Raw genomic sequence first — 57,671 nt, 5'->3', positions numbered from 1 at the left:
CGCGGGTGCGTGTGCCGTCACGTCGCGGGCGCAGCTACCGGGCGTACTCGCCGTGGAGGCGCCACCAGGCGTAGGGTGGCTCTTGCGGCCATCCCTCCGGCGAGTCCTCCCAGGTCTCCTGCCTGCCGAGCGGGGTGAGGTCGAGCAGAGTCCAGGTCGTGCCGAGCGTTTCCACTCCGCGGCCGGACGTGTGATACGTGCGGTAGATCTCGCCGTCCTGCCGGAGGAACACGTTCACCGCGAAGCCGGTCCCCTGCCCGAGCTCGGCGTAGAAGTCGTTGCCATGGGCGGAGTACCACGGAACGGTCCACCCCATCCGCTCGGCGAACGGCGCGATCTCCGCGTAGGGAGCGGGCGACATCAGCACAAGCGACGTGTCACGCGCGTTCAGGTGCGCCAGGTGGGGCAGGTTGTCGACGAACATGGAGCATCCCTCGCAGCGATGCTCCGAACCCGGCTCGAACATGAAGTGATAGACGATCAGCTGCCTGCGCCCGTCGAACAGGTCCGCCAGACTCGCCTGGCCGTCCTTGCCGGTGAAGGTGTGATCACCCGATACAGGTGTCATCGGCAGCCTGCGCCGTTTGGCGGCCAGTGCGTCGAGAAGTCGTGTCGCCTCCTTCTCCTCGGACAGGAGTGCGTCACGGGCTCGCTCCCACTCGGCGTGCGAGACGACCCGCGGGCGGTTCATCCGAGGCTCCCTCCCCCATGCGGCGGTGGTGGACGTACGCTCCGGAACCGTGTGGCGCGATGCCCCGGCCGCGGGCCACCACCCGTACCGCGAGCCGGAGCCGGTACTGGCCGACCACCGGGCGTGGGCGCATTGTGGCACAGGTAACGGCGCCAGGGACGTCGTGGATCGTGCCGCGGTCCGGTCGCGGGGAATGTGCCGTACGAGCGCGGTGTTGTACCGGGCATGCCGACGCTGACCGAGACCGTGCCGAGTGAGGCAAGCCCCGAGACGACCCCCGCACCGGAGACGCGACCGGGCGCTTCCGAGGCGAGCAGCGTATCCTCAGCGACGTATGCGTACCCCATTATGGCCGCGTCGCGACGTGCCCGCCGTCAGGTGTGGTGGTCCGGTACCGGCGCGGAATCGGGAGGAGCCGGTTTGGCTGATGAGGGCCGACAGGACGATGCCGAGCTCATCGAACGTTTCGAGCGTGACGCGATGCCGTTGCTCGATCAGCTCTACTCGGCTGCCATGCGGATGACCCGCAACCCGGCGGATGCCGAGGATCTCGTCCAGGAGACGTACCTGAAGGCCTACCGCGCGTTCGGGACGTTCAAGGCCGGTACGAACCTCAAGGCTTGGATGTACCGCATCCTGACCAACACCTACATCAACGGGTACCGCAAGCGGCAGCGCCAACCGGCCGAGCAGCCGACCGAGGAGATCCAGGACTGGCAACTCGCGCAGGTGGCCGGGCACACGTCGGGCGGCTTGCGCTCGGCGGAGGTCGAGGCGCTGGACAACCTGCCGGACACCGACGTCAAGGATGCACTCCAGCGGCTTCCCGAGGATTTCCGGCTCGCGGTATATCTCGCGGATGTGGAAGGCTTCGCATACAAGGAGATCGCCGAGATCATGGAAACTCCGATTGGCACCGTGATGTCGAGGTTGCATCGTGGGCGCGGTCAGCTACGCGAGCTGCTCGCTGACACCGCCCGCGAACGGGGATTCATCCGGGATTCGCGCGCGGAGGTGACGCGATGACCAGCGACAGCTGTGGCAGCCAGGACGGGCCGGACTGCACGGAGGTCCTCGCCGAGGTGTACCGGCTGCTCGACAGGGAGTGCCCCCAGGAGCACGAGGCCGAGCTGCGCAAGCACCTGGAGGAGTGCCCGCCGTGTCTCGAGCAGTACGGGATTTCCGAGCAGCTCAAGCAGCTGCTGGCGCGCAAGTGCGGCGGGGAGCACGCGCCGGACGGGCTCAAGGACCGGCTCCGGGAGACCATTCGTACGACGGTGGAGGAGCGGTCCGGCACCGATATCGGGGATGTGCCAGAACGCACCAGCAGCACTGAATAGCGGGATCGTCCCCGCGGGCGGGGCGCGCGGGCAGAGCCGAGCCGTGCCCGGCACGCCCCACCCGAACCGGCCGGTCTAGGAGTGCGGCTTCTTGCCGTGGTTGGCGGCGTTCTTCTTCTTCATCCGCCGCTTGCGCGTGCGTTTGGACACAGTGCCTCCTAACTCGGCCACATCACCACCGCGGGTGTCGGCCGGTGTCGCGTTCCGCGTCTGCAGCACAGCTGAGCCGGCTCGCGGGCCCGGATCGCCGCTGTGCCGGCCGACCGAGGACCCGTGAGCCCGGCCCAGTCTGGCATGCCGGCGGCGTGCTGGCGAGCCGTGTGGGGGTGGGCCTGCCGGTTTGATTGGATGGGGAGGTGTCCACGCTTGCCGATCTGCTCGCCGAGCACACGGGCCTGTCCGGGGAAGCAGCCGATCACCTGCAGACGGTCGTCGCCGAGTGGCAGCTGCTCGCCGATCTGTCGTTCGCCGACTTCCTCATGTGGGTGCCGATCTACGGCAACGAGGAGGGGCGCGTAGACAGCGGTACGGAGTTCGTGTGTGCCGCCCAGGCACGCCCCACCACCGGGCCGACGGCGCACCCGGAGGACGTCGTCGACACGCGCCTGACGATTACCGACTACCCGCAGCTGGCGCGGGCGATCCGGGAGGTGCGCATCTTCCGGGAGGAGGATCCGCACTGGTTACACGACGTGCCGATGCGCAGGGAAGCGATCCCGATCTCGTTCCGGGGGCAGGTCATCGCCGTGCTGAGCCGGGAGTCCACGCTCGTCACGCCGCGCGTGCCCAGCTCTCTCGAGATCGCCTATCTCGGCAGTGCCGCGGACCTGTGCCAGATGATCGCCGACGGGAGCTTCCCGAACCCCGAGTCGCTGACCGGCGTGCACACCAGCCCGCGGGTGGGAGACGGTTTCATCCGGCTGGACGGGTCCGGGACCGTGGTCTTCGCGAGCCCGAACGGTCTGTCCGCCTATCACCGGATGGGGCACGAGGCCGACCTGGTCGGTGAGCGGTTGGTCCCGCTCACGAAGTCCCTGATCGCCGACCCGTTCGATGCCACCGAGATCGCGCATCGCATCCACGACGCGCTCGAGGGGCGGCCAGGGAGCCGCGCGGAGGCCGAGTCGCGGCCCGGTGCGGCCGTGCTTTTCCGGGCGATACCGCTGCGCCCGTCCGGGGTGGCTGCGGGGGCGCTGGTTCTGGTGCGGGACGTGACCGAGGTCAAGCGCCGGGATCGTGCGCTGCTCAGCAAGGACGCGACGATCCGGGAGATCCACCACAGGGTCAAGAACAACCTGCAGACCGTCGCCACACTGCTGCGCCTGCAGTCCCGCCGTACGTCGAGCACGCAGGCACGGCAGGCGCTCGAGGAGTCGGTGCGGCGGGTCTCGTCGATCGCGATGGTGCACGAGTCGTTGTCGGTATCCGTGGACGAGCGGGTGGACCTCGATCACCTGCTGGACAAGGTGCTGCCGATGCTCGGCGAGATCACCACAGCGGAGTCGCCGCTGCAGCTGAGCAGGGAGGGATCGTTCGGGGTCGTGGTCGCCGACATCGCGACGCCCCTGGTGATGGTGCTGTCCGAGCTGGTGCAGAACGCTGTCGAACACGCCTTCCCGGAGGGGAGCGCGGGAAAGGTGATCGTGCACGCGCGGCGGTCGGCCCGGTGGCTGGATGTCACGATCTCCGACGACGGCCGTGGCCTTCCCGACGACTTCTCCGTGGAGACCGCGGACGGGCTGGGACTGCAGATCGTGCGTACCCTGGTGACGTCCGAGCTGCGCGGGTCACTGTCGATCAGTGCGCGCGAGCCGCACGGAACCCAGGCTTCGGTCCGGATCCCCCTGGTGCGCAGGCTCTAGTACGCCACGCGCTGTCCGGCCCGTCGGGGACCTGTGCGATACTGAAGCCGGTGCCACCACGGGGGTGGCACCGGCTTAGTCGATCACTACGTTGAGAAAGGCCTCTTCTCAGGCGGTGCGCATGCCAACGTTGGCACGACGGCGCTTCAAGGCACGCCGTTCGTCCTCGCTCATGCCGCCCCACACGCCGGAATCCTGCCCGGTTGCCAGTGCCCAGGCCAGGCAATCGGATGCGACGGTGCAGCGGTGGCACACGGCTTTCGCCTCGGCCTCCTGCACGAGTGCAGGACCCGTGGTGCCCACGGGAAAGAACAGCTCCGGGTCCTCGTCTCGGCAGGCCGCGTGGTGGCGCCAGTCCATTTCGTGAGCTCCTTCGTGGCGACGCGGATGAGCCGCGCCACGGTCGTCATGGCGGTCGTTCTTCTCGGGGTGCTTGTGAATGCTTTCACGAAGCGCCGAATCGGGCAAGGGTTTTTGCAAGATCGGTGAGTGAGCTCACCCGGGCGAGCTACTGCCCTGACCTGCAGGTTCCTTTGTCAATCTCGGCTTGTGGCCGTGCCTGTGCCAAGCGGGATGCTGTGAACGGCTGCCATGCATCGCCGAGTGGTCAACGGCAGATTGGCCGGGACGATCACGTGGGCCGCGCAGCGCACGACGGCGCGGAGGACGCGAGTCTCATACGAGCACGGTCAGCGCTTGAGGGGCGCTGGTGAACTCGACCGTGGACTCCCTACCCACGTAATCCCCATCAACCTGAAAGTTTACCGGATCATCGGCGTGTACGCTCAGTTTTTCCACGTTGTCGTGCTGCACGAGCCCGCGACCGCGGCGCACGCCCTTGCCGCTCAGCGCGCGACGAAGGTGTCCGAGCACCCGGGGTAGGGCCAGGCTGCGCAGGCCGAACACGCCGAGGCCGGTATCGAACGAGCAGTCGGGGTTGAGGCGGATCGGCCTGCTGCCCAGGTAGCTCCACGGGTCGGTGTTGGAGACGAACACGGTGCGCACGGTCGTCTCGGCTTCCCCGGCGATGCTGACCGTCAACGGTGGTCTGCCCTGTGGCGGCCGGAAGTAGCAGGCTGCCGCCACGCGCGTGTAGAGCGACGGGCTCGCTTGCTTGCCACGTCGCCGGTCGACCCCGGCGACAACGTCGGCGTCCCAGCCGAGCCCGGCACTGAACGTGAACAACCTGCCGTTCGCCGATCCGAGGCCGATGCGCCTTGTGCTTCCGGACGCGATGGCCTCGAGAAGCAGGTGGGTCGTCTCGAGGGGGTCGGGTGGCAGGCCGAGTGACCTGGCGAACACGTTGGCCGACCCGCCGGGGACGACGGCGATCATCGGTGCACTGCGCCGTTGCGTGTCGCGCGTGTACAGGCCGTCGTCGCCCAGCATCCCGTTGACGATCTCGTTGACCGTGCCGTCCCCGCCGTGCGCGACGACGAGATCGGTGCCTGCCTGGTGTGCCGTCGCGGCGAGCTCCGCAGCGTGGCCACGATGGGATGTCTCCGCGACGGTCAACGTGAGCCTGCTGGCCAGCGCATGGCTGATGACGTCCCGGACACCCGGTGTCGTGGACGTGGCCCGCGGGTTCACGATGAGCAAAGCGCGCACACATGTAGCGTACGTCCCCCGAGGGGGTGAGCGTGCATGTCCCCCGGAAGCTGCCGTTCGCTTCGCGGGGAGCGCACCCGCACCCCGCGGCGTGACCTCCACTCCCGTTCCGGTCGCGTACCCGTCGCGGGCGGGGCCGGTCGAGGCGCCGTGCCGACCCGATCGTCCGCGTGTCGTGTCGTGATGAGTGCACCCCGGCGACCGCCAGCTCACCGACGACGGTTTGATCCTCGCGCCTGCGACGCCCATGGCAAAACGGCCAACCGAGTGATTCACCACGTGGGCTTACTACGGACAGTCATATGCCCCTGCAGGTCTCGTGGTGGCCCCGGCAGGAGCCCCGACAGGAGCCGCGGCAAGAGTCCCGGCAGGACCACCGTTCTATGTTCCCGCATGCCGGTCGTGACGGGGGGACGGGGCGGTGTTCTGGACGCCCGGGACGCTCGGGACGCTGTCGTCGCGCTGTGTGGGCCGGGTGTGCGTGCCGGGTGAGCGGCGCCTGCGCGGTACCATCGGGGTTGTTCGCCGATGCGGGAAGGTCGTGACGCGTGCGGCTCGCGGATGTAGTGATTCCAGCGCCTCGCCAGGTGCGTCTCGCCGGGCTCCTCGTGGCGCTGCCCGGCCTGTTCGGCGTGGGGTTCTCGCTGGTGCTGCTCTTCTCGGCGCTGCTCGGCTCCGCGACCACGCAGGGCGGCAACAGCGTGTACGGCGAGGCCGCCTACTACGCCGTGCTGGGCGGGGGCACGCTCGCCTGCGGTATCGGGCTGCTGCTCGGGCAGTTGTGGGCGCGCTCGCCGTCGCTGGTCGTGGCCGTGATCCTGGCGGGTGCGGGCTGGTACATGCTCGGACCGTCCTCGCGACCGGAGCTGGGCCTGCCGCTGCTTGCTCTCAGCATCGGGGTGATCGTGCTGCTGTTCCGCCGGCCGTCCAAGGCATGGGCGCTCGGTCAGGAGGGAGCCGACCTGGACGGCACGGAGCGCCGTCGGGGCTGATACGCACCCGGACGTGCGCGGCCCCGTGGTGCGCACCGTTGCCGGTTACCCCGCGGGCCGCGCGCCGTCGGCGTGGGTCGCGAGCCCGGTCAGGGCGTCGCCGGTGAGCCGGAACACCGTCCATTCGTCCATCGCCACGGCGCCGACCGACCGGTAGAAGTCGATGGCGGGGGTGTTCCAGTCCAGCACCCACCACTCGAGCCGCCCGTACCCCCGCAGCGAGCACTCGCGCGCGAGCTCGGCGAGCAGGGCCTTGCCGAGGCCGTGACCGCGGTAGGCGGGTCGTACGTAGAGGTCCTCCAGGTAGATCCCGTGCACACCGCGCCAGGTGGAGAAGTTGAGGAACCACAGGGCGAAGCCGACCACCACACCGTCGAGCTCGGCGACGTGCCCGAACAGGGCAGGCCGGTCGGCGAACAGGGCGGAGTCGAGGTCCTCGCCGGTGAGGTGGCACTCCTCGGGAGCCTTCTCGTACTCCGCGAGCTCGTGAACCAGCGTGACGACGTCGGCGACGTCGTCCTTCGCGACGGGGCGGACTCGGGTGGACGGCACGGCTGACCTCCGGGTGACGACGGTGCTCTCCTCCGGTTCTACCGGGGTAGCTTATTCACCGGCCGGGGCCGGCGACCTGGCGAGGTCGGGCCGGCACCCGCGCAGGCCTGTCGCGGTAGCGGGCCGAGGGATACCGTGGGGGTTACTGACGAGTAGCATCGAGTGCGAACCCCGCTGCCCGCGGTGGACGGAGTATCTCGACCGCGTGCGCGAGGACAGGCTGAGGAAGGGAAGGACCGTGATGACCGCCGCCTCAACACCCCCGACACTGGCGTTGTGGAAGCGCTTGAGTGGCCTGCCTGGCGGACACAAGCTGTTCTCCACGGCGATCGCACTCAGGGTGCCGTACTTCAGCACGGTGCTGCCCACGGTCCGGGTGCTCGAACCCGGCCGGTGCGAGGTGACGGCCCCGAAGTGGTTCGGCGTGTACAACCACATCCGGACGTTCCACGCGATCGCGGCGTGCAACCTCGCGGAGATCGCGATGGGCATGCTTGCCGAGGCGACGGTCCCGGTGACGCACCGGTGGCTGCCGAAGGGGATGACCGTCCACTACAAGGCGAAAGCCGAGACCGGCCTGCGCGTGGTCGCCGAGCTCGGCACGATCCCGGAGTTCGGTACCGACGGGATGGATCTGCCCGTGCCGTTCACGGTGTACGACAAGCGCGGTGAGCCCGTGGTCACCGGCGAGATCACGATCTGGGTGACGCCCAAGAAGTGACGGTGCGGGGCGGCCGGACCGGAGCTCGAGACATACGTAGTGATCAGGCCCGCGCCCGCAGGCGTTCGTAGTGGGCCAGGCAGTCCGCGTAGCGGGGTAGCATGCCGTGGCTCGCGGCATCGGCCAGGCTGGGAGCCTGGCGATCCTTGCTGGACAGCACGGGCTCGACGTCCCCGGGCCACGGTAGTGCCAGTTCCGGGTCGAGCGGGTCGATGCCGTGCTCGGCAGCCGGGTTGTACGCGGTCGAGCACAGGTAGATGGCCACGGCATCCTCGGTCAGTGCGGTGAACGCGTGCCCGAGCCCTTCGGCCACGTAGACCGCCCGGCAGCTCGTCGCGTCCAGGTGCACCACCTCGTGCGCGCCGAACGTGGGAGAGCCGGTGCGTACGTCGACGACGATGTCCAGCAACGCGCCCCGCGCGCAGTACACGTACTTGGCCTGGCCGGGTGGTGTGTCGGCGAAGTGGACACCGCGGATGACACCGCGCCGCGAGACGCTGTGGTTGGACTGGGCCACCGTCAGCGGGTGTCCGACGGTCTCGTGGAAGGTGGCCGACTGGAACGGTGCGGCGAAGTGGCCCCGGTCGTCCGGGAAAACCCGGGGGGTGAACTCGTAGGAGTCCCGGATGCTCAGCTCACGTGCGTGCATGGGGCGAAGCCTCGCACGTCGCCCGGTCGCGACGCGGCGGTACCGGTACGTATCCGAGATGCCTGTGCTGTGAGATGCACCGCAGGGAGGAAGTGTGCGGGATGGCGCGGCTGCGATACTATACGATCAGGAGCAACAGCACTGTCGGTTGTAGTAGCACAGCCGTGGCCGCAGCAACAGCTAGGCGGCACGCCCCGCATACTGCCCGCGCATCAGGTGCCACCGCACCCGCGCCGAGCCGGATGAGATAATTCCTCTATTCTCGCGCGTCCGCGATCGTGACGCGCGTCCAGTGAGTATGGCCGTTCCGGCCCCGTCCCGGCGCACCGGCACGAGGTCACGGCCGAGAACCGAGTACACGATGACAGGGACAACCATGATCGAGAATGCCCGTTCCAGCACAGCTGAGCACACTCGCCCCGTGACGGAGGAGGAGATCTTCGACCTCCACGAGGACGGCAAGCTGGCGGTAAACGCGGTAGGCTCGATCGCGGACCCTCGAGAGCTGGCCATCGCGTACACCCCTGGGGTCGCCAAGGTCAGCGAGGCGATCGCGCAGAACCCGGCACTGGCGTCCCGGTACACGTGGGCGCACCGCATGGTGGCCGTGGTCAGCGACGGAACTGCCGTGCTCGGGCTCGGCGACATCGGGGCGAGCGCTTCGCTTCCGGTGATGGAGGGCAAGTCCGCCCTGTTCAAGAACTTCGCCGACCTCAATGCCGTTCCACTGGTGCTGGACACCACCGATGTGGACGAGATCGTGGAGACACTCGTGCGGTTGCGGCCGTCCTTCGGGGCCGTCAACCTCGAGGACATCGCCGCGCCACGGTGTTTCGAGATCGAGGACAGGCTCAAGAACGAGCTGGACTGCCCGGTCATGCACGACGATCAGCACGGGACCGCGATCGTGGTGCTCGCCGCGCTGCGCGGCGCGAACATCACGCTGGGCAGGAACCTCGGTGAGCAGCGGGTGGTGATCTCGGGCGCGGGCGCCGCCGGGGTGGCGTGCGCCCGGATCCTGCAGGCGGCAGGTGTCGCCGACGTGACCCTGCTGGACTCGCGGGGCATCCTCCACGAGGGCAGGGAAGGCCTGCACCCGGTCAAGGCGGAGCTGGCCGCGAGCACCAACAAGGCAGGGCTGACGGGCGGCCTCGACGAGGCCATGGCGGGCGCGGATGTGTTCATCGGCCTGTCCGGCGCGACGATCGACGAGAACCTGCTCTCCGTCATGGCGCCCGACCCCATCGTGTTCGCGCTGTCGAACCCGGAGCCGGAGGTGCACCCGCACGTCGCGGGCCGGTACGCGAGCGTGGTCGCCACGGGGCGCAGTGACTTTCCGAACCAGATCAACAACGTGCTCGCCTTCCCGGGCGTCTTCCGCGGCGCGCTGGATGCCGGTGCGCACACGATCACCGACAACATGAAGATCGCCGCCGCCGAGGCGATCGCGACGGTCGCGGCGGAGGACCTCTCCGTCGAGCGGATCATGCCGAGCGCGCTGGATCCGCGGGTGGCCCTCGAGGTCGCGACGGCCGTCGCGAAGGCCGCAGGCGAGGACGGCGTGGTGTAGCGCGGCCGGTCGTTCGAGCCGAAGGACTCCTTGCGTACCTGACAGGTACCGGAGGGGTCCTTCGGCTCGCTCGAAAATTCCTACTTTCGTTCGGAGATATTCGGACGCGGCGGGATGGGCCGAATCGAGGTCGCCGGTTCGGCTGTTCGTTTCAGTCGCCTGCCCGGGTGTTGGCCGGGAATCGAGAAGCGCGTACAAGATTGCGTGTCCCGGCCGTGCGCGAGCGCCTGTGTCGGAACTTTTCGACGATTTCCTACTATCGTACCTTGTCGCGCTTCCTGATGTGTTCCGTGCGGCACGGAAGATTCTTTTACACGCGGCGCGTGTCTCGTCCGCACCGTGAATCGTTCCGGTTGTGCGCAGGTGACAGGAGTGGCGACGGTTCACAGCGCGGCGAACGATCCCGGAGGTCGAGCCGCGGAATCATGCGCCCGTCCTGGTTCTTCGGTCGGACTCCGAACCCCGCGCTCCCGGATTCTCCCTGAGGAGTGTTGGCGCGGCGCTGCCTGGTGGTCCCGAAACGTGTAGCCGCGCTACAGAATGTCGTCGCGTACCCCGCTCGTTCCCCGATATCAAGGCCTGTCGTGCTCTGATCGCCCGAATTAGTGTTCGGCGCGCGTTCCATCGAACGCGGAGAACCCCGATCACGGGATCCGCCACATGGATTCCGTGTGGATCGTACTTGGGAGGCGATCAGAGTGACCCGAAAATGGAGATCGAGAAGGACGGCGGTCCCGGGCATAGGGATCGTTGCCGCCGTTGCCGTGCTCAGCTCGTTGAGCGGCAACGCGGTCGCGGGGGCCGATCCGGAAGGGCAGGTCCGGGGCGCCGACAATCCGGATGCGATCGAGGGCAGCTACATCGTCGTCTTCGACGACAGTGTCCCGAACGCCGCAGCCGACGAGACGGCACACAGCCATGCCCAACGCAGGAACGCCGAGGTCGAACACACCTACTCCGCGGCGATACGCGGCTATGCGGCCGAGATGAGCGAGCGCGACGCCCGGCAGGCCGCCAACGACCCGGAGGTGGCCTACGTCGAACAGAACACGACCGTCGAGCTGCAGCAGGAGGAGCAGCCCAACCCGCCGTCCTGGGGTCTCGACCGCATCGACCAGCGTGACCTGCCGCTCGACGATGTATACGGGTACTCGACGACGGCGTCGAACGTGAACAGCTACATTCTCGACACCGGCATCAACTACTCGCACAACGACTTCGAGGGCCGGGCCCAGCCCGGCTTCGACGCCATCGGCGACGGTCGCAACGGTGAGGACTGCCAGGGTCACGGCACCCACGTCGCGGGCACCGTCGGCGGTTCGGCGCACGGTGTCGCCAAGGGCACCAACCTGTACAGCGTGCGGGTGCTCGACTGCGACGGCCGCGGAACGAACGCGGGCGTGATCGACGGAGTCGACTGGGTGACCGAGAACCATCAGGGTCCCGCGGTGGCGAACATGAGCCTCGGTGGGGGAGCGAGCACGGCCCTCGACGACGCCGTGCGCAGCTCGGTGGCCTCCGGAGTGACCTACGCGGTCGCCTCCGGCAACGACAACGCGGACGCGTGCAACTACTCGCCCGCGCGCGTCGCCGAGGCGTTGACGGTCAACGCGACCACGTCGAGTGACTCGCGCTCGTCGTTCTCCAACTACGGCACCTGCACCGACATCTTCGCGCCGGGAAGCAGTATCACCTCGGCCTGGATCGGCTCGGACAGCGCGACCAACACCATCTCGGGTACCTCGATGGCGTCCCCGCACGTCGCCGGTGCCGCGGCGCTCTACCTCGCAGACAACCCGTCGGCCGGCCCCGGTGAGGTCAAGGACGCGTTGGAGAGCAACGCGACGAGCGGGGTGGTGAGCAACCCGGGATCCGGATCGCCGAACAGGCTGCTCTACACCGGCAGCGGCGACGGTGGTGACGACCCGGACGACCCGGAGCCGGGTACGTGTAACGGGACCAACGACAACCGGGTCGACATCCCGGACAACGGACCGGTCGCCACCAGCTCCATCACGTTCACCGACTGCGGCCGGGCGGCTTCGTCGTCGTCGACCATCTCGGTGGACATCAAGCACTCCTACCGTGGTGACCTGGTGATCGATCTGATCGCACCGAACGGTGACGAGTTCCGGCTGAAGAACTCGGACCCGTGGGACAGTGCGGACAACGTGCAGGGCAGCGTCGACAGGGACCTGTCGAGCTACGACGCCGACGGCGAGTGGCAGCTGCGCGTGGACGACGTGTACTGGAGTGACACCGGCTACATCGACAGCTGGTCACTCGAGCTGTAGCCAGCAAGTTTCCAGGTGTAGGCAGTAGAGAGCCCCGGCGCCGAGGGGGGAGGGGGTGCGCCGGGGCTACTGCCGGCCCTGGGGGTCGACCGGCTCACTTTTTACGGTAACCCGGGTGCTGTCAGGCTGGCAACCGCTGTCGCCTGCGGCTCCCTCAGCTCAGGGCCTCGTCGATGATCGCCTTCTGCTCGACCTCGTGCACCTTGGGCGAGCCGGCGGAAGGTGCCGCCATGGGCCTGCGGCACACCACCTGAAGCGGCTCGGTGAACGCCTCCGGTACCCGGCGAGGCAGGTTCAGCCCGAAGAACGGCCATGCGCCCTGGTTCTCCGGCTCCTCCTGGGCCCATACCACCGACGTCGCGGCCGGGTAGCGCTGCAGGGCAGCCCGCAACTTGTCCTTCGGAATCGGGTAGTACTGCTCGATGCGCACCAGCGCGATGTCGTCGATCCCTCGCTTCTCCCGCTCGGTGGCCAGCTCCCAGTACAGCTTCCCCGAGGTGAGCAGCACCTTGCGTACCTTGGCGGGGTCCACCGTGTCGTCGTCGATCACCGACAGGAACCGCGAGGACCCTGTGAAGTCCCCGAGCGAGGACCGCACGTGCTTGTCCCGCAGCATGCTCTTCGGGGTGAACAGCACCACGGGACGGTCCACCCCGTCGAGGGCGTGCCTGCGCAGCAGGTGGAAGTAGTTCGCGGGCGTGGACGGAACCGCGACGGTCATGGAGTGCTCGGCGCACAGTTGCAGGAATCGCTCGATGCGGCCGGAGGTGTGATCGGGACCCTGACCCTCGTGCCCGTGCGGCAGCAGGAGGACCACGCCGGAGTGCTGGCCCCACTTGGCCTCACCCGAGGAGATGTACTCGTCGATGACCACCTGGCCCCCGTTGACGAAATCGCCGAACTGGGCCTCCCACAGCACGAGGGCGTTGGAGTTGGCCACCGAGTAGCCGTACTCGAACCCGAGCGCGGCGAACTCCGACAGCGCGGAGTCGTACACCATCACCCTGCCCTGACCCTCGGCGAGGTTCTGCAGCGGGGCGTACTCCTTGCCCGTGTTGCGGTCCATCAGTACCGAGTGGCGCTGCACGAACGTGCCACGCCGGGAGTCCTGACCGGACAGCCGGACAAGGCGACCGTCCAATGCGAGCGAACCGAACGCGAGCAGCTCGCCGAACGCCCAGTCGATGTCGCCCTCGCGGGACATCTTGTGGCGCCGCTCGAGCACCGGCTTGACACGCGGGTGCGGGGCGAAGCCCTCGGGCGGGTTACCGAATGCGTCCCCGATGCGCTCGATGGCCTCCTGCGAGATCGCGGTGGGCACCTGTGCGGGCAGTTGCTGGTGGTGCTCGACAGAGGGACTTGCCTCGATCGGGTGCTTCTCCAGCTCGCGTACCTCGTTGAACACGTGCTCGAGCTGGCTGGAGAAGTCGCGCAGCGCGGTCTCGGCCTCCTCGACGGAGAGGTCACCCCGCCCGATCAGCGACTCCGTGTAGATCTTGCGGACGCTGCGCTTGGTGTCGATGATGTCGTACATCGCGGGCTGGGTCATCGAGGGGTCGTCCCCCTCGTTGTGGCCGCGCCGCCGGTAGCAGAGCATGTCGATCACGACGTCCTTGTTGAACGCCTGACGGTAGTCCACGGCCAGCTTGGCGACCCAGTACACCGCCTCCGGGTCGTCCCCGTTGACGTGGAAGACCGGTGCGCCGATCATCTTGGCGACATCCGTGGCGTAGTGGGTCGAGCGGGCATGCTCCGGCGCGGTGGTGAAACCCACCTGGTTGTTGATGATCACGTGTACGGTCCCGCCGGTGCGGTACCCGCGCAGCATCGCGAGGTTCAGCGTCTCGGCGACCACACCCTGCCCGGCGAAGGCCGCGTCCCCGTGCAGCAGGACGGGAAGCACCGTGTAGCCCGCGCTGCCCTTGTCGAGGATGTCCTGCTTGGCCCGCACGATGCCCTCGAGGATCGGGTTGACCGCCTCGAGATGCGACGGGTTGGCGGTCAGCGAGACCTTGGTCTCGCCGTCCCCGAACATGCGGAAGTACTTGCCCTCGGCGCCCAAGTGGTACTTGACGTCCCCGGATCCGTGCGCCTGCCCGGGGTCGAGGTTGCCTTCGAACTCCTGGAAGATCTGCGAGATCGGCTTGCCGACGATGTTGGCCAGCACGTTGAGCCGCCCGCGGTGCGGCATGCCGATGACGACCTCGTCCAGCTCGTGCTCTGCGGACTTGTCCAGCAGGGTGTCCAGCAGCGGGATCACGGTCTCGCCGCCTTCGAGGGAGAACCGCTTCTGGCCGACGTACTTGGTCTGCAGGAACGTCTCGAAGGCCTCGGCGGCGTTGAGCTTGCTCAGGATGTACTTCTGCTCGGGTGTCGGGGGTTTCTCGTGCTTGACCTCGATGCGGTCCTGCAGCCACAGGCGTTCCTCGGGGTCGACGATGTGGGTGTACTCGATCCCGACGGTGCGGCAGTAGGAGTCGCGCAGCACCCCGAGGATGTCGCGCAACCGCATGCGTTGCTTGCCCGCGAAGCCGCCGACGGCGAACTCGCGGTCGAGGTCCCACAGCGTCAGCCCGTGCGAGAGGATGTCCAGGTCCTCGTGCCTGCGCTGCCGGTAGTTGAGCGGGTCGGCGTCGGCCATCAGGTGCCCGCGCATCCGGTAGGCGTCGATCAGCTCGAGCACCCTGGCGTTCTTGTCGATCGCCCCTTCCGGGATGTCCTCGACCCAGCGCACCGGCTCGTACGGCAGCCGGAGCGAGGTGAAGATGTCGTCGTAGAACCGGTCCTCACCGAGCAGCAGCGCGTGGATGCGCTTGAGGAACTCGCCGGACTCGGCACCCTGGATGACCCGGTGGTCGTACGTCGACGTCAGCGTGATGATCTTGCTGATGGCGAGGTCGACGAGGGTGCTCTCGCTGGTGCCCTCGAACTGCGCCGGGTACTGCATGGCGCCGACCCCGATGATGCAGCCCTGCCCGGACTGCAGCCGGGGCACGGAGTGGTTCGTGCCGATGCCCCCCGGGTTGGTCAGCGAGATCGTGGTCCCGGAGAAGTCCTCGGCGGTGAGCTTGTTGTTGCGCGCCTTCTTGATGATCTCCTCGTAGGCCTGCCAGAACTGCAGGAACGTCATGTTCTCGACGGCCTTGACGGAGGCGACGACCAGGTTGCGCTGCCCGTCCTTGCCCTGCAGGTCGATGGCGATGCCGAGGTTGACGTTTTCGGGCGTCACCGCGTGCGGCTTGCCGTCGATGAGCTCATAGTGCCGGTTCATGTTCGGGAACTCGCGCAGCGCGCGCACCATCGCGTAGCCGATGAGGTGCGTGAACGAGATCTTGCCACCGCGCGTGCGCTGCAGGTGATTGTTGATCACGATGCGGTTGTCGGCCATGAGCTTGGCAGGCACCGCCCGCACGCTCGTCGCCGTCGGCACCGTCAGGGAGGCGTCCATGTTCTTCGCGATGGCCGCGGCCGGACCGCGCAACAGGGTCGTTTCCCGGCCGTCGGCTTGCTGCGCGACCTGCTGGGACTTCTGCTGGGGTTGCTGCCGGGACTCCGTGGCGGTGCCGGTCTGTGCCGTGGCCGTTGCGGGCGCCGCCTGCTGGGGCTGGCCCGCCGCGCCGGACGGGGCAGCGGCGCGGCTCCCGGAGTCCTGGCCGGACCCGTCCGGCGAGGACTGCCGCGCCTGTTGGCCCTGCTGCTGCGGCTGCTGGGGCGCCTGCTCCTGCTGGGTAAGCTGCGTGGCGGCCTGCTGAGCCTGCTCCTGCTGGCTTGCCGTCGTGGACGCACCGCCCGCGCCGCGCTTGCCGTCGCTCGCGTGCGCCGACTTGAAGTCGGCGAAGAAGTCGTGCCAGGCGGCGTCCACCGAGTTCGGATCGTCGAGGTATCGCTCGTACATCTCCTCGACGAGCCATTCGTTGGGACCGAACTGCGAAGCAGGAGTACTGCTGGACACGACTAGATTTCGCCTCAATCCGTCTCGTTGCCTTGTTCACCTGTCGGGTCGTCCACGCGCCCGCGGCTCGGCGCGGCCCCGGGAGGCCTTCCGCCGGGCTCTGGTGACTCAGCCGTCGTGGACCGCCCACCGGCCGCCCTGCTCGACTGGATCGGAATCACCCTCCTGCGGTGCGTGTGTCACCTCGTACCTACCAGGCTATCGCTTTCGTCGCGTTGTGTGGCGAGCAGTCCCGTGGCCTGGTGGATGGATCACAGGTCGGTGGATGGGCACCGGCGTCACGGAGCCGCCGCGCGCGTTCGTGAGCTCGCGTTCCACAGCTGTGCGTACGCACCGTTCCTGGCGAGCAACTCGGTGTGGCTGCCGTCCTCGACGATCTCGCCGTCGTCGAGCACCAGGATGCGATCGGCGCGCGCGGCCGTGGGCAGCCGGTGCGCGACGAGGAACGTGGTGCGGTCCCGGGCCACCCGCTCGCTCGCGCGCAGCACTGCCGCTTCGGTGTGCGGGTCCAGAGCCGCCGTGGCCTCGTCGAGCAGCAGGATGTCGGGGTCGACGAGCTCGGCGCGGGCCAGCGCGACGAGCTGTCGCTGACCGGCGGACAGCGACTGGCCCCGCTCGCCGACCTGCTGCGCGAAGCCGTTCGGCAGCGCTGCGACCGACTCCAGCGCGCCGACGGCACGGACCGCGTCCTCGACCGCGGTGTCACTGGCCTCGGGGCGCCCGTAGCGCACGTTGTCCGCGACGGTGCCGGAGAACAGGTACCCCTCCTGGGGGACGACCCCCATGCGGCCGCGGAGCCGCTCGGGGTCGAGGTCGCGTACGTCGATCCCGTCGACGGTCACCCGGCCCGAGGTGACGTCGTACATCCGCGCGATCAGCTTGACCACCGTCGACTTCCCGGCGCCGGTCGGCCCGACGAGGGCGACCGTCTGCCCCGGCTCGACCGAGAAGGACATGTCTCGCACGGCAGGGGTGTCGGTCCCCGGGTAGCGGAAGCCGACGCCGGTGAAGGCCACCGCGCCACGCAGCCGGTCCGGTAGCTCGGTGGGCTCGTCCGGGACGGGCACCGACGTCGGGGTGGCGAGCAGGTCTGCGATGCGCCGTAGCCCGACCTTCGCCTGCTGGTAGCCGTCGAACACCCCGGACAGCTGCTGCACCGGCGCGAAGAACAGGCCGAGGTAGAGCACGAACGCCATGAGCACGCCGGGGCTGATCCGCCCTGCCGCGACGTCGTGCCCGCCGACGAAGACCACCGCGGCCTCCACGAGCCCGGACAGCATGGTCACGAACGGGAAGTAGGTCGCGATGTAGCGCTGGGCCCGCAGGCGGGTACGCCGGTAGGAGTCGCTTCGCGAGGCGAAGGCCGAGGCGGAGTGTTGCTCCCTGGTGTATGCCTGCGCCACACGCAGGCCGGTCACGTTCTCCTGCATGTCGGCGTTGACCGCGCTGACCTTCTCCCGTGCCTCCGTGTACGCCACCGAGACCCTGGCGCGGAAGGCGACGGTGGCGATCACCAGCACGGGTAGCACGGCAAGGGTGAGAAGCGCGAGCCTGAGGTCGGTCAGTAGCAGGGCCACCGCGATGGCCACGATGGTGAGCAGGGAGACCACGGCGTTGGCAAGGCCGGTCTGCAGGAACCGGGACAGCGCGTCCACATCGGTGGTCATCCGGGTCATGATCTTCCCGGACAGCTCCCGCTCGTAGTAGTCCAGCCCGAGCCGCTGCAGGTGCGCGTAGCTGCGCACCCGCAACAGGTAGAGCATGCTCTCACCCGCGCATGCGGTCAGCCGCGTCTGGGCGGCGATCACCACCCAGTTGGCCGCGACGATCCCTGCGCCGAGGGCGGCCACCGCGAGCACGACCGTCTGCGCTCCGGCGCTGACGCCGTTGTCCACCCCGTAGCGGTACAGCGACGGCAACGCGATCGTGGCAAGCGTGTCGGCTGCGACGAGGGCGATGACGGCGGCCAGCAACCACCGGACGGGACGCAGCAGCCGTACCGGCCGGAAGTCGGGGTCGGGTGCGGTGGGGTCCGTTCCGTTCAGGTTCGGGGTCCCCCGTGCGGGCGGCAACCTGTCGACGGCGCGCAGCAGCTCCGGTGTCGGGGGCGTGTCCAGGGACGCGCCCGTGCCGTGCCCGGCGTGCGCCGCGGAGGTTCGCGTCGCGGGCTCGGCGGCTCCGGACGCGGCGGAGGCTCGCTCGGCCGGATGGTCGCCGTCGCCGGACGTGTCGGGCCACAGGCTCCCGCCCCGGGATGGTTCCGGGTCGCTCGTGGCGGGTGACGGCCCTGCGGAGTCGATGTCGTCGCCGGTACCGGATGTGAGCTCGCGGAACAGCGGGCACCGGCGCTCGAGCTCCTGCTCGGTGCCGACATCGACGACCGTGCCGCCGTCGAGCACCGCGATGCGGTCGGCGAGCCGTAGCGTGGAGCGGCGGTGCGCGATCAGCACCGTGGTCCTGTCGTCGGTGACCGCGTGCAGCGTCCGGTGAATGGCCGACTCCGTCGCGGTGTCCACAGCCGAGGTGGCGTCGTCGAGCACCAGCACGCGCGGGTCGGTCAGCAGGGCCCTCGCGAGGCTCAGCCGCTGCCGCTGCCCGCCGGACAGGGTCAGGCCGCGCTCACCGACCAGCGTGTCGTACCCGTCGGGCAGCGCGGTGATGAACTCGTGTGCCTGCGCGGCTTTCGCCGCGGCGATGATCTCCTCCTCGCTGGATTCCGGGCGTCCGTAGGCGATGTTGTCCCGGACCGATGTGGAGAACAGGAACGCTTCCTCGAACACGACGCCGATCGCGTCGCGCAGGTCGCCGAGCCGGAGGTGGCGTATGTCCCGCTCGTCGTGCGGCCCGCCGACCCGGATGGCGCCTGCGTGCACGTCGTAGAAGCGGGGCAGCAGTAGCGAGATCGTGGACTTGCCGGAGCCTGCCGTGCCGACCACGGCCAATGTCTCGCCCGGGTGGACGGTCATGGTGACGTCGTCGAGCACCGGGTCGGTGCGGGTGTAGCCGAACCGCACCCCGTCGAACCGGATCCCGATGGGTCCGGAGGGCAGCCCAGTGGCGTCCGGGTGCTCGGTGACCTCCGGCTGGGCGTCGATCAGCTCGTAGACCCGCTCGGCGCCCGCGCGGGTGAGCTGGGCCTGTACGACCAGGTTGGCGATCATCCGGGAGGGGCCGATCAGCGCGGAGACGTATGCCGCGAAGGCCAGGAACGTGCCGAGGCTGATGTCGCCGCGCAGGGCGAGGATGCCGCCGAGGCCGAGTACCGCGACCTGCCCGGCGGCAGGCAACGCGGAGGTGGTCGCTGTCGGCACGGCCGACAACCGGGCGGCCCGCATCCGCTCGGCGAACAGCGTACGCGCCAGCCTGTCGAGCTTGCCCGTCGCGACGCGTTCCCTTCCGAAGCCTTTCACCACCCGCACGCCGGTGACGGTCTCCTCGACGTGCTGGGCGATGTCGGCGGCGCGCTGCTGCGCCGACCATGTGGCGGGGAACAGCTTTCGCCTGCTCACGCCGACGACCACGGCGACGGCCGGTGCCACGATGAGTGCGATCAATGTCAGGGTCGGCGACATCCACAGCATGGCGGCGAGCGCGAACACGCCGTAGATCATCGAGCCGAGCGCGAGCGGCAGCTGCATCATGAAACCGGTCAGCAGCTGCAGGTCGCTGATCGCGCGCGAGGCGATCTGGCCGGTCCGCATCGCGTCTTGCTTGCCGCCGTCCAACCGCGATACCGACCGGAACACGGCATTGCGCAGGTCGTGCTGGACGTCCAGGGTGAGCCTGCCGCCGAGGTAGCGGCGGGCGAACGCGCTGCCGAAGGTCAGTACGGACAGTCCGACCAGAGCGAGGGCCAGCGGTCCGAGGCGGTCGGTGCGCCCTTGCACGGCATCGTCCACGCCGAACTTCACCAGCAGCGGGCCCGCCGCCTGCAGCCCGACGCCGAGCATCGCGGCGCCGAAAGCCAGCACCACGACAACCGGATGCCGCCAGCAGTCCGCTGCCAGCCTGCGCACCCACCCGCCGGAGGTGGAGCCGAACGTGACATCGGGCGCCGTAGAAGGAACCGAGGTCACATTCGGCTCCCGCACGCTCGAATGGGTCACGTCCCCAGGCTAAGTGTGCGCACCGTTCCAGCACCGCGGGGGAGCCGAATGTGACCTCGGGCTCCCTAGATGGAGCCAAGGCCACCTTCGGCTCCCAACGCTCCGTGCCAGCCAGGAGGAGCCCAAGGTGACCTCGGTTCCATAGAAGGAGCCGAACGTGACATTGGGCTCCACACCCAGCCGGGGCGGAGCGCGGGTCAGGTGATGTCGCGGGTTTGGGTGGAGATCCAGCCGCCGCCGAAGACCAGGGCCGACCAGCCGAGGAAGACGAGTCCCGAGAGCCACCATGCCAGCGCGCCGGTCGCACCCGCGACCGCTCGCACACCGTCCTCGAGCCACGGTGGCACCGACTCCGCGGTGGTCAGGAACAGCTCCGCGGCCATCGACCCGGTCAGCCCGTTGACCGAGCCGTTCGGCAGGAACCCGATGACGTCCGGCGCGTGGATGCCCAGCACGAGCTGCGCCCCGTTCTCCACGACAAGGAAGTAGAGGATGAGCAGCGTGATGACCCCGGGGACGCTGCGGACCAGCGCGCCCGCACCCACGCCGAACAGCGTCATCAGGATCGAGGCGAGCACGCCGACCACCGCCAGGCCGAGCCACCCCGCCGCGGTGGGCAGCCGGTCGCTGTCCGTGGAGATCAGGATGCCGGCGGCCACGGACAGGATGATCGCCAGACCGTAGATCGCGCCCCACGCGACGTAGACGACGGTCTTGGCCAGCAGCGCCGACACGCGGTTCGGGGCGGTGAGGAAGGTCGTGGTGATCGTCTTGGTGGAGAACTCCGCGCTGATGGCCAGCGCACCGAACACCAGCGGGAACAGGGTGGCGAGGTTGATGCTGCGCGCGATCGCGAAGTAGCTGACGATCCACTCGCCGGAGTCCACGCCGAGGACCGTCTCGAGCTCCCTGGCCTCTGGCCCGTCGAGCAGGTCGACGAACGCGTTGCCCAGGTACCCCGCACCGAGTGCCCAGCCGAAGGCGATCAGCACGGTCGGGATCAGCAACGCCCACCAGAGCTTCGTCGTGGTGATCTTGCGGAATTCGGCCTTGACGAGCCTGCCCATCAGTGCTGCCCTCCCCACGGGGTCCGGCCCTGGTCCGGGCGCTGGTACGCGGTCGGATCCTGCTGGTACCCGGGCCCGCCCGCGGGCGGGCCCCAGCTCCCCGGCGGCTGGCCCGGCGGCTGGCCCGGCGGTTGCGCAGGTGGTGGGCCCGGCGGTGGCACCTGGCCGTGTGGCTGGCTGTACTGGTGCTGCACCGGTGCCGCGTACTGCCCGCTGGTCAGCTGGAAGTACAGCTGCTCGAGGTCCACACGTTCCTCCTCGACGCCGTACAGCGCCACGCCCGCCTGCGCCGCGATGTCGCCGACCTGTTTCGAGGTCGCCCCCTCGACGGCGATGCGGCCGTCCTGCAGGGTGCTCACCTCGGTGATCTGCTGCTCGCCGAGCGCGGTCACCAGTGCCTGGGCGTCGCCTGCCTGTACGAGTACGCGGGAGCGCTGCGAGTTGCGCAGGTCGTCCAGCATCCCGTAGTACATGGTCTGCCCGCGGCTGATGATGACGACCTGGTCGATCGTCTGTTCCACCTCGGCGAGCAGGTGGCTGGAGATCAGTACCGTGCGTCCCTGCGCGGCGAACCCGCGGAGGAACTGGCGCAACCAGGCGATGCCTTCCGGGTCCAGCCCGTTGCCCGGCTCGTCGAGCACGAGCACCTGCGGGTCACCGAGCAGCGCCGTGGCCAGTGCCAGCCGCTGGCGCATGCCGAGTGAGAACCCGCCGACGTTGCGGTCGCCCGCTCCGCTCAACCCGACGAGTGCCAGCACCTCGTCGGCGCGCTGGTCGCTGACGCCGATCGCGGAGGCGAACACCTTCAGGTGATTCCGTGCGGTGCGACGGGCGTGGAAGCTCTGCGCCTCGAGTACCGCGCCCACGACCGCACCCGGGTTGCCGAGCTGGTGGTACCGGCACCCGTTGATCGTGGCCGTGCCCGCCGTGGGGTTGACGAGCCCGAGGATCATGCGCAGCGTCGTGGTCTTGCCCGCGCCGTTGGGCCCCAGGAACCCGGTTACCGAGCCGGGTTCGACCGTGAAGCTGAGGTTCTGCACCGCGGGGATCGAGCCGAACGTCTTGCTGATGTTGTTGACGACGATCCGGCCGCTGCGGTCGTGCATATCGCCTCCCTGGTCTCACGCCTGCTGGGGGCATCTTGCCGCATACCCCGTATGGCGGTGTGAAGTCGGGGCCGGTTCGGCGGTTTGCGGGCTACCCGACGGCCGATCGGTGTGCGATATGCGTAGATCGTGACCGCGAACTCGCGGTAACGGCGCCTGTTTCGGTAAAGACCAGGAAAATGTACCCCCGGGTGAGGCGGACGCATCCGGGAACGCCTAAGCTAGAGGGTGGCGGCCCGCTCCCGGTGACCCCCAGGCTGGTTGAGCGGGCCGCCCCTATTCGTGTGCGGGTGCGTCGTCGGGTGTCACCGCACCGCGAGTCCCTCGGCGGGGACCGGTGCCGGGGCGATGTGGAAGAGCTCGACGAACAGGTTCAGCAGTTCGAGGTCGCCGCGTACGTCCGCCTCCCCGCTTGCGAGCAGCTCGCTCGGCGTGACCTCGCCTGCAAGCAGTTGCTTCAGCTGGAACGTCTCGATCACGAGATCGGCGTCGGGCAGCGCCCCCTCCGCAACTTTGAGTACGCCGTCGTCGATCATCGCGTGCACGACCATGTCGCCGAAGCGGAGCTCGTAGTTCACCCGGATATCGCTCGCGGCCTCTGGCTGGAACGTCGCGTACAGCGCCAGGATCGCCGAGTCGAGGGTGAACGCATCGTCGGGAGCGGGCTCGCCCAGCGAGCGCGCTCCCCACCGGCCGAGTTGCAGCAGCACGGGCTCCAGCTCGCCACCGTACTCGGTGAGCTCGTAGACCACGGACGCCTCGAGGTGCGGCTGCACCCTGCGGCGGATGACCCCGGCTCTCTCGAGCTCGTTGAGCCGTGCGGACAGCATGCTCGACGGGACACGCGGCAGTGTCTCGCGAAGGTCGCTGAAGCGTTTGGGGCCGAGCACGAGATCACGGACGACGAGCATCGCCCACCGCTCGCCGACCAGCTCGAGAGCGCGTGCCAGGCCGCAGAACTGCCCGTAGGTTCGACCAGTCATACTTCCGTCCTCACTGTCGTTCGAATGTGCGAGGGCACCGTTGAATACGTTTGGATTTCTTGGTCAAAACTCCGATACCGGCCCGTAGGACGAGGAATTGGTGGCCGCAGAGCGATCCGGGGCTGCGCTGCATTGCTGCATTGTGCTGTCTTGTCCAGTCCAGTGTGCGCCGGTGTTCTCGAGGCTCGCTCGATAAGCGCATGAACGAACCCCCCTCGGCCACGCGGTTCGTGCGACCCCGCGCTGCCGCGTGCCGGGAGGGGCCTCCGGCTCCCGGGTGTCGGTGCCGTGCCCTGCCAGGAGCGGGATGCCGGGTGGGCCGCGAACCCGGGTGGGCATGTGGAATTGGCCGGGGCGAGTACCGGCGGGGAGACTCGTTGATCGAGCGGTCCGAAACAGATATCAGCGCAGGCCGTTCCATCCGGGGTCGGCGTGACGTTCGCGCAGAGCTCGGCGAAAGCGGTCCCAGCGTGCTGCCGGAACAGGCGGGTGCGGACGGTAGCGCGACGCCGGCCGGCGCGGCCATCGAGAGCGTACCTGGCCGAGCGCGGTGGTCCCGTGGACGTCAGCGGGGTGTCTCGCCCGCGGACAGCAGCTCGTGGTGCAGGCGTTGCAATTCCTCGCACGGTTCGACCCCCAGTTCCTCGTTGAGTACGGCGCGCAGGTTCCGGTAGGTCGCCAGCGCGTCCGAGCGCCTACCGCTACGGCTGAGCACGCGCATCAGCTGGCCGTGCATGCCCTCGTCGAGCGGGTTCGCGGCGACAAGCGCGCGCAGCTCACCGATCAGTTCGCGATGCCAACCCGCCTCGAGCTCCGCGTGAATGCGGAGGTGCTGAGCCGTACGCCGTTGTTCCTGCAGGTCGACCACGTAGGACGACAGCACCGACCCGCAGTTCACATTGGCCATGGGCGGGCCCGTCCAGAGCGCAAGGGCGGCACGCAGTGAGCGGGCGGCGTCGGTGTAGTGGTCACGGTCGAGTAGCTCGCGACCTTCCTGGAACAGCCGCTGGAACGTGAACACGTCGATCTGAGCGGGATCTACCGTGAACACGTACCCCGCGTGTTTGGTGATGAGCAGCTCGTCTCCCGCTGGTGCGAGCTCGTTCTGTTCGATGCACTTGCGTAGCTGGTAGACGTAGGTCTGCATCGTTGTGCGGACACTGCGCGGTGGATCATCAGCCCAGAGCTCCTCGACGATCGAGTCGATCTGTACGAGCTTGCCCGGTCGCAGCAACAGCATGGCGAGCAGTTGGAGCACCTTCGGCGCCGTCGGGGCGTAGTCCGTCCCGTCCTTGAGCACTTCCAACGGTCCGAGGAGAGTGAACGTCGTCTGACCGCCGGCGCGGTGACCGGCCGTGCCGTGTCCGTTGTCAGGTCCGTGCCACACCGCAGGGTCGGAATGCATGGGTAACCCCTCTCATCCGTGACCGTCACCGCGAGCGCATTCCCTGGGCATCCGTGTCGAGATATCCGCACCCTTTCGTGATGAGAATAGTGCGGTCCTGGGACGCTGCCCCGGGTTTCGGGGATCGTTCGGATTGCATCGTTCGTAGCGTGTCACCGGATACCCGTTTTCGGCAGTGATCGGGCAACAAGCCGGGAATGAATCAGTTGGGCGCCGGCATGAAAAGTACACGTGCATCGCGTGAGGAACTCACTGTTCATTCTCGCTGCGGGCGGAACACAATCTTTGCGTACCCGGAACCGCACGTGACAACGGAGGAGTTGCCATGCAGGACCGAAGCATTCCACACCCGGCCGTCGCAGCGCGGGCGTCCCGCGAAGGCGCGAACGAGCGCGCAGACACGTTGGTGATCGAGCAGTTCGACCAGTGGCACAACCCGGTTGTCCACGGCCCCGTGTCGTGGTGCTACTCCTTCGCCGAGTACCCCGAGGAGAGGGCTGCGTAATGACACACGGTGCCGCGACACGGAAGGTGGTCTCCTTCAAGCGACACCTGCGCGCGGAGATCAGCGAAGGCAACGGTGCCTTCCTGTTCTCCGAGCGGGGCGTGACGGTGCTGCACGGGCCGCACATCGAGTCGCTGGCCACCGAGCTCGACGGCACGAAGGACGTCGCGAGCCTGCTCCGTTCCAGCCCGGGAGGCATGGACTCGGAGCAGGTCGCGGCTCTGGTCGACCGGCTCATGGACGCGGGCCTCGTATCGCTGTACTCCCCGCGCGACCTCGACGACGATCGCGCGGTGGCCTTCTGGGACTCCTGCGGGATCGAACCCGCAGGAAGCGGGGCAGGCGGGGCGGTCGGCAGCGTCGGGCTGGTCGGCACGGACCGTAACGTCGATCTGCGGCCGACTGCCGACGCCCTGCGCGACGCGGGTGTCACCGTCCTGTCCGGAGACGTCCATAACGTCCTCGGGCACGCGGACCTGTCCGTGGTCGTGTGCGAGGACTACCTTTCCCCCGCGCTGTCCGGGATCGATGCCGCGCATCGCGAGGCGGGTCAACCCTGGTTGCTGGCCAAACAGCTCGGTACCCAGGTGTGGGTGGGACCGATCTTCCAACCCGGTGAGTCCGCGTGCTGGCACTGCCTCGCGTCCAGGCTGTGGGGCCACCGGCATGCCGAGGCCTGCGCGCAGGCAGCCCTGGGACATCCGGGTCCGGCGCGGCGCCCGGAGGCTTCGGTGCCCCCGCTGGCCGGGCTCGCGACCCACCTCGTCGCGCTGGAGGCGACCAAATGGCTCGCCGGGCACCGGCATCAGGGACAGCGATGCGTCTGGACACTGGACACCGACGACCTGCACGGTCGGTATCACGAGTTGCGCGCCAGACCGCAATGCCCTGCATGCGGGGATCCGTCGATGGTCGCCGCACAGGCCCGTCGCCCGGTGACCCTCGGCGATGTCGGGAGAGGGGTCGGCACGGGCGGTGGGTACCGTGCGCTCACGCCGGAGCAGGTCCTGGATCGCTACCGCCATCTCGTCAGCCCCGTAACCGGCGTGATCAAGGAAGTCCGGCGTGATCCGCGCGGCCCGGCGTCGTGCCACTCGTACCGGTCCGGCCCGAATCTCAGCCTGCCTGCAGGGGACATGGACATGCTGCGCCACGGGCTGCGCGACGAGAGCGGGGGGAAGGGCGCGTCCTCGGTCGAAGCCGAGGTCGGTGCCCTGTGCGAGGCACTGGAGCGGTACAGCGGCAGCTTCCAGGGCGACGAGGAGCGCGTCCGGGCAAGCTTGCGCGAACTGGAGGACCAGGCGCTCCACCCCAACGACTGCATGCTGTTCCACGACCGCCAGTACCGCGACCGCGCGGAGTGGAACTCCGCGCACGGGTCCCTCCAGCACGTCTGCGAGCCGTTCGACGAGCACGCCGTTGTCAACTGGACGCCGGTATGGTCGCTGACGCGGCACCGCCACCGGCTGTTGCCGACGCGGATGCTGTACTACGGCGCACCGTACGACCCGGGTGACGCCGGTGTCCGGGCCGACTCGAACGGCAATGCCGCGGGGAGCAGCCTCGAGGACGCGATCCTGCAGGGCCTGCTCGAGATCGTGGAACGCGACGCGGTCGCGCTGTGGTGGTACAACCGCACGTCGGCTCCCGGCGTCGACCTGGCGGCGTTCGGCGACCTCTGGGTCGACGAGCTGCGCGGTGTCTACGCCGACCTGGGACGCGAGCTGTGGGTACTCGACGTCACGTCCGATGTGGGCATTCCGGTGATGGTCGCGTTGTCGCGGCGAGCCGGTGCGTCACCGGAACACATCATGGTCGGGTTCGGGGCGCACCTCGACCCGAGGATCGCGCTCCGGAGGGCGCTCACCGAGCTCAACCAGCTCGTACCCGCCCTGGTCGAGGCAGAGCCGGAGGACCTGGGCGATCCCGACCTGCGCAGCTGGTGGCAACGCGCGACGGTGACGGCGGAGGACTACCTGCTCGCTGACCCGGGCGTGCGCCACCGCGTCCCTGCCGATTTCGCGTGCGTACCGCGCAGGGACCTGGCAGGTGATGTCGAGTCGGTGACCACCTCCCTCGCTGCGCTCGGGCTCGAGACACTGGTGCTCGACCAGACGCGTCCGGACATCGAGCTTCCCGTGGTCAAGGTGATCGTTCCGGGCATGCGTCACTTCTGGGCTCGTTTCGGTCCCGGAAGGTTGTACGACGTCCCGGTCCGCATTGGCCGGCTCTCCGAACCCACGTCCTACGAGGACCTGAACCCCGTTCCCCTGTTCCTGTGAAAGGCTGCCGATACTCGTGCACCGCGAACCTCATAGCGGCGAGCTGGACACGGTCCGCCTGTGCTCCCTGAGCGAGGACGTGCTCGTCGAATGGGATGCCGCGGGGCGCTCACTTCACGTGGTGACCAGGTGGGGTGAGTTCGCCCTCGGCGTCATCGACGACCACGTGCGCGATTCACTGCGGCGCATGAGTTTCGGCCCCGTCTCGCTGGAGAACGCCGTGGCGGGCATCGAGGCGGAGGGTACGGCGCGAGCGGCTGGGCGAGGCGGTGGTCGCACGAACCTCATGGAGGTGCTCGACGTCCTGCGCGGGTCGGTCGTCCATTCGCTCGCGCTGGACGACGGCTATCGCCCGTTGCTGTCGGTGACCCCGGTCGTCGCGGCGCCGGTCTTCGATCTGCCGCGTGTCGCGGCCACGCAGCCGGTGCGCCTCTCCCGGTTCGCGGTCCTGCGTCCGTGTGGGGGCGAGTTGGCGCTCGAATCGCCGCGCTCGGACTTCCGGGTGGAGCTGCACCAGCCGCTCGCGGCCCGGTTGGCGACCGCACTGGCCGTACCGCGCTCACCGGCCGAGCTCGCCGCCGACTCGGGAGCGCCGCAGCAGGTCGTCGCCGACGTCGTGGCGTATCTACTCGCGTCTGGTGCGGTGCTGCTCGGGGACAAGCGAGCGGCCCGCGAGGAGGACCACGACCCGGCGTTGCGTCACTGGTCGCACCACGAGCTGCACTTCCATTCCCGGTCCAGGTCGAGGCAGCGGGACGCCGCGTGCGACACCGACCTCGCCGACCACACCGATGTGGCCGACCCGGTAGTCAAGCCGCCACCCGACGGTCCACGGTTTCCGCTGTACCGTCCCGACCTTTCCGCCCGCGACCACTCCCTGACCGAGCTGCTGGAAGCTGATCACGCGTGTCCGGAGTTCTCGTCGCGGACGTTGACCGGCGAGCACGTCGGGGAGTTGCTGTTCCGTAGCGCTCGCGTCCGGACGGCGGGACCGCAGCACCTGCCGCCCGGGATGTCGCACGAGGCATCGCAGCGCCCGTACTTCAACATCGCCTGCCTGTACGAACTCGAGCTCTATGTCAGCGTCGATCGCTGCACGACCCTGCCACGCGGCATCTACCACTACGACCCGTCGCAGCACGAGCTCACCCTGGTCAACTCCGACGAGGGGGCGCTGGCCGAGTTGCTCGACACGGCGAAACTGGCCGCCGCCAACGTGCGCCGTCCGCCCGCGCTGATCACGGTAACGACCAGGATGGCGCGCCTGTCGCCGATGCTGGGCGGTGCCGCGTACGCGACGACGCTGACGCACCTCGGTGCGCTGCAGCAGACCCTCTACCTGGTCGCCCGGTCCATGGGGTTGTCGGTACACCTCGTGCCCACCGACGCGGGCGACCGGGTCGCCCGGTTACTCCGATTGGAGTGGCCCGGCGAGGTCAGTATCGGTGAGTGTGTCATCGATGGGCCTTCCTGAGCGGTTTGTCGCGACATGCCGATTGTTGAATCCTGAGTAGCATGCGTAGGGTTCCTGGTGGTCGAGGGGATTTTGTCCGGTTGGGGTGAACATCATGGATCCTGGGCACGCCGAGGGGGACGGCTCGACGACCAGGTACGAGCGGCCACGCCCGGATACGGCACCGACCGGGCCCAGCCGGTTGCTTACCCGGATCGCGCCGGGCCGCGCGCATGACATCGTGATCGTTTTCGTCGGGGCGCTCGCGGTGCTGGCGGCGCTGCGGGTCCTGGCGTACAGCGGTTCGACGGGACAGACCGTTGCCGGTATCGGCTACGTGGTCGCGCTGGTCGGACTGCAGGTGCACTACATCAACCCTATCCGCCGGACGGTGGACGAGCGGACGAAACGCTGGGTGCTGCTCGTGCAAACCGGGCTGGTGTACGGGCCGTTCGTGCAGTTCGATGAGTGGTGGCTTGGCCTGCCGGGCGTGCTGGCAGGCAACGTGCTGCTGGTGTTGCCGCGCGCGGTTTCGGTACTGTTGTTCGGCGCGATCGTCGCCAGCGTCGGCGTACTGCTCGGAGTGTTCGACCGGGGCCCGGTGCCTGTGGTGTTCGGACCCGCCACGACCGTTATCACCGGCCTGGCGATATACGGGCTCGCCCGGCTGGAGTCGGTGCTCGGCGAGCTGCACGCGGCGCGGGACACGCTCGCGGAGAAGGCGGTCGCCCGTGAGCGGCTGCGGTTCACCAGGGACCTGCATGACCTGCTCGGCTTCAGCCTGTCGGCGATCACCTTGAAATGCGAGCTGGCGAGGAAGGTGGTCACGAAGGCGCCGGCGAGGGCGCGCGTGGAGCTGGCCGAGATCCTGGACATCTCGCGTAAGGCCCAACGCGACGTCCGTTCGGTCGCGCACGGTGATCGGCAACGTTCGCTCGACGAGGAGCTCGCGGTCGCCCGGTCGATCCTCGAGGCGATACATGTCGATGTCCGGATCGAACGGGACGACTCCGAGCTTCCCGGTGACGTGAGCACCGAGCTCGCCACCGTACTACGCGAGGCCGTCACCAACGTGCTGCGGAACGGCTCGGCACAGTGGTGTGTGATTACCGTGGGCGAGGCGAACGGCTCCGTTCACCTCGAAGTCAGCAATGACGGCGTGCCCGGTGCATACACCGGCTCCGCACGGACGGATGACCGTGCGGGCGGGATCGGCGGGCTGGCCGGGCGTATGGAGAGCCTGGGAGGCGTACTCGCTGCCGATTCCGCCCCGGACGGGACGTACACGTTACGTGCCGACATCCCGGTAGGCGACGGGGGTGACGACCCGGATTCCGGGACGGCGCGGCACGGTGTCTCCGATCACCCGAACGACTCCGACGGCACGGACGGGGGCTCGCATGTGGAGGCGCCCACGGAGTCGTGGTGGCTGGCGGCTCCGGATATCGGCCGGAAGGTCACCGCCGGAGTCGTAGCCGCGGCCCTGTGTGGTTTCGGGGTGATCTCGTTCGCGGGTGTGCTGTTCGCGGGGCCGGGCACCGGCCTGGTGGCGTGGGGACTGGCGTGCCTGGTCGCGTTGCTTGCCGTGCAGCTGGGGTATTTCAGCCGACCGAGTACCCGCTTCCGTCCGCCGTGGAGCTATGCGGCCCTGCTCCTGCATGCCGCTCTCGTCTACCTGCCGATACTGGCGCTCGGGGAATGGTGGCTGGACATGCCCGGTTTCCTCGCCGGCAGTATGCTACTCGTGCTGCGCCCGGCAGTTTCCGTCCCGTTGTGCGGGGCGGTCCTGGTCAGCGTCGCGTGGCTGCGGTTGTTCTTCGGCGGTGAGCTCCTCGACAGCGCCGGTACGGCGGTCACGGCCGCCATCACGGCCGTGGTGGTGTACGGATTGACGCGGCTGACCCGGCTGGTCGACGAGCTGCACGCCGTGCGCGATGAGCTGGCCGAGCTGGCCGTCGCAGAGGAGCGGTTGCGTCTCGCCAGGGACGTGCACGACCTGCTCGGCTTGAGTCTGTCGGCGATCACGCTGAAGAGCGAGCTCGCCTACCGCTTGCTGCCGGATCAACCGGAGCGCGCGATGGAGGAGACCGCGGAGATCCTGGAGCTGGCCCGCAAGGCGCTCGCCGAAGGCAGATCGGTGGCCAGTGGAGATCGGGAGCTGTCGGAGGACGAGGAGCTCCGGCTTGCGGAGTCGATCCTCACCGCTGCCGGAATCGATATCCGAATCACTCGCGAGCACGGGAAACTGTCCACTCGGGCAAGTACCGTGCTTGCCAATGTACTGCGCGAGGGCGTGACCAACGTGTTGCGGCACAGCAAGGCCGAGTGGTGCACGATCACGATGCACGAAGAAGATGGCATGGTGCGCCTGTGTATCGCCAACGACGGTGTGGAAGGGCGAGCACCGGAGTCGCAGTCCGGCTCGCACGACGGCAGCGGGCTCGGGAACCTGTCCCACCGGGTCGGAACCCTCGCGGGCGAGCTCACCACGAGCACGGTGGACGGTATCTACCAGCTGTGTGTGCGGATTCCGGCGGGCGATTCCGAAGTCCGGCACACGCACACGAATCCGTGACACCGGCTGCGCGGGCGCCTACAACCAGTCGTTCTCCTGCGCGATGCGGATGGCGTCGAGGCGGTTACGCGCGTTGGTCTTGTTCACTGAGCTCGTGAAGTAGTTACGCACGGTCCCCGGGGACAGGTACAGGTGAGCGGCGATATCAGTCACGTTGTGTCCCGCGGCCGCCAGCCGGAGAATCTCGAGCTCGCGCGCCGTGAGCGGGCACTCGGTCGTCTCCCACGCCGAAAGCGCGAGGTCGCTGTCGATCACTCTCCGGCCGACGGCGACCTGCCGGACCGCGTTCGCCAGCTTGTCGGAGGGTGCGTCCTTGAGCAGGAACCCGTTCACCCGAGCGTCGAGGGCCCTGCGCACGGTACCGGGTCTCCCGAGGCTGGTGACGATGAGCGTGCGGCACCCGGGAAGGTCGTCGTGCATCTCCCTGGCTACCGTGAGGCCGTCCTTGCCCGGCAGGTCGATGTCGATGATCGCGACATCGGGCTGGTGCGTACGGGCGCTCGGCAGGATCTCGTTCCCCGAGGCCACCTGTGCCACGACGGTGATGTCGGGTTCCAGGTCGAGTAGCGCCACGAGCGCCCCCCGGACCATGTGCATGTCCTCGGCGAGCAAGACTTTGATCAACCCGTTCCCCCCTTCGTCGAGCATCGTACCCGCACTGTAGTTTGTCACTCTTTCGTGGAACCTGGTTGCAACGATTGGGTAAGGGACGTCGCGGGGTGTAACCGTCAACCGGCTTTACTTCGAGTAACACCTCGCGAGCTCGACCGGTCGTTCGGCACCACCCCTGGCTGACGGTATGCCCGCGAGCGGCGCCGGGCCGCGCGGCACGGCAGGCCGTGTCGCGGGGTGGATCGCGAGTCGAGTCCGAATCGAGCGTCGCGCGATGTCGCCGCGCGACGCTGGTGTCATCGCGGTCGCCGCCAACGAGGAATCCCGCGACGGGATGCCGCGGCGCACGCAGCGGGACAAACGCGAGCTCGATCTGATTCGGCATCGTGAACGAGGAGTGTCCATGCAACCTGCGGTCAAACAAGCCATCGCATCCATACGCGAGAGGTACTTCGAGCCGATCACGCTCAACGATCTCGCCGCGGAAGTGTTCGTCAGCCCGTTCCACTTCTCCAGGGTGTTCTCCAGGGAGACCGGTGTGACGCCGGGACGCTACCTCACCGCGGTACGTCTCTTCGAGGCGAAGAGGCTGCTGGTGATGACGTCGCTGACCGTGTCCGATGTCGTGTGCAGTGTCGGCTACAGCAGCGTGGGAACGTTCACCAGCAGGTTCACCCGCGCGGTAGGGATGACCCCGACCCAGTACCGCGCTCCGGAAGTCAGCGAGCTGCTGCTGGCTGTCGCTCCCGACTTCCACCGTCTGCCTCCATCCAATGTGCTCTCGGACTTCGGGCGCACGTGCACCGGCGTGGACGGGGACACCGGCGGTTCGATCGTCGGTGCGGTGGAACTGCCTGGCGAAGTGCCTGCGGCCCGCGTGCTGATCGGCGTGTTCGCCGACGCGATACCGCAGTGCGGACCGGTGGTGTACAAGTCCCTGCGTGCCACGGACGTCACCGGCTTCACACTGCACGGCGTGCCCGCAGGCCGCTGGCACGTCATTGCCGTCGCCGAGCACGCGTCGGGACACGACGGGGTTTACCTGGGAACCGCAGGCGAACCGATCGACGTAACGGCCGGTTCGGCGTCGTCGCTGCACCTGCGCATGCGTGCCGTGCGAACAACCGACCCGCCGATCGCGATAACGCTCGCGTCCCAGCTCTCGCTCGACAGCGGTCGCAACGGTATCGCCGAACCTGCGGCGATACGTACGGCCGCGTGAGTACCCGTATAGCCACCGGCCAGGCAGGACGGAAGAGATGCCAACAGCGCTGGGATTCCTGAGAAACCGATTACTCGCACCCTCTCTATCCGAAGTGACTTTCGAAGAGCGAGGATTCCCCGCCGCCAACGGGGCGGAGGTTTCCCGGCTCGAGTCGATAGCGCAGTCGGTGGTATGCGGGTTCGAGTGGGGTATGGGGGGTGACGATCCGGCCGAGATCGAATACAGGCTGAACGTGATCGATGCGGAGTTCCGCGGTTTCGCGTACGAGGGCGTGACGATGGCGTTCACCATCCTCGACGCCCTTCGGGGCGGTCGCGGGACGAGGACGCGTGACCTGCTACGCGGTCCAGCCCACCCGCATATCTTCCTGACCTACATCGGTATCGGCTTCGCGATGGCCCGGCTGCCGAGAGTGCTGTGGAAGAACGTGCTCCCCGACCTGACGGGGTCGCCGTACTACCCCACGATGAGCTGGCTCGCGGTCGACGGGTACGGCTTCGACCGGGCGTTCTTCGATACCCGTAGGTGGGTCGACGAGCAGTACGTGCCGACGCCGTATAGCTGGGATGGCGCGCCGGGCTACTTCTTGCGAGCGGTGGACCAGGGTATCGGGCGGGCGTTGTGGTTCGTGCACGGCGCGAACGTCGAGGAGAGCGCGGCCGCGGTCGAGCGGTTCGCCGCGCACCGGCACGCCGACCTGTTCAGCGGGATCGGACTCGCGGCGACGTTCGCCGGTGGCGCCTCCCCGGACGATCTGGCGAAGCTTCGTGTGCTCTCCGGTGAGCACATCGCCGAGGTTGCGTTGGGCGCGGTGTTCGCGGCGAAGGCGCGGTCCTACGCCGGGTTCGTTCCCAGCCATACGGAGCTCGCGACGACAGCACTCGCCGAGCTCTCCGTCACCGACGCGGCTGCCATCGCCGACCGGGCCGGCGTCGCGGAAGGCGACACCGCCGCCGGTGGCGAGGTGCCCGCATACGAACTCTGGCGGGGGCGTATCCGCGCCCGTCTCGATTAGCCGGGTGCCACAGCCCGATCCGACGAGTACCGGAGGAGCGCATCGTGTCCACTGTTCTTCGGGCGTTGCGACGCCGAGCGCTGACCCCGCATGTCTCCGCGACGAGCGTGGCCGTACGCGGGTTCCATGTGAAGTCCGCCGAGTCACGCGAGTTGCTGGAAACGGTCGGCCGCTCGTTCCTGACGGGCTACGCCTGCGCGGCCGAGGCCCGCTCTCCCGCCGAGGCGGAAGAGGTGCTGGAGGCCCAGCCGGAACGCTTCCGCGGGTTCGCCTACGAAGGGGCCGCGATGGCCTGCGCGGTCATCGACGCATTGCCGTTCAGCAGGGGCCGCAGGACGGCCGGCCTCCTTGCCGGGCGCGGCGGCGATCACATCTACATGGCCTACGTCGGGATCGGCTGGGCACTCGCCCGGCTGCCGCGGTTCCGCTGGCCCGACCTGTCCGCGCTCGACCCGTTGCTTCGCTGGCTCGTGCTGGACGGTTACGGGTTCCACCAGGCCTACTTCCATACCGGCACGTACGTGCACCGGCACGTGCGGCCCAGCATCTCGTGGCCGGAGGGGCGGTACCGGCCGTACGTGGACCGCGCGGTGGACCAGGGGATCGGGCGTGCCCTGTGGTTCGTCGGCGGGACGGATGCCGACCGGGTCGCGATGATGATCGAGCGCTTCGCCGAGCCCCGGCGATGTGACCTGTACAGCGGGGCGGCGCTGGCCGCTACCTACGCGGGCGGCGCCTCCGGGGCGGAACTCCGGGCGCTCCGGGAACGCGCGGAGCCCTACCGGCACTTTCTCGCCCAGGCGTCGGCGTTCGCTGCCAAGGCGCGCGCACGCGCGGGGCTGGTGGTCCCGCACACCGGGGTCGCGACGGACGTGTTCTGCGGCATGACACCGGACGAGGCGGTCCGGGTTTCCGATACCGCTCAGCCGGGCCCCGAGGAGGCATCCGGCCGGTCCGGCGATCCGGCCGAACCGGCCTACGAGATCTGGCGCAGGCGAATCGCCACGGAGTTCGCCGCGGCGAAGGGAGCGGGACGATGAGAACCGCTACCGGCAGTAGGCGCGTCCCACCGGGCCCACCACGGCGGGCTACCCTCGGCTTGCTGCAGAAGCTGGCAGGGGACCGGCTCGGACTGCTGTCCTCGGCGGCGCAGCGCTACGGGGACGCGTCCCGGCTGCGTATCGGCCCGAAGACACTCTACCTGTTCAACCACCCGGAGCATGCCAAGTACATCCTGGCCGACAACGCGGCGAACTACGCCAAGGGCATCGGCTATATCCAGGCACGGCGTGCCCTCGGCGACGGCTTGCTGACCAGCGAAGGCGAGCTGTGGCGCAAGCAGCGAAGGACGATCCAACCGGTGTTCCAGCACAAGCGCATCGCCGGTCAGGTGGGAGCCATCGCCGAGGAAGCGGCGAAGCTCGTCGCGAGGCTGCGCTCAGCCGAGGGAGGTGATCCGGTGGACGTCGTGGCGGAGACGACCTCCTACACCCTCGGTGTGCTCGGCCGCACCCTGCTCGACGCGGATCTCGGCGCGTTCGACTCGCTCGCCGGCTCGTTCGAGGCCGTACAGGACCAGGCGATGTTCGAGATGGAGTCGATGGGTGCCGTTCCGCACTGGCTGCCGCTGCCGAGACAGCTACGCTTCCGGCGCGCGCGTGCTGACCTGCAGGGAATCGTCGACCACCTCGTGCGCGAACGGGAAGCGAACCTGCGCGAGGACGCCGATGACCTGCTGAGTCGCCTCATCCTGTCCACAAGGCAGGAAGGCGATCGCGCCGTCGGTCGGCGGCGGTTGCGGGACGAACTGGTCACGCTGCTGCTTGCCGGGCACGAGACGACGGCCGCCACCCTGGGATGGTCGCTGTACCTGCTCGACGAGCATCCGGATGTCCGGGAGGGAATACGTTCCGAGGTGGCCGGTGTGCTCGGTGACCGGCTGCCGGTGTTGGAGGACGTTCCCCGGATGACGTACACGTCCATGGTCTTGCAAGAGGTCATGCGCCTGTACCCGCCCGTCTGGATACTGGCACGCCGGTCACGGGCGGACGACGAGGTGGGCGGCTATGCCGTACCGGCAGGCTCGGATGTGCTCGTATGCCCGTACACACTGCATCGCCATCCGGATTTCTGGGCGGATCCGGAGAGGTTCGACCCGGAGCGTTTCGCCCCGGATCGTACGGCGAACAGAGCACGCTACGCCCACATCCCGTTCGGGGCCGGTCCCCGGTTCTGCGTCGGCAGCCACCTCGGGCTGATGGAGGCTACCCTCGCCCTGGCAATGATCACACGGGATCTCGATCTATCCACAGTGGCTGGAACTAGTGTGGTGCCCGAGCCGATGCTGTCCCTGCGGATCCGGGACGGCCTGCCCATGACGGTACGCGCGGCTTCGTAGTGGCAAGCGAGAAGGCGCGTTCGGCCGGATCTATCCCGGAGGATCGGATCAGGCACACGCGTACCGGGATCCCGCGGCAGGATCCCTCATGGGATGGGAGGACATGGTCGTGCGACCAGATGCACAGGACGACGACCCCACGACGATGACGCTGGAAGCCTTCGCCGATACGATCGTTCCCGGGGCGAAACGCCGGCCGGGTGACACGGCGGTGGCTGGAGTCTCCGGAAGCGACGGGGCAGTGGCAGCAGGCGCGCTCGAACTGCTGTATACCCCTGCGACCGGGGTGACAGCCGGGCTGGCGGACGCATCCCGGGCGCTGAACGAGCACGCGCTCGCCTACGCCTCCGAGCACGGCCTGGCGACCGGCGAGGCGATGCCGTCATTCGTCGCGTTGCCGTACGCGTACCGGCGGGACCTGGTGCACCGGCTCACCACCCCCGGGCATCCGGAGAAGGACATCTGGGTGAGCCTCGCGCTGTTCTGCAACATGGCCTTCGACAGTGCCGCCCACCTGCCCACGGCAGACGCCATGGCCGCCCGCCACCCGGGCCTGCGTGCGATGGGGCTCGCCGATCCGGACGAGGACGGGCTGTGGCGCTTCCCCGAGCACACCTACGGCCGCGAGCTCGCCGACGTCCATCCGGACACGACCCCTTCAGGGAGCCCGACATGAGCAGTGTCGAGAGTACCGACGTGCTGGTCGTCGGCAGCGGGTTCGGCGGCGCGATCGCGGCATACTACCTCGCGGCCGGTGGCGCTCGGGTCGTGGTGCTCGAACGCGGGCCGTGGCTGGAGGGCAAGGACTTCGAGCACGACTTCCTCCTCGGCTCCTCCTACACCCGCGCGTTCGACTTCGTCGTCGGTGACGGCATGAGCGTGCTCGGTGGCAACTGCGTGGGCGGTGGCAGCGTCGTGTACTTCGCGGCGATGCCCCGCGCGCCGCGCTTCGTGTTCGAACGTCACGGTAGTGTGGGGCACCGGATGTGGCCGTCCACGATCGACCGTGACGCCCTCGACCCCTGGTACGACCGGGTGGCCGAGGCCATGCCGGTGAGCAAGCAGGGCTGGCCGGATGTGAGCTACGCGGGCGGGTTGTGGGCAGCGGCGTGCCACCACGCCGGCCGCACCGCGAACCCTCTGCCCGTCGCCATCGACAACGACCTGTGCACCAATTGCAACTGGATGATGGCGGGCTGCCGGTTCGACGCCAAGCGGTCGCTGCTGTTCAACTACCTGCCCGGCGCCGTCGCGCACGGTGCCGAGATCCGGCCGCTGCACGAGGTGCAGCAGCTGTCCAGGACGGCCGACGGCGGCTACCGCGTGCACTACAACCGCGTCGACGGCGAGGACTACCGGGTGCACACTGGCGACGGGACCATCGACGCGAAGCTCGTCGTGCTCGCGGCCGGTGCCGGGGCCACCCCGGTGATCCTGCAACGGTCCGAACCGGAGCTCGGCGCGATGCCGCCCGCGGTCGGCAAGTACTTCTCCGGCAACGGGGAGCGGCTCAACACCGCCGTGCTCAACGAGGATCGGGTGCGCGATGTGCTCGGGCTGACGCGGGGCGACGGCATCGCCTACGAGGCCAACCAGATCGGCAAGGGACCGACGGTGGCGAGCTGGGACCGTCTCGACGGTACGCTGCCGGAGTTCTCCAGGTACTCGCTCGAGCAGCTGTACTTCCCGCCAGGGCTCGGCACGATCCTGGCACAGGTCCCCGGACTGGACGACCCGGCGTGGTTCGGCCCGGAGAAGAAGGAGATGCTCGAGCGGTGGCGTTCCTGGCTGACCGTCTTCCTGATGACCGAGGACGACAACGAGGGCGTGTTCGGCCCGCCACCGCCTACCGGCAACGCGTTCCGCATATCGCAGCAGATGCTGGGCCGCGGCCCGCTGAGCTACGAGCCGACACCGAACACGCTGCACGGTTGGGCGCAAGCGGACGCGGACGTGAAGGACATCCTGGAGCGTGACGGCCTGGCCGAGGTAGCTCCGTGGACGAACGACCTGGTCGGCGCGTACACGGTGCACCCGTTGGCGTCCTGCCGGATCGGCGATGACCCCCGGACCTCGGCGCTGGACGATCGTCACGAGCTCCGCGACCATGCCGGCATCTTCGTCACCGACGGTTCCGCGGTGCCGGGTGCGCTCACGGTGAACCCGGCTATGACCATCGCGGCGCTCGCCGAACGTGCCATGCCAGGGATCGTCGACGCCGCTCGGGAGCGCGGGATCGACGTCTCCTACGGGGCGCCCGTCCCTGGTGCGGACGGCGGCGCGGGCGGATCCGTGCCGGTGACCGTAGGCTCGGGCGAGCGCTGACGGCCGGGCCGTACCCGCGGGGCGGGGAGCCGGCCGGGACGTCACGTAGCTAGCGGATCTCCAGCGATATCCGGGAGGTGTCGATGACCCGCAAGCTTGTCCGGGCAGCACTGCGGAGATCGCAGGCACAGGTACACCACGTCACACCGGTGGCTCCCGGTGCGGCGCGTGGCCGTGTGGCCGAGGTGTACCGGCAGGTCGAGCGCGACTTCGGCATGCTGGCGCCGCCGGTCACCCTGCATTCTCCCGCGCCGGACGTCCTCGCGGCCTGCTGGCTGATGCTGCGCGAGACGCTGCTCGTGGACGGCCGCGCCGGGCGGGCTGCCAAGGAGACGGTGGCCGCCGCCGTGTCGGAAGGCAACCGGTGCCCGTACTGCGTGGATGTACACAGCGCGACACGGGACAGCCTGCCGTCGGCGGCGGAGGGCGATGCTCTGGCGGGATGGGCAAGGGAATGCGCGGAGCAGCGACGCTGTCCGCGCGATCACCCGCCGTTCCCGCGCGACCAGCTCGCCGAGCTCGCCGGGGTGGTGGTGACGTTCCAGTACCTGAACCGCATGGTGACCGTCTTCCTCGCCGACTCCCCGATACCGGTGGAGGTGCCGGAGGTGGCACGCGGGCACGCGCGGCGGTTACTCGGCCGGTTCATGCGCCCCGCGGAAAGGAAGCGGATCCGGTCGGGAGCACCGCTGCGCCTGCTGCCCGCCGCGGACCTACCCGGCGAGCTGTCCTGGAGCGCACGGGAGCACGGCGTCGCTACGGCTCTGGCGCGAGCGTGCGCGGCAATCGGGATGGCCGGGCAGCGATCCGTCCCGGCTGCCGTGCGCGCGGTCGTGGAGACGGAGCTGGCCGCCTGGGCCGGCGAGCCTCCCGGGCCGAGCCGTGCGTGGGTGGCGTCGGCGGCGTCGTCGCTGGCCGCGGAGGACCGGCCCGCCGCCCGGCTCGCCCTGCTGACCGCGATGGCGCCGTACCAGGTGGACGGCGCCGTGATCGAGGAATTCCGGGACCGCAACGGCAGTGACCGGGAACTGGTCGAGGTGACCGCGTGGGCCAGCATGGCGGCCGCACGCCGGGTCGGTGCGTGGTTGGGACCCAGCACGGCGAGAGAAGACGACGGTTCGCCCGCGGGCCATGCTGGAGGTTAGCGAAGCCGACGTGTGCTCGGGCGCCGTTCGCGCGACGCGGGTCCGTACTGGGCGGTCCGGAGTGCGCCTACCGTCGCCCGAGCCCGCATTCCCGACGAGAGGAACGATACGTGATGGAGCTAGAGGACGTCATCTCCGACCTGGCAGCCGAGGGGCAGGAGGTGGACAAGATGGTGGCCGACATCCACCCGGCCACGTGGACGCTCGCCACCCCGGCACCGGGGTGGTCGATCGCCCACCAGATCGGACACCTGGCTTTCATCTTCCGCATCGCAGGGCTGGCCGCATCGGATCCCGAGAGCTTCAGGGGCCAGATGTCGCAGCTCGGTGGCGATTTCGACGCGGCAGTGAACTCCGCGCTCGCCGAGTACGTCGACCTGCCTGCGGGAACGCTGCTCGATCGGTGGCGTGCCGAACGCGACCGGGGCATCACCGCGCTCGCGGCCGTGCCGCAGGACCAGCCGGTTCCCTGGCTTGTCAACCCGCTGCCGCCTGCGGTGCTGGCATGCGCGGGGATGATGGAGCTGTTCGGTCACGGACAGGACATCGCGGACGCGCTCGGGGTGCGGCGGGAACGCACCGACCGGATCGGGCATATCGTCGGGTTCGCCGTACGAACCTGGGAGTTCGGGTATCAGGCTCGGGGCCTGACCCCTCCGGACGTCGAGTTCCGTTTCGAGCTCACCGCGCCCTCCGGTGCGGTGTGGACATTCGGTCCCGCGGAGTCGAGCGAGCGGATCACCGGTGACGCCGTCGACTTCTGCTTGCTGGTGACCAGGCGCAGGCATCGCGACGACCTGGCGCTGACGGCGACCGGCGCGCAGGCCGACCACTGGTTGGGTATCGCGCAGGCGTACCGGGGGCCGGCCGGACCGGGCCGGAGCCCGGGCCAGTTCGCGCACATCCCCCGGTAGCGCGATCCGGGCCAGTCCCGCACGGGTGGTGAGCACGGTGCTGCTCACCACCCGTGTTTTCGGTTTTTGGGCGGTCGGCCCGCGCGGTCTGGCGGCTCACGGAACTCCCCGTGTGCCGAGGTGTGTCGTGTGCCGAGGTGTGTCGAGTCAGCACCCGGCCCGCCGCGACGATACCGGCGGGTTCGGGCTTCGCCGGACGTTCCGGACGCCACCGCGCCGGTGGTGTGGTGGCCCGTGGTCACCGGACCGGCTCCGCACCACCGGCACGGCGGCCGTGCTGGTGGGGTCAGCTGTTGGCCGGTGCGTTGTGGTACGCGGCGATGCGCCAGCCGCCTCCCGGCTGCCGGACGACCACCCAGGTGGCCCTGACCGCACGCTCGGCGGCGACCTCGGTCTCGCCCGGCAGGAGCACACCGCCTTCCGTCACGATGATCGCGAGGTCATCGCTGAGCTGGCGGACGTCGACGGGCGTGCCGGTCACCCGCGAGCCGCGATAGGGCCCGGCGTAGCCTGCCGCCATGAAGGCCTCGATCTCGTGCTGTCCCTTCGCGTAGGACCCGGGCAGCGCCATGGTCGCGTCCTCGGTGAACACGGCCGCGAATGCGGCGGCGTCGTTGCGCGACCACGCCTCGATGATGTCCGTAACCGGGCGGAGGGCGGGAAGATTCTCGGTGGTGGTCATGGTGGTTCCCTTCCCCCGGGGTTCGCGGCCCCGGGACCGTCGGTTTCCTTCGTGCGAAGCGTGCGCATCGCACGGGATCGTCCGAATCGGACGAAAAGATGGGCTCGTCCCGCTGATCCGGGAACCGGATCAGCGGGACGAGCCCGGTCCTTACTGGTGAGCCGCCGTATCCTCCTCGCCGGCGTTCTCCTCATGGGACAGCGCGCGCAGGCAGTCGAAGACGTGCCTCGACACGGCGGCCACGGTGGGGTTGGCCCACAGGATGGTCGGCGGGAGGTCCAGCCCGTACCGCCGCTGCAACCTGACGCGCAGCGCCACGGTCATCACCGAGTCGACGCCGAGCTCGACCAGCGGCCGCCTCAGCTCGACGCTCTCCGCGTCCAGGTTGAGCTCGGCGGCAACCTGGTCGCGTACGTCGGTGGTGACAAGGTCACGCGCCTCGTCGTCGGTCAGGTTCGGGAAGTCGATGGAGAACTCCTGGCCACCGGCCGGGCCGTCGGCCTCTCCGGGCGGGGTCAGCTCACGGAACATCGGTAGCCGCGGCATATGGGCCTGCATCGGAAGCACCCGCAGGATCGCCTGGTAGTGCGTCTGGAAGCGGTCGGCGAATGCCCATGCCCGGAATGCCTCGGCCGCCGAGACAGCGTCCAGGCCGCGTGAGTTGGCCTCGAGCATGGTGGTGGCGATGTCCTCGGACAGCCCCACGCCGCGCCATGACGTCCAGCCGAGGCTGACGGTCTCGGTGTTCCCGCCGGAATTGCGGTGCGCTGCCAGCGTGTCGAGAAACGAGTTCGCTGACGCGTAACTGAGCTGACCGGACAGGCGGGCGAACTGGCCGCACGAGGAGAACATGACGAAGAAGTCGAGCTCGCCCGGTGGGAAGTGCCGGTGCAGCACCAGCGCCCCGTTGACTTTGGGCGCCAGAACCTCGCGCAGCCCGTCCGGGTCGACCTTGTCGACCAACGCGTCGTTCACCGCCCCGGCCGCGTGGACGACGCCCCGGACCGGCGGAAGCCCGAGCGCGCCCGGACGGAGTACCTCGGCGACCTCGTCCGCGTCGGTGATGTCGAGCGCGACCACGCTGACGGTTACCCCGAGTGCCTCGATGGCGAGGACGCTCTCGATCTGGCGACGGATGTCGGGGTCGCTGATGCTGTCCCAGTCGGCCCTCGGCGGCAGCCCGCGCCGCCCGGCGAGCACGAGCCTGCGCGCTCCCCGGTCGACCAGCCACCGCGCGACCTCGAGTCCGAGGCCGCCCAGGCCTCCGGTGATGAGGACGGTGCCGGATGGCGAGCACTGCAGCGGTGTACCGTCCGCGCTGCGTTCGATCTGGGTCAGGCGGGCGACCTCGGCTCCTTCGGCGGTCAGCGCGATGACATCTTCCGTGCCTGCTGCGGTGCTCATGACCTCACGCAGCCGTGCACCGGTGCCGGTGTCCACTGCGGGAACGTCGACAGCGCCACCCCACAACTCGGGGTGCTCACCCGCGATGATGCGGGATGCGCCCCACAACGGGCCATGCGCGACCGACTGCTCGGTGCGCGCCTCGCGTACGCCGCGGCTCAGGCACCACACACGTTGCGGTGCCACTTGCCCCGCCGAGCCCGACTCGATCTGGACGAGGCGCTGCACGGTACGGACGAGCGTCCACGTCGCGCGTTCTGTGGCCGTGTCGACCGTCTCGCCCGCACGGGTGAGCGACGGCGCGACCACGATCGCACCGCGCCCGGTGAGCAGCTCGGGCGTCAGCTCGGTCTCGATGCCGTCGTCGTACGGGTCGTCCCCGACTGCCTCCCCACGCAGCCGGTAGCAGCGTAGCCCGATCTCGTCGAACTGTTCCGCCAGTGGCGCGGTCACCTGCGGATCGCCGATGAGAACCACCTGGTCCAGGTCGGTGGGCTCACCTCCGTCGCCGTCGCCGGCAGGCAGCGGCCGCCAGGCGATCTCGTGTACCAGGTCCCGCGGGGGAACCTCGGCACCGAGGTGCTCGACAGCCGCGAACCGCAGGCCCGCGACCTCGCAGACGACGTCTCCGCTCTCGTCGGCGACGAGCACGTCCACGGTGTCGTGTGGCGACTCCGGCGAACGCGTGCTGTGCACGATGATCCGGGCAGGCGGCTCACCCCGGAAGCTGAGCCTGTCGATCGACCGGGACATCCAGAGCGTGGTCGCGTCCCCTGGGGACACCACCATCGCGCTGATCGTCAGCGCGGCGTCGATCACGTGCGCCCAGCTGCTCGCGTGCGTGGCCGGTGCCTGCTCGATGGTCTGGATCGCGAGCTGTTCGTGCTCGTCGGCGCGCAGCTCGTCGAGGCCCCACGGGAAGGCGTAGCCTTCGACGCCCATCCGCTGGAACATCTCGTCGGCCTTGGTCAGCGAACCTTCCGGCAGGCGGGCACGGACCGCCGTGGCGTCGATCCGGCCACGCGGTGGCCTGCCACCCGAGTCGATGCTCGCGGTGGTGTGCGTGATCCAGTCGTCGGCGTCCTGCGTCGCGGTACCGTCGGCGACGCGGGTGGCGAGAGAGAGCGACCTGCCTTCGCGAACGATCTGCACGATGCGGGGCGGGACGACCGCGAGCGGTGTGCGCAGCACGATGTCGCTCAGTACCGGAGGGTTGCCGTCCTCGGTGGCCGCCGCGAACGTGTTGATGATGGACGCCGCCGGCGTGACCTCCACGCCGACGAGGCCGTGGCTCTGCGGGTAGGGGCGGCTCGACATGTCGAGATACGTCTGCCACACCTGGCGGGACGGGGCACCGCTGACCGTCATCCGGCCGCCGAGCAGGCTGTGCCTCGCCGGATCATGCCCCCCTCCGATGCCGGCGTCGTCGCCGGTCTCCGGGAAGATCCAGTAGGGCCGGTGCTGCCAGGCAGCCGCGGGTAACGAGACCAGCTCGCCATCGGGGTGGATGCGTGACCAGTCGATGGTCGCTCCCGCGCAGTGCAGCCTGGCCAGGTTCACCAGCAGTGCCTCGACCTCGTCCGCGTCCCGTCGCAGCGTGCCGGTCGCGGACCCGTCCTCCACCTCGAGATGGTGGAACGTCTCGCTGACGGAGTGCGTGACGACCGGGTGAGAGGACACCTCGAGGAAGAGCCGGTAGCCGTCCTCGATCGCTGCCTCGACCGCTTCGGCGAACCGGACGGGGTTGCGGAGGTTCGCGACCCAGTAGTCGCGGTCCCGTGCCGACGCCGAACGCGGGTCGGCCATGGTGGTGCTGTAGAGGGCTACCGACGGTGTCCGCGGGCGGAGTTCCCGTGCCGCCTCAGCCACGTCGCCGGCCACGTCGTCCACATGCCTGCTGTGGAAGGAGATGTCCGAGTCGACGACCCGCATGTCGATGCCCGCCTCCAGCCAGTCGGTGACGAGCTGCTCGACCGCCTCCCGGTCGCCGGACAGTACCGTCGACTGTGGGCTCGCCGCGATCGCGGCCTCCACGTCGTGGCGCCCGGAGAGCCGCCGGCGGACCTCCTCGAACGGGAGCCCGGCCATGGCCATGCCGCCGTGCCCCTCCAAGCGCTGCAGGGCGGCCGCTCTCCGGCAGGCGAACCGCGCGGCCTCCGTCAGGTCGAGGGCACCGGCGGTAACCGCGGCAGCGATCTCGCCGACGGAGTGCCCGATGACCGCGTCCGGCTCGACACCGCGGTCGCGCCAGGCAGCGGCGAGGCCGACCTGCATGGCGAAGGTCAGTGCCTGGACGTGTGCTGCCGTCCACGGTCCACCTTCGACGAGCGCGTCGCGGGGCGTCCAGCCGAGCTCGTCGCGATACACGTCCGCGAGCGAGTCGAGCACGGCTGCGAACGCGGCGTCCTCGGCGAGCAGCTGCCTGCCCATACCGGGCCACTGGGCGCCGTGCCCGGAGAAGACCCACACCACGCCGCCCGCGTCGCCGTGCGAGGCTCGCGCCGACACGACGCCGGAGGCCGACGTGCCGTCGGCGAGGGCACGAAGCCGCTCGAGTAACTGCCCGGTCGAGTCCGCCACGATCGCCCCTCGCTGGGACAGGTGCGAGCGCCGGCGGGACAGCGTGTACCCGACCGACGCGAGGGAGACACCAGGAGTGTCGGCTACCCGGTCCGCGGTCGCGCCGGCGAGCGCGCGCAGTCCGGCCTCCGACATCGCGGAAACCGGGTACACGGCGCGTTGCCTGCCGGTCTCCTCCCCGGTCGCGGGTACGCCGCTCGATTCCTTCGCGGCACCCTCCTCGAGGACGAGATGCGCGATCGTCCCGCCGACGCCGTAGCTGGAGACACCTGCGCGCCTGGGCCGCTCGCCAACCGGCCACGGTGTCGGCTCGTCGACGAGGCGCAGCCTGGAACCGGGCCGGTTGACGGCCGGGTTCGGCTCGTTGTGCAGGCTGGGGGGAAGCTGCTCGTTCCGGAGTGCGAGCACGGTCTTGATGACGCCGGTGATGCCTGACCCGCCCTCGACATGCCCGACGTTCGGCTTCACCGATCCGATCAGGCAAGGCTCCGCCGGTGACCGGCCCGCGCCGATCACTTCGGACAGTGCCTTCAACTCCTCGCCGTCACCCGTCGGTGTGCCCGTGCCGTGTGCCTCGACGTAGTCGACGGTGGCAGGGGAGATGCCGACCCGCTCGTAGACCTCGCGCAACATGTGTTCCTGTGCTTCGGCGTTCGGCGCCATCATGCCGTCGGAGCGCCCGTCCTGGAACACACCGCTACCCAGGATCACCGCCTGGACAGGGTCGCCGTCGCGCCGGGCGTCTTCGAGACGCCGCAGGACGACGACACCGGCACCCTCACCTCGCCCATACCCGTCGGCGTCGTTGTCGAACGCCCGGCTCCGGCCGTCCGGCGACATCGCCCCTGCGCCCTCGAGTGCGACGTTGAGCGCGGGGGTGGCCATGATGTTCATCCCGCCGACGATCGCCAACGATGTTTCGCCGGATCGTAGACTCTGGCCCGCCACGTGTAGCGCGCTCAGCGAGCCCGCGCACGCGGTGTCGACGGCCATGCTCGGACCGCGGAGATCGAGGAAGTAGGACAGCCGGTTCGCGATTCCGTAGTAGGTCGTCCCGTTGACGGCGTAGGCACCGGTGCGCGGGATGTCCTCCAGCAGCCTGCGGCCGTAGTCGTTCGAGTTCGCCGCGACGTAGACGCCTGCGTCGGTACTGCGCAGTGACAGCGGGGGAACCCCTGCGTCCGCCAGTGCCTCCCAGGACAGCTCCAGCATGAAGCGCTGTTGCGGGTCGAGGAAGTCGGCCTCTCGCGGCGAGATCCCGAAGAAATCGGCGTCGAATCCCTCTATGTCGTCGAGGAACGAACCTCGGAGCGTGGTATCGCGAAGGATCGAGGTCGCCTGCGGGCTGCTGGCAGCGTACGGTTTCCACCGCTTCTCCGGCATATCCCGGACCGCTGTCCGTCCCTGGGACAGGAACTCCCAGAACTTCTCCGGCGAGTCGAGGTCTGGAGCGAACCTGCAACTCATACCAATAATCGCCACGGCTTCGTCGGGTGCTGCGTACTCGCTCAAGTCCTCGCTCCTCTTCATGTCGCCGACCGGAGACGACACAATGTCCGGGCAGGTGTTCGGGTGGTCCAGTTCTGATGGCGTACTCGTGCGAAGACGAATCGCCTCGCCAAGCCAGCGTCGGCCGACCGGCTCTCCCGCCGCATCTCCTGACGTGCGGGGTGCGGGCATCGAGTGTCGCGCGGGCTACGCCCTCCGGTCCGCAATGTTCGAGACGACGGGAGCCGGAAACGTTCATAGGCTGCACGGAACGGCAACGCCGGCGGGAACGACCCGCCGGATCCGGTCATGACTTACAGGAGTGCGAGCGATGTCCGAGACACGGGTACGGCCGACCAGTTCGGGAATCGTTCCCTGGCCGGCAGGTGCGGTCGCCCGCTACGAGGCCAGGGGGTACTGGGAAGGGCGGTCGTTCGGCGCGCACCTGGCCGAGGCCGCGCGCGCGTCGCCGGAGGCGACGTGCCTGGTAGACGGCGAGCGGCGGATGACCTACCGTGAGCTCCTGGCGCGCGCCGACGGGGCGGCCGTCCGGATGAACGAGCTCGGCTTGCGCGCGGATGACCGGCTGGTGGTGCGGTTGCCGAACTGCTGGGAGTTCGTGGTCGTCACGGTTGCGTGCTTCCGCGCCGGTATTGTTCCTGTGTGGACTCTGATGGAACACGGGAGGCACGAGCTGGCGGCCATCGCCGCACATGCCGAAGCCAGGGCACTGGTTGTTCCCGATGTCCACAAGGGAATCGAGCAACAGGAACTGGCCCGGGAGGTCGTCGGGGACGTTCCTAGCCTGGAACATGTCTTCGTGAAGGGAAGTGATACCGCTCCGGGCAGTATCGACCTCGGGGCCCTGTGCGAGCCCGCAGCCGACGGCGGAGCGTCCTCGACCGACCTCGACATGGCTGCCCCCGGTGGTGACGCCGTAGCGACACTCCTGCTTTCCGGCGGGACGACCGGGACCCCCAAGCTCATCGCCCGCACCGGTAACGACCTGGCCTATATGATCAGGCGCGTGGCCGAGCTGTGCGAATTCGGCCCGGATACCACGTACCTCGCCGTGCTGCCGGTCGGGCACGGCTTCGTCAATACCGGCCCCGGCATTCTCGGCACCCTCCTGGCGGGCGGCCGGGTGGTGCTCGCCGGATCGCCTGCGCCGGAGGTGGCGCTGCCCGCGATCGAACGCGAGCGGGTCACGGTGACGTCGGCCGTTCCCGCCGTCGTGCAGCGCTGGCTGGACAGCCATGACGAGGATCCCTGCCACGACCTCAGCTCGTTGCGGTTGCTGCAGGTCGGTGCGTCCCGGCTGGATCCCGCCGTGGCGAGCCGCATCGGACCGGGGATCGGCTGCACGTTGCAACAGGTGTTCGGGATGGGCGAGGGCCTCCTCTGCCTGACTCGGCCGGACGACCCCGCCGATGTCATCAACCACACGCAGGGGCGGCCGATATCCCCGGACGACGAGATCCGGATCGTCGATGACGACGGCCTGCCCGTGCCGCCCGGCGAGCCGGGGGCGCTGCTCACCCGCGGCCCCTATACGATCCGGGGCTACTACCGCTCGACCGACCTCGACGCGCGGGCGTTCGTCGGGGACGGTTGGTACCGCACCGGCGACATCGTCCGGCAGACACCGGAGGGCAACCTGATCGTGGCGGGCAGGGAGAAGGACGTGATCAACCGGGGCGGCGAGAAGATCAGTGCCGAGGAGATCGAGGCGTTCGCCTGCCGGGTCGACGGTGTCCGTCACGCCGCGGCGGTGGCGATGCCGCACGAGGAGCTCGGTGAGGCCGTGTGCCTGTTCGTGGTCGCCGAGCCCGGCAAGCGTGTGCGGCTCGATGACGTGCACGCTGTGCTGTCGGCCGCCGGGGCCGCGCGGTTCAAGTTTCCCGAACGGCTCGTGCTCGTTCCCTCGCTTCCGCTCACCGGAGTCGGGAAGGTGGACAAGAAGGCGTTGCGCGCCGCCATCGGGGCGGGTCGTTACGATAGTTCCTCGATCCTGGCTTCGAGATAGCGACGCTCCGGGATGCTCGTCGTGAGTCGCGCCGCCTTCTGGAAGGCTGCCCTTGCACCGGCCGTATCACCGGCCATCATCAGGACGTGGGCCCGTACGGCGTGCAGCCGGTGATGCCGTGCCATCCGCGCGTCGTCTTCCAGGGTCGCCAGCAGCTTGAGCGCGGCCGCCGGACCGTGCACCATGGCCAGTGCGACGGCTCGGTTCAACTGCACGATGGGGCTCGGCCAGCTCTGTTCGAGCAGGTGGTAGAGCAGCAGGATCTGTGGCCAGTCGGTCTCCTCGGACGACGCGGACTCGTCGTGCAGGGCCGCGATGGCTGCCTGGAGCTGGTACGGCCCGACCGGACCGTGGGCAAGCGCGCGGGTGGCCAGTGCCGTGCCCTCGTCGATCAGGTTCCGGTCCCACAGGCTCCGGTCCTGCTCCGCGAGTGGGACCAGGATGCCGTCAGGGCCGGTGCGGGCCGGGCGGCGGGCCTCGGTCAGGAGCATGAGGGCAAGCAACCCGGTGGCCTCGCCGTGGTCCGGCAGCCTGCTGTGCAGCTCGCGGGCGAGGCGGATCGCTTCACCGGTCAGGTCGGGCAGGTCCAGTGCGGTGCCCGACGAGGCGGTGTATCCCTCGTTGAAGATCAGGTACAGCACGTGAAGGACGATCGGCAGGCGTTCGCGTTCCTGCTCGGCCGGCACCGGAAACTCGACGTCGGCGCCCTTCATGTGCTGTTTGGCCCGGCTGATCCGCTGGCCCATGGTCGCTTCCGGAACGAAGAACGCGCGGGCCACCTGACGGGTCGTGAGGCCACCGATCGCACGCAGGGTGAGGGCCATCTGCGAGGTGGGCGACAGCGCGGGGTGGCAGCAGAGCAGTAGCAGCGACAGCGTGTCGTCACCCCGAGCCGTCCCGTCTGCTTCCGGACCGGGCGAGAGCAACTGCTCGGGTGGTGTCAGCGCGGAGACCCTGCTCTCCCGGCCCCTGCGCGCGGAGTCGCTGCGCCACGCGTCGGCGAGCCTGCGCGTGGCCACAGTGATCAGCCATGCCTTCGGGTGGTCGGGGATGCCGTTGCGATGCCACTGGACGAAGGCGTCGAGCAAGGCCTCCTGGACGGCGTCCTCGCAGGCGTCGAACTCGCGGTGCCGCCGTACAAGCAGGCCGAGGACCTGCTGCGCCAGCTCGCGCAGCAGGTCCTCGATCTCGTCGTCGGCGGTCACATCTCCGACCCCGACTGGTCCATGATCGGCCTGACCTCGGCGACACCGTCCCGGGTGTCCGGGAAGCGGGATGCGATCTCGACCGCGCGGTCGATGCTGTCGCAGTCGACGACGAAGTAGCCCGCCATCTGTTCCTTGGAGTCGGCGAACGGCCCGTCGGTGACGGCCAGCTCGCCGTCCCGCGTCCGGATGGTCTTGCCGAGCACCGGGTCGGCAAGCGGCTGGCCGTCCACGAGCTCGCCGGAGTTGGAGATCTCCTCCATCAGCGCGCCGAACTCGGCCATCCTGGCGTCTTGTTCCTCCTGCGACAGCTCCGTGCCTTGGTGGAGGAACATCGGGTGCTTCCAGCTGGTGGGGTTGCTGTGCAGCAGGATCAGGTACTTCATCGTTGTCTCTCCTTCGGGTAGCGGGCCTGACGGCTTCTCACCAGGGAGTCGGAGCGACCGCGCGGATTTCGACATGCCTGTGGCGGTCGTTACCCGTCGATGTGCATGACCTCCAGCGCGACCCCGTCCGGATCCGTGAAGGTGAACAGCGCGAACGGGATGGGCTCACGGTACTCGCGCACGTCGCTGCACGGTACTCCGCGGTCGGAGAGGTGGGCGTGCCACGCGCGCAGCTCGTCGCGTGTCGCGGCGGAGAAGCTGAGGTGATCGAGACCGGTGCGGTGCGGTGCGAAGCTCTCGCCCTCACCCTGGTCGTGGGTGATCAGGCCAAGGTAGACCTGCGTGCCGGGGCGCATCATTCCCGCGCTGCGTCCACCCGGGAACTTCTCCTCCATCCACTGGACCATCCCGAGCATCTCGCTGTACCACTGCACGCTGCGTTCGAGGTCGGTCACCGTGATACCGACGTGGTGCAGGGCCGCCAGTCCGTCAGGAGTCTCTGTGTTCGGAGTGGACGGTGTGGTTAGGACGATTTCCATTGGGATCTCCTTGGTCAGAGTGTCATACAGGCACGCCACCGTGCCTTCCGGGTGGCCGAAACTACGTCGCGCCGTGCCGCGCACGCTACTTCCCACATGCCGGATCGCCCCGATCCCGGCCCGGGGAACGGACCGGTTGCTCCCGCACGCGGGGAGAAGCCGGCAGGAGGTCGCCGGCCGTAGCGTGGAAGCCCGGACGGCGGTGGAGTCACTGTGTTGGGAGAAGCCATGTCTGATGCACCACTGGCAGTCGTGACCGGGGCGTCCTCCGGCATCGGCGCGGAGTTCACCCGTGCGCTGCTCGCGCGCGGCTACCGGGTACTCGCCGTCGCCCGCCGGGCAGACCGCCTCGCAGCGCTCGAGGAGGACTCCGACGGGTGGGTGATCCCGGAGGCCCGTGACCTGAACGAGCAAGGCTCGATCGAGGCCGTGGCCGCGCGCGCCGAGCAGTACGGGGGAGCCGACCTGCTCGTCTGCAACGCCGGTCGCGGGATTCGCGGACCGTTCGTCGACACCGCCATGGCCGATACGCTCGATATGCTGCGCCTCAACGTGCTGGCGAGCGTGGAGCTCACCGGTCGGGTGGTCCCGCGGATGGTGGAGCGTGGCTCGGGTGGCGTCATCGTCGTGTCGTCGTCGCTCGGGTTCGTCTCGACGCCCTACTTCGGCGCGTACGGTGCCAGCAAGGCATTCCTGCTTTCGTTCGCCGAGGCCCTGTCGACGGAGCTGGAGGGCACCGGTGTGCGGGCCATGGCCGTGTGTCCCGGCCCGACCATCTCGGAGTTCAGCGAGGTAGCCGGGCTGGGTGACCGGGTCGAGGACACGCCTGGCCACACCACGGTCGACCAGGTCGTGGCCGGCGCGTTGCGGGCATGGGACGCGGGCCGAACCGTCACCGTGCCGGGCATGGTCACCCGGCTGATGACAGCCGCGCTGGACCACGCACCCCGTTCCGTCGCTCGCCGCGTGATGGCCGGCGTCTTTCGGTGAGGCCACCGGCGACACGGCGCGCGCGTCACCGGATCGGGTGGTCAGATCACCGGATCGGGTGGTCAGATCACCGGATCGGGTGGTGCGGCGATGAGTTGATTCCCGAGCCGGAGTCCTTCCCTCGTCACCCCGCGAACGCGGACGAACCCTCAGGGGAAGGACGAGGTTATGACCACCACCCACACCATCAGCGTCCCGGGTGCGCGCCTGCGTTACGAAGTGCGCGGTGCGGGGCCACTGCTGCTCGTCGCGGGTGCGCCGATGGCGGCGGCGGCCTTCGGCCAGCTGGCCGAGGCGCTCGCACGCGACTACACGGTCGTCACCCACGACCCGCGCGGCATCTCGGGTAGCCCGCTCGACGACCCGGACCAGGATTCCACCCCCGAACTCCGAGCCGACGACCTGGCTGCCCTCCTGGACCACCTGGGAGCCGGCACCGCCGACATGTTCGGCAGCAGCGGCGGCGCGGTGACCGGCCTGGCGCTGACCCTGCGGCATCCGGGCCGGATCCGGACGCTCGTCGCACACGAGCCACCCCTGCTGGAACTCCTTCCGGATGCCGGTGACCGGCGTGCCGACATCGACGCGGTCATCGATACGTTCCGCGGGGACGGCCTGGACGCGGCATGGCGGAAGTTCCTGGCCGTGTCCGGATACGGCGCCGACGCCGACCCGCCACCGCCGGGAGAATCCGCCGAACAGGACCTCGCGGACGCTACTCGGTTCTTCTGCCACGAGCTGAAGGGAACGACCGGGTACCGGCTGGACAGCGCCGCGTTGGTCACCGGCCCGACCCGGGTGGTCGTGGGCGTCGGCGCCGACTCCCGCGGCCTGGTCACTCACCGGACCTCGACAGCCTTGGCCGAGCTGCTCGGCACCTCGCCTGTCGAGTTCCCCGGCGATCACGGCGGCTTCCTCTGGCAGCCGGAGGACTTCGCCGAGCGGTTGAGCAGCGTGCTGGCGAGCGAGAACGCGGTCGCGTAGCTCGCGGGTGCTCGTGTACCCGCGCGGGTGCGGGAGCGACCTGGCGGCCGCTCCCGCACCCCGAAACGCCGCGCCGCCGGCAGGCGGCCCGGCCCGCGCGTCTGTACGGCACCGGGACGGCACGGGACTCGTGACGACCATGTAGGCCGGGTCAGCTGTACCGCTGCTCGAGGTGCACGGTCACCTCGTCGCCGACAGTCTTGCCGACTGCCTTGCGCACTTGAGCCTTGACGGGCAGCATGTGGACTCCGCCGCCGATCGGGAGCATTGTCGCCTGGAACGAGTGTCCGTCGATCGTCCCGGCGACCTTCACCGGTTTCCGGGTGCCGAAGTAGTCGCCGGAACCGGGCATCTGCACGCAGGGCCACCCGCTGTTGTCGTCCTCGATGATCGTCGCCGTGAACGTGGTATCGATGTTCTGTGCGGTTTTCGGTGCGGTGGACATGGTGTTCGGCCTCCTTGTTTTCTGGAACTCACTTTCCGGAGTGGTGCGCACTCGCCGTGCGAGAACGCACGGATTCGCCGGGAGGTCGTAGCCTCCCGGCGAACCGTTCTCAGGCGCCTACCGCGACGCGCTCGGCCGTCGGGTCCCGCACCTCCTTGCCGACCCGCTCGAGCAGGGCCATGATGAGGACTCCGCCGGCGAGTATCAGCACGGCTCCGATCCGGAATGCCAGCGCGTAACCCTCGGTCGTGGCGACATCGGCCGGTACGGAGCGCTCTATCGCGTCGGTTGCGTGGCGCACCGCGAGGGTGACCAGCACGGCGACCCCGAGCGCGGCGCCGACTTGTTGCATGGTGGTCTGCACCCCGGACGCCAAGCTGGAGTTCTGGCCGGTGACCTTGTGCAGCGCGGCATTGGTCGCTGCAGGCATGGAAGCACCGGCGAACAGTCCGAACACGACCATTCCGGGCAAGATGCCGGTGACGTAGGACGCCTCGGCGTCGATCATGCTTGTCAGCAACAGTCCCGCGCCCGCGCCGAGGTATCCGATCGTCGCCACCGCCTTGACGCCCACCCGGGGAATCAGCATGGTACCCGTGCCGATGCCGCTCGCGATCGCGGCGCTGAGGGGCAGCCAGGCGAAGCCGGTCACCAACGGGGAGAACCCCCGGACGTTCTGCATGAACAGGGTCAGCATGAAGGTGTACGGGATGAACGCCGCCATGAAGAACAACGTGGCGATGTTGACCACCGACCGTGTCCGGTTGGCGAAGAAACCAAGCGGGATGAGCGGGTTCCGTGCGCGGAGTTCGATGATGACCGTCGCGACGAGAAGCGCGATGCCGGTGCCGAGCGGAATCGTCACCCCGGCCGAGCCCCACGGGTTCTCGGCAGCCTGCAGCAATCCGTAGACGACGGCGATCAACCCCGCGGTCATGGTGGTCGCGCCGGTGACATCGAGCCCGAGGTTCTTGTCGCGCACCATCCGGCTCTCGCCGACCAGCCGGGGCAGCAGTACAAGCACCACGAGTGCCACCGGAATGTTGATGAGGAAGATCCAGCGCCAGGACGCCAGGTCGGTCAGGGTGCCGGAGATGACGTAGCCGAGTGTGCCGCCGAGCCCCATGAGCCCGCTCCAGACGCCCAGCGCCTTGGTGCGCTCCTTCGGGTCGGTGAACAGCAGGGCGATCAGGCCCAGTGACGCGGGCGCGGCCAGCGCCTCCGCGGTCCCCTGCCCGAACCGGCCCACGATCATCATTCCCGGGAACGCCGAGAAGCCGCAGATCGCCGACGATACCGCGAAGACGGTGACGCCGGTCAGGAGCAAGCGCCGCCTGCCGAACACATCGGCCAACCGGCCGCCGAGCATCAGCAGCCCGCCCGCGGCCAGCACGTACGCGTTGACGACCCAGGCCAGGCCGGACGCGGAGAATCCGAGACCGTCCTGGATCCTCGGGAGCGCCACGTTCACGACGGTCATGTCCAGCAAGATCATGAACTGCAGGCCGGAAAGTAACGTGAGTACCCACCATCGCCGGGGGTCCGCCGCCTGTTCTGTGGCGGCCCCGTCCGGAGGCGGACTCGAATCTGCCGTGGTCACGCTCGTCCTCCCTTGATTGTCGATTCCCGTGCCAGAGGCATTGGCGATCTCCTTCCGACGTCCGACGCTCAGCCGGGACCGGTACCGACCACTCCTGCCGCGGCGACCAGCGAGGTCGCGATCCGGTCGATCTCGCTGGACGTGACGACGAGCGGTGGGGCGAGGAGCACGTTCGGGCCGACACGCCGCACGAGTACGCCTGCTGCCCGCATGTGCCTGCGCATCCGCGAGGCACGCCGCCGGCTGTCCGTCTCGACGGCGACCAGCAGGCCGCGTCCGCGGACGTCGTGCACGAACGGCAACGAGTGGACCTCGGCCAGCGCATCCAGCAACTGGTCCCCGCGTGCCCGGACGTTCGCGAGTATGCCCTCGGTGTCGATGAAGTCGATGACGGCAAGCCCCGCCGCACACGCGGCCGCGTGCCCGGAGTGCGTGTGCCCGTGGACGAAACCGGCCATCTCCCTCTTGTTCCGGTCGAAGACGTCGAAGACGTGCTCGGTCGTGGTGACCGCGGCGAGTGACACGTACCCCGCACCCAGGCCCTTGCTGGTCAGCAGGACGTCGGGCGGGATGCCGGCGTGCTCGTAGCCGAACATCCGCCCTGTCCTTCCGAACCCCGTAGTCACCTCGTCGAGGACGAGCAGCACCCCGTGCCTGTCGCACAGTTCCCGCGCGGCGCGGAGGTAATTGTCCGGACTGATGTAGGCGCCGCGGGCCTGAACCGGCTCGACGATCACGGCAGCCGTGCGTTCGCCGTTCTCGGCAAGGAAGTCCCGCAGTGCCTCGACCCCGTCGGAACCGCTCGGACCGGCCTCCGGAACGGGCCTGGGCACGGTGACGAATCCCGGGGGAGCCACCGCGTCCGCGAAGGGGGATGAAGCCGCCGAGCACGCGGCGGCCGCCATGGTCGCGCCGTGGTACGCGTTGTCCAGTGACACAATGATGTTGCGCTCCGGCGAGCCGAGCGCCGCGTGGTAGAACCGCGCGACCCGGATGGTGGCCTCCACGGCCTCGGACCCGCTGTTGCAGAAGAAGGTGCGGGTCAGCCGGGGTCCGGTCAGCTCGGCGATGCGCTGAGCCAGCCGGATCGCCGGCACGTTGGCACCTTCCCCCAGGTCGTAGGTCATCAGCCGGGACAGCTGCTCACTCACCGCATCGATGACCGGCCGGCACCCGTAGCCGAGGTTCGCGTTGAGCCCCGACGACCTGGCGTCGAGATAGCGATGCCCGTCCGCGTCCCGGACCTCGCACCCCTGGCCGGACACCGCGACCGTTGTCTCCGCGTTGACCCGGCTCGGCGACCAGGGGTGCCACAGGTAGTCGGCGTCGACGCTGAGCAGGTCAGCTTGTCCGCCGGTCGTCGGAGTCGTCGGTGCGGCGTTCATCTACTCACTCCAAGCTCGTCTTCCACGGGCCCGACATGGCCGTGTACCGGCGATGCCGTCCGATGTGCCTCTCGCGTGCCGGCGCAATCGGTTCGACCGCGCCACGTCGGTTCCGTGGACTCCTGCAGTCTGGCTACCGTCGCCGCCGGTCACCAGTGCGCAGAACACGGGAACCGCTGTGAAATCTTCATGCCGGCCACACCCGGACCGGTACCGAGTCCCAGGACCGCAGCGTGTTGTTGAGCCTGCGACGGGGCGGACCGGCGATCTCGATGGCCGCCACCCGTTCGGCGAGCGCCGTGAGCAGGCACTCGGCCTCGAGCCGGGCGATGTTCTGGCCGACGCACTGGTGGATGCCGAACCCGAAGCCCAGATGCCCGGACGGGTCGCGGGACACATCGAACACATCGGGGTCGGCCCACCTCCGGGGATCGCGGTTGGCTGCCCCGAGGAACATCAGGACCTTCGCGCCGTCGGGAACCACCGCATCCCCGACACGGGTGTCACCGGTGGCCGTCCGGAAGAACGTCTGGACCGGTGAGGCCCAGCGCACCGCCTCGTCGAACGCCACACGCGCGAGACCCGGCTCGGCGCGCAGTCGTTGCCACTG

44 protein-coding genes (1 of these 44 cut by a window edge) are annotated in these 57,671 nt (G+C 69.0%); 22 read left to right on the top strand and 22 right to left on the bottom strand.

Annotation, left to right across the window (positions count from 1 at the left end; translation table 11 throughout):
• Positions 1–34 precede the first annotated feature (34 nt).
• The gene (locus H0B56_RS07365) at positions 35–691 is read right to left on the bottom strand and encodes a DUF899 domain-containing protein (protein ID WP_180892157.1); all 657 of its coding nucleotides are present in this window, start codon (positions 689–691) and stop codon (positions 35–37) included.
• Positions 692–1,111: 420 nt separating this feature from the next.
• On the opposite strand from H0B56_RS07365, the gene H0B56_RS07360 reads away from it, so the two are divergent.
• A complete protein-coding gene (locus H0B56_RS07360) occupies positions 1,112–1,717 on the top strand; it encodes a sigma-70 family RNA polymerase sigma factor (protein WP_246360913.1) in 606 nt (201 codons plus the stop codon).
• The gene (gene rsrA, locus H0B56_RS07355) at positions 1,714–2,031 is read left to right on the top strand and encodes a mycothiol system anti-sigma-R factor (RefSeq protein WP_180892156.1); all 318 of its coding nucleotides are present in this window, start codon (positions 1,714–1,716) and stop codon (positions 2,029–2,031) included. Before H0B56_RS07360 ends, rsrA begins: the two co-directional genes overlap by 4 nt.
• Positions 2,032–2,106: 75 nt before the next feature.
• Here the strand turns inward: rsrA and H0B56_RS23600 are convergent, their stop codons facing one another.
• Positions 2,107–2,181: a 50S ribosomal protein bL37 gene (locus tag H0B56_RS23600; protein ID WP_425432264.1), complete on the bottom strand. Its 75-nt coding sequence runs from the start codon at positions 2,179–2,181 to the stop codon at positions 2,107–2,109.
• Between the two features lie 206 nt (positions 2,182–2,387).
• Between H0B56_RS23600 and H0B56_RS07350 the strand changes: the two genes are divergently transcribed.
• Positions 2,388–3,893 (top strand): histidine kinase N-terminal domain-containing protein, encoded by a 1,506-nt coding sequence (locus H0B56_RS07350; protein ID WP_180892155.1) that lies wholly within the window; start codon positions 2,388–2,390, stop codon positions 3,891–3,893.
• A gap of 108 nt (positions 3,894–4,001) precedes the next feature.
• Here the strand turns inward: H0B56_RS07350 and H0B56_RS07345 are convergent, their stop codons facing one another.
• Positions 4,002–4,253 (bottom strand): WhiB family transcriptional regulator, encoded by a 252-nt coding sequence (locus tag H0B56_RS07345; protein WP_089299687.1) that lies wholly within the window; start codon positions 4,251–4,253, stop codon positions 4,002–4,004.
• A 315-nt stretch (positions 4,254–4,568) separates the two neighbouring features.
• Positions 4,569–5,501 (bottom strand): diacylglycerol kinase family protein, encoded by a 933-nt coding sequence (locus tag H0B56_RS07340; protein WP_180892154.1) that lies wholly within the window; start codon positions 5,499–5,501, stop codon positions 4,569–4,571.
• A gap of 548 nt (positions 5,502–6,049) precedes the next feature.
• On the opposite strand from H0B56_RS07340, the gene H0B56_RS07335 reads away from it, so the two are divergent.
• Positions 6,050–6,493 carry a hypothetical protein gene (locus H0B56_RS07335; protein ID WP_180892153.1) on the top strand — a complete coding sequence of 148 codons (444 nt, stop codon included), beginning with the start codon at positions 6,050–6,052 and terminating at the stop codon, positions 6,491–6,493.
• Positions 6,494–6,538: 45 nt separating this feature from the next.
• On the opposite strand, the gene H0B56_RS07330 is transcribed toward H0B56_RS07335, so the two are convergent.
• Positions 6,539–7,045, bottom strand: coding sequence for a GNAT family N-acetyltransferase (locus tag H0B56_RS07330; protein WP_180892152.1), 507 nt, complete (start codon positions 7,043–7,045; stop codon positions 6,539–6,541).
• Between the two features lie 241 nt (positions 7,046–7,286).
• On the opposite strand from H0B56_RS07330, the gene H0B56_RS07325 reads away from it, so the two are divergent.
• Complete coding sequence (locus tag H0B56_RS07325) at positions 7,287–7,766, top strand: hotdog fold domain-containing protein (protein ID WP_180892151.1); 480 nt, start codon at positions 7,287–7,289, stop codon at positions 7,764–7,766.
• Positions 7,767–7,809: 43 nt separating this feature from the next.
• On the opposite strand, the gene H0B56_RS07320 is transcribed toward H0B56_RS07325, so the two are convergent.
• Positions 7,810–8,415, bottom strand: a complete 606-nt coding sequence (locus H0B56_RS07320) for a dTDP-4-dehydrorhamnose 3,5-epimerase family protein (protein WP_180892150.1) — start codon at positions 8,413–8,415, stop codon at positions 7,810–7,812.
• Between the two features lie 421 nt (positions 8,416–8,836).
• Between H0B56_RS07320 and H0B56_RS07315 the strand changes: the two genes are divergently transcribed.
• Complete coding sequence (locus H0B56_RS07315) at positions 8,837–9,985, top strand: NAD(P)-dependent malic enzyme (protein WP_343063793.1); 1,149 nt, start codon at positions 8,837–8,839, stop codon at positions 9,983–9,985.
• A gap of 692 nt (positions 9,986–10,677) precedes the next feature.
• Positions 10,678–12,279: a S8 family peptidase gene (locus tag H0B56_RS07310; RefSeq protein ID WP_180892399.1), complete on the top strand. Its 1,602-nt coding sequence runs from the start codon at positions 10,678–10,680 to the stop codon at positions 12,277–12,279.
• 154 nt (positions 12,280–12,433) lie between these two features.
• Here the strand turns inward: H0B56_RS07310 and H0B56_RS07305 are convergent, their stop codons facing one another.
• The 6 genes from H0B56_RS07305 to H0B56_RS07280 form a co-directional block, all read right to left on the bottom strand.
• Complete coding sequence (locus H0B56_RS07305; protein WP_180892148.1) at positions 12,434–16,231, bottom strand: multifunctional oxoglutarate decarboxylase/oxoglutarate dehydrogenase thiamine pyrophosphate-binding subunit/dihydrolipoyllysine-residue succinyltransferase subunit; 3,798 nt, start codon at positions 16,229–16,231, stop codon at positions 12,434–12,436.
• Between the two features lie 278 nt (positions 16,232–16,509).
• Positions 16,510–20,307, bottom strand: a complete 3,798-nt coding sequence (locus tag H0B56_RS07300; RefSeq protein ID WP_180892398.1) for an ABC transporter transmembrane domain-containing protein — start codon at positions 20,305–20,307, stop codon at positions 16,510–16,512.
• Between the two features lie 227 nt (positions 20,308–20,534).
• Positions 20,535–21,404, bottom strand: coding sequence for a hypothetical protein (locus H0B56_RS07295; protein WP_180892147.1), 870 nt, complete (start codon positions 21,402–21,404; stop codon positions 20,535–20,537).
• Positions 21,404–22,510, bottom strand: a complete 1,107-nt coding sequence (locus H0B56_RS07290; RefSeq protein WP_180892146.1) for an ABC transporter ATP-binding protein — start codon at positions 22,508–22,510, stop codon at positions 21,404–21,406. The genes H0B56_RS07295 and H0B56_RS07290 overlap by 1 nt, the downstream gene beginning before the upstream one ends.
• Before the next feature lie 305 nt (positions 22,511–22,815).
• Positions 22,816–23,493: a winged helix-turn-helix transcriptional regulator gene (locus H0B56_RS07285; RefSeq protein ID WP_180892145.1), complete on the bottom strand. Its 678-nt coding sequence runs from the start codon at positions 23,491–23,493 to the stop codon at positions 22,816–22,818.
• A 565-nt stretch (positions 23,494–24,058) separates the two neighbouring features.
• Complete coding sequence (locus H0B56_RS07280) at positions 24,059–24,793, bottom strand: AfsR/SARP family transcriptional regulator (RefSeq protein ID WP_343063807.1); 735 nt, start codon at positions 24,791–24,793, stop codon at positions 24,059–24,061.
• Between the two features lie 430 nt (positions 24,794–25,223).
• Between H0B56_RS07280 and H0B56_RS07275 the strand changes: the two genes are divergently transcribed.
• The 4 genes from H0B56_RS07275 (at position 25,224) to H0B56_RS07260 (ending at position 31,713) form a co-directional block, all read left to right on the top strand.
• Positions 25,224–25,403 carry a hypothetical protein gene (locus H0B56_RS07275; protein WP_180892143.1) on the top strand — a complete coding sequence of 60 codons (180 nt, stop codon included), beginning with the start codon at positions 25,224–25,226 and terminating at the stop codon, positions 25,401–25,403.
• Complete coding sequence (locus H0B56_RS07270) at positions 25,403–27,685, top strand: TOMM precursor leader peptide-binding protein (RefSeq protein WP_180892142.1); 2,283 nt, start codon at positions 25,403–25,405, stop codon at positions 27,683–27,685. The genes H0B56_RS07275 and H0B56_RS07270 overlap by 1 nt, the downstream gene beginning before the upstream one ends.
• Positions 27,686–27,701: 16 nt before the next feature.
• Positions 27,702–29,159: a SagB family peptide dehydrogenase gene (locus H0B56_RS07265; protein WP_180892141.1), complete on the top strand. Its 1,458-nt coding sequence runs from the start codon at positions 27,702–27,704 to the stop codon at positions 29,157–29,159.
• 94 nt (positions 29,160–29,253) lie between these two features.
• Positions 29,254–31,713, top strand: coding sequence for a sensor histidine kinase (locus H0B56_RS07260; RefSeq protein WP_180892140.1), 2,460 nt, complete (start codon positions 29,254–29,256; stop codon positions 31,711–31,713).
• Between the two features lie 18 nt (positions 31,714–31,731).
• On the opposite strand, the gene H0B56_RS07255 is transcribed toward H0B56_RS07260, so the two are convergent.
• Positions 31,732–32,337: a response regulator transcription factor gene (locus H0B56_RS07255; protein WP_180892397.1), complete on the bottom strand. Its 606-nt coding sequence runs from the start codon at positions 32,335–32,337 to the stop codon at positions 31,732–31,734.
• A 262-nt stretch (positions 32,338–32,599) separates the two neighbouring features.
• Between H0B56_RS07255 and H0B56_RS07250 the strand changes: the two genes are divergently transcribed.
• The 8 genes from H0B56_RS07250 (at position 32,600) to H0B56_RS07215 (ending at position 41,347) form a co-directional block, all read left to right on the top strand.
• Positions 32,600–33,547, top strand: a complete 948-nt coding sequence (locus H0B56_RS07250; RefSeq protein ID WP_246360911.1) for a helix-turn-helix transcriptional regulator — start codon at positions 32,600–32,602, stop codon at positions 33,545–33,547.
• A gap of 37 nt (positions 33,548–33,584) precedes the next feature.
• The gene (locus H0B56_RS07245; RefSeq protein WP_180892139.1) at positions 33,585–34,565 is read left to right on the top strand and encodes a DUF1702 family protein; all 981 of its coding nucleotides are present in this window, start codon (positions 33,585–33,587) and stop codon (positions 34,563–34,565) included.
• A 44-nt stretch (positions 34,566–34,609) separates the two neighbouring features.
• Positions 34,610–35,605 carry a DUF1702 family protein gene (locus tag H0B56_RS07240; protein ID WP_180892138.1) on the top strand — a complete coding sequence of 332 codons (996 nt, stop codon included), beginning with the start codon at positions 34,610–34,612 and terminating at the stop codon, positions 35,603–35,605.
• Positions 35,602–36,963: a cytochrome P450 gene (locus tag H0B56_RS07235; protein ID WP_180892137.1), complete on the top strand. Its 1,362-nt coding sequence runs from the start codon at positions 35,602–35,604 to the stop codon at positions 36,961–36,963. The genes H0B56_RS07240 and H0B56_RS07235 overlap by 4 nt, the downstream gene beginning before the upstream one ends.
• A gap of 145 nt (positions 36,964–37,108) precedes the next feature.
• Positions 37,109–37,639 carry a DUF5987 family protein gene (locus H0B56_RS07230; protein ID WP_219632498.1) on the top strand — a complete coding sequence of 177 codons (531 nt, stop codon included), beginning with the start codon at positions 37,109–37,111 and terminating at the stop codon, positions 37,637–37,639.
• Positions 37,636–39,288 (top strand): GMC family oxidoreductase N-terminal domain-containing protein, encoded by a 1,653-nt coding sequence (locus H0B56_RS07225; RefSeq protein ID WP_180892136.1) that lies wholly within the window; start codon positions 37,636–37,638, stop codon positions 39,286–39,288. Before H0B56_RS07230 ends, H0B56_RS07225 begins: the two co-directional genes overlap by 4 nt.
• 83 nt (positions 39,289–39,371) lie before the next feature.
• The gene (locus tag H0B56_RS07220; protein ID WP_180892135.1) at positions 39,372–40,433 is read left to right on the top strand and encodes a carboxymuconolactone decarboxylase family protein; all 1,062 of its coding nucleotides are present in this window, start codon (positions 39,372–39,374) and stop codon (positions 40,431–40,433) included.
• A 110-nt stretch (positions 40,434–40,543) separates the two neighbouring features.
• Positions 40,544–41,347, top strand: coding sequence for a TIGR03084 family metal-binding protein (locus tag H0B56_RS07215; RefSeq protein ID WP_425484502.1), 804 nt, complete (start codon positions 40,544–40,546; stop codon positions 41,345–41,347).
• Positions 41,348–41,633: 286 nt separating this feature from the next.
• Here the strand turns inward: H0B56_RS07215 and H0B56_RS07210 are convergent, their stop codons facing one another.
• Both H0B56_RS07210 and H0B56_RS07205 read right to left on the bottom strand, forming a co-directional pair.
• Positions 41,634–42,029 (bottom strand): SgcJ/EcaC family oxidoreductase, encoded by a 396-nt coding sequence (locus tag H0B56_RS07210; RefSeq protein ID WP_180892134.1) that lies wholly within the window; start codon positions 42,027–42,029, stop codon positions 41,634–41,636.
• A gap of 150 nt (positions 42,030–42,179) precedes the next feature.
• On the bottom strand, positions 42,180–47,525 hold the full coding sequence (locus H0B56_RS07205) for a type I polyketide synthase (protein ID WP_219632382.1): 5,346 nt from the start codon (positions 47,523–47,525) through the stop codon (positions 42,180–42,182).
• A 307-nt stretch (positions 47,526–47,832) separates the two neighbouring features.
• On the opposite strand from H0B56_RS07205, the gene H0B56_RS07200 reads away from it, so the two are divergent.
• Positions 47,833–49,527, top strand: coding sequence for a (2,3-dihydroxybenzoyl)adenylate synthase (locus H0B56_RS07200; protein ID WP_180892132.1), 1,695 nt, complete (start codon positions 47,833–47,835; stop codon positions 49,525–49,527).
• On the opposite strand, the gene H0B56_RS07195 is transcribed toward H0B56_RS07200, so the two are convergent.
• From H0B56_RS07195 to H0B56_RS07185, 3 genes are all read right to left on the bottom strand, one after another.
• Positions 49,494–50,732 carry a DUF6596 domain-containing protein gene (locus tag H0B56_RS07195; RefSeq protein WP_180892131.1) on the bottom strand — a complete coding sequence of 413 codons (1,239 nt, stop codon included), beginning with the start codon at positions 50,730–50,732 and terminating at the stop codon, positions 49,494–49,496. The genes H0B56_RS07200 and H0B56_RS07195 overlap by 34 nt on opposite strands.
• Complete coding sequence (locus tag H0B56_RS07190; protein ID WP_180892130.1) at positions 50,729–51,118, bottom strand: YciI family protein; 390 nt, start codon at positions 51,116–51,118, stop codon at positions 50,729–50,731. Before H0B56_RS07190 ends, H0B56_RS07195 begins: the two co-directional genes overlap by 4 nt.
• A gap of 89 nt (positions 51,119–51,207) precedes the next feature.
• The gene (locus H0B56_RS07185; RefSeq protein WP_180892129.1) at positions 51,208–51,657 is read right to left on the bottom strand and encodes a VOC family protein; all 450 of its coding nucleotides are present in this window, start codon (positions 51,655–51,657) and stop codon (positions 51,208–51,210) included.
• 228 nt (positions 51,658–51,885) lie between these two features.
• Here H0B56_RS07185 and H0B56_RS07180 point away from each other — a divergent pair, with 228 nt between their 5' ends.
• Entirely contained in the window at positions 51,886–52,647 is a 762-nt protein-coding gene (locus H0B56_RS07180) for an SDR family NAD(P)-dependent oxidoreductase (protein WP_180892128.1), read from the top strand.
• A gap of 168 nt (positions 52,648–52,815) precedes the next feature.
• Positions 52,816–53,631, top strand: coding sequence for an alpha/beta fold hydrolase (locus H0B56_RS07175; RefSeq protein WP_180892127.1), 816 nt, complete (start codon positions 52,816–52,818; stop codon positions 53,629–53,631).
• Between the two features lie 151 nt (positions 53,632–53,782).
• Here H0B56_RS07175 and H0B56_RS07170 read toward each other — a convergent pair whose 3' ends face one another.
• The 4 genes from H0B56_RS07170 to H0B56_RS07155 form a co-directional block, all read right to left on the bottom strand.
• Entirely contained in the window at positions 53,783–54,076 is a 294-nt protein-coding gene (locus H0B56_RS07170) for a DUF1905 domain-containing protein (RefSeq protein WP_180892126.1), read from the bottom strand.
• Between the two features lie 109 nt (positions 54,077–54,185).
• Entirely contained in the window at positions 54,186–55,676 is a 1,491-nt protein-coding gene (locus H0B56_RS07165; protein WP_219632381.1) for an MFS transporter, read from the bottom strand.
• A gap of 68 nt (positions 55,677–55,744) precedes the next feature.
• Complete coding sequence (locus H0B56_RS07160; protein WP_180892125.1) at positions 55,745–57,061, bottom strand: aminotransferase family protein; 1,317 nt, start codon at positions 57,059–57,061, stop codon at positions 55,745–55,747.
• A 187-nt stretch (positions 57,062–57,248) separates the two neighbouring features.
• Positions 57,249–57,671, bottom strand: partial view of a cytochrome P450 gene (locus tag H0B56_RS07155; protein ID WP_180892124.1) — the final stretch only. Its footprint extends 816 nt past the window's final position; the window shows 423 of its 1,239 coding nt (coding positions 817–1,239); its start codon lies off the right edge, out of view; it ends in the stop codon at positions 57,249–57,251.

It is taken from the genome of Haloechinothrix aidingensis (assembly GCF_013450155.1).
In the GTDB taxonomy this organism is placed as follows: domain Bacteria; phylum Actinomycetota; class Actinomycetes; order Mycobacteriales; family Pseudonocardiaceae; genus Haloechinothrix; species Haloechinothrix aidingensis.
Note: the sequence above shows the minus strand (reverse complement) of the source record. Positions and strands in the feature narration are given on the sequence as shown.

Bases quoted from the DNA above. Each gene is read 5' to 3' on its own strand.
- H0B56_RS07365 (WP_180892157.1), bottom strand. From the start codon at position 691: ATGAACCGCCCGCGGGTCGTCTCGCACGCCGAGTGGGAGCGAGCCCGT.
- rsrA (WP_180892156.1), top strand. From the start codon at position 1,714: ATGACCAGCGACAGCTGTGGCAGCCAGGACGGGCCGGACTGCACGGAG.
- H0B56_RS07345 (WP_089299687.1), bottom strand. From the start codon at position 4,253: ATGGACTGGCGCCACCACGCGGCCTGCCGAGACGAGGACCCGGAGCTG.
- H0B56_RS07325 (WP_180892151.1), top strand. From the start codon at position 7,287: ATGACCGCCGCCTCAACACCCCCGACACTGGCGTTGTGGAAGCGCTTG.
- H0B56_RS07320 (WP_180892150.1), bottom strand. From the start codon at position 8,415: ATGCACGCACGTGAGCTGAGCATCCGGGACTCCTACGAGTTCACCCCC.
- H0B56_RS07295 (WP_180892147.1), bottom strand. From the start codon at position 21,404: ATGGGCAGGCTCGTCAAGGCCGAATTCCGCAAGATCACCACGACGAAG.
- H0B56_RS07290 (WP_180892146.1), bottom strand. From the start codon at position 22,510: ATGCACGACCGCAGCGGCCGGATCGTCGTCAACAACATCAGCAAGACG.
- H0B56_RS07285 (WP_180892145.1), bottom strand. From the start codon at position 23,493: ATGACTGGTCGAACCTACGGGCAGTTCTGCGGCCTGGCACGCGCTCTC.
- H0B56_RS07275 (WP_180892143.1), top strand. From the start codon at position 25,224: ATGCAGGACCGAAGCATTCCACACCCGGCCGTCGCAGCGCGGGCGTCC.
- H0B56_RS07270 (WP_180892142.1), top strand. From the start codon at position 25,403: ATGACACACGGTGCCGCGACACGGAAGGTGGTCTCCTTCAAGCGACAC.
- H0B56_RS07260 (WP_180892140.1), top strand. From the start codon at position 29,254: ATGGATCCTGGGCACGCCGAGGGGGACGGCTCGACGACCAGGTACGAG.
- H0B56_RS07250 (WP_246360911.1), top strand. From the start codon at position 32,600: ATGTCGCCGCGCGACGCTGGTGTCATCGCGGTCGCCGCCAACGAGGAA.
- H0B56_RS07245 (WP_180892139.1), top strand. From the start codon at position 33,585: ATGCCAACAGCGCTGGGATTCCTGAGAAACCGATTACTCGCACCCTCT.
- H0B56_RS07235 (WP_180892137.1), top strand. From the start codon at position 35,602: ATGAGAACCGCTACCGGCAGTAGGCGCGTCCCACCGGGCCCACCACGG.
- H0B56_RS07230 (WP_219632498.1), top strand. From the start codon at position 37,109: ATGACGCTGGAAGCCTTCGCCGATACGATCGTTCCCGGGGCGAAACGC.
- H0B56_RS07225 (WP_180892136.1), top strand. From the start codon at position 37,636: ATGAGCAGTGTCGAGAGTACCGACGTGCTGGTCGTCGGCAGCGGGTTC.
- H0B56_RS07220 (WP_180892135.1), top strand. From the start codon at position 39,372: ATGACCCGCAAGCTTGTCCGGGCAGCACTGCGGAGATCGCAGGCACAG.
- H0B56_RS07210 (WP_180892134.1), bottom strand. From the start codon at position 42,029: ATGACCACCACCGAGAATCTTCCCGCCCTCCGCCCGGTTACGGACATC.
- H0B56_RS07200 (WP_180892132.1), top strand. From the start codon at position 47,833: ATGTCCGAGACACGGGTACGGCCGACCAGTTCGGGAATCGTTCCCTGG.
- H0B56_RS07190 (WP_180892130.1), bottom strand. From the start codon at position 51,118: ATGAAGTACCTGATCCTGCTGCACAGCAACCCCACCAGCTGGAAGCAC.
- H0B56_RS07185 (WP_180892129.1), bottom strand. From the start codon at position 51,657: ATGGAAATCGTCCTAACCACACCGTCCACTCCGAACACAGAGACTCCT.
- H0B56_RS07180 (WP_180892128.1), top strand. From the start codon at position 51,886: ATGTCTGATGCACCACTGGCAGTCGTGACCGGGGCGTCCTCCGGCATC.
- H0B56_RS07175 (WP_180892127.1), top strand. From the start codon at position 52,816: ATGACCACCACCCACACCATCAGCGTCCCGGGTGCGCGCCTGCGTTAC.
- H0B56_RS07170 (WP_180892126.1), bottom strand. From the start codon at position 54,076: ATGTCCACCGCACCGAAAACCGCACAGAACATCGATACCACGTTCACG.
- H0B56_RS07160 (WP_180892125.1), bottom strand. From the start codon at position 57,061: ATGAACGCCGCACCGACGACTCCGACGACCGGCGGACAAGCTGACCTG.